Here is a 57,130-nt window from a genome sequence, read left to right as displayed (position 1 = left end):
CGGCGTTCGAAGCCAGCTCCGACACCAGCAGTTGCGCAGTGCCGTTCTGGTCGCTGTCGTGGGGACACCCCCAGGTGGCGAGCTGCTGCGCGGTGAGCCGCCGGGTCAGCCGGGCCCCGAGAGGGGTGGCGCTGGACGAGTTCGGTGGCCTCGGGAGCGGGGGTGGAGATTTCTGCGTTCACGTCACCGAGAGTGGTCGGTTCTCCCTACGCTGACCAGGGGATGGCCGGCGACTGTGCGTAGTCGTACGGGTGCGTTCGCGTGCAGTACGAGTGTCGGAGGTGACGGTGGAGGAACGCAGGCCGGAGACGCCCGCCGAGGCGAACGGATCGGCGACTGTCTTCGTCGTACTGGGTAGGCAGTTGAAGTTGCTGAGGGAGCGGGCGGGACTGAATCAGCGGGAGTTCGGCGACCTGGTGGGGTACGGCCCCGACCAGATCTCCGCCATGGAACGAGGGAGGGGTACGGACGCCGAGGCCGGAGTTCTTGAAGAAGGCGGACGACCTCCTCAACGCGGGCGGGCTGTTCATCGAGGTCCTCCCCCAGGTCGAGGAGGCGATGAGCAGGGCGCGGGCACGGCATCCGGAGTGGTACCGGAGATATGCGGCGATGGAGGCGGAGGCGGTGGAACTGCATCACTACAACAATCACGCGGTGCAGGGCCTCCTGCAGACCGAGGAGCACGCACGGGCCGTGTTCGCTCAGCGGCGGCCGTTTCTCGATGAGGGGACCATCGAGAAACGGGTGGCTGACCGTCTCTCTCGTCAACAGGTCTTCCAGCGGTGTCCCCGGCCCATCGTCAGCTACATCCTGGAAGAGGCAGTGCTCGACCGGCCGATCGGTGGGCGGCGTGTCCACGCCGAGCAGCTGCGCCACCTGCTCAACCTGAGCCGCATGCAGAACGTCGAGATCCAGGTGATGCCGACGAACATGGAGGAACACCCCGACCCGGGAAGCGCGTTCAACCTCCTGGTACCCAAAGGGCATGGCCAAGTGGCGTACGTGGAGGCACAGGGATTCCCTCAGCTCATCACAGACCGGGAGGAGGTCCGGAAGATCGCCGACCGCTATGGGACCATGCGCGCAATGGCACTCAGTCCCAGGGAGTCCCGCTCCCTGATCACTCGGAAGCTGGAGGAGCTGTGAGCGTCGAGGACCTTGCTTGGTTCGAGTCCAGCTACAGCGACGGCGAGGGCGGCGATTGCGTCGAGCCCGCCTACACCTGGCCCAAGTCCACCCACAGCGGCGGTGAAGGCGGCGAATGCCTCGAAGTGGCCGTCCACCCCGCCGCCGTCCACATCCGCGACTCGAAGACCCCCGCCGCCCCCCACCTCACCGTCGGCCCCGCCGCCTGGGCGGCCTTTCTGTCCTCGGGAACCGACCGGGACCGGATCGGTAACCCCCGTTCGTAGGCTGCCGTTCCACCCTCGCCGACTCCGTCCACCCGAGCAGAGGCATGAAAGAAGACAACGACGTTCGCCGGATCTTCCTGCTGAACCCGGACCAGCGTCTCCTCCACGAGGCCGCGCGGACCGGTGTCCAAGTGCGCTCCGCCGAGGCCGACCCGCTGGATGAGCGGGCGCTGGGCCCCGTGCTGAAGGAGGCCGCCGCGGCCGGGCTGTTCGTCAACCCGGCCCGGTCCCTCAGGGTGCTCGCCGACCCGGAGGCCGTACGGCGGCTCGTGCGCGACAACCGGCTGTCGCCGGACGCCGCCGTACCCGCCACGGGCGGAACGCGGCTCAGCGTGGAGACGCTCAGTGTGCACGGGATGCACCAGACCGTGGGGATCACCGCCCGCATGCCGTACGGGCTGCTGCACCCGGCACCGCTGACGGAGGACGCCGCGGCCGAGGTGCGGGCCGTGGTGACCGCCCTGCTGGATCTGACCGGGTACCAGTACGGGCCGGGGCACACGAACGTCGTGCTGACGGCGGCCGGGCCGGTGATCACCGGCTGCCGGGCGGCGCTGGCCAGGGACCCGGTGCCGGAGCTGCTGAGGGTCGCGGGCGGGTTCGACCTGGCGGCCGGGGCCGTGGAGGTGCTGGCCGGGCGGCTGGTGGACACGGTGCGGCCGGGCCGGTACGCGGCGGCGGCCGTGCTCAACCCGCCGTGGCGGCTGGAGACCGGCGAGGTCGGCGTGCTGCCGCACGTGCGGCACGTGTCGCCGCCGGACTCCCTGCGTCCCGGGCATCTCGTCGTGCACGCGGACTCACCCGAGGTGGCGGCCCAGCGGGTGACCTCCCTGACCGAGCTGGTCACCGGGAACGGATCGGGAACGAACCGGTAGAGCCCCGCCGCACTGTTGATACGTCGCCGGAATCAGGACGACGACGCCAGCGACGTCGACAGGAGGCCGAGTCAGGTGCTGAAGTTCTCGATACTCGGGGCACTGCAGATCCGTACCGTGTCCGGGCCCGCGGAGATCTCCGGCGATCTGCAGCGCGTCCTCGTGCAGACCCTGCTGGTCAGCGAGGGCCGCCCGGTGTCCGGAGAGTGCCTGGTCGAGGAGATGTGGGGCGAGGCCGTACCCGACAACCAGGCGAACGCGCTGCAGGCGCACGTCAGCAGGCTGCGTCGGAAGCTGCGCGCGCTGGAGCCGGACCGGCCGACGTCCCGGGTCACCATCCACCCCTCCGGCTACCGGCTCGTCGTCGGCGACGGGGAGCTGGACGCGGCGGAGTTCATGGCGGCCGTACGGCAGGCGGAGGCGGCGTCGCCCGGCGACGCGGCGCACGTGGCACGGCTGCTCGGCGAGGCGCTCGGCCTGTGGCGCGGTCCCGTCTTCGGCGGCTTCCCCGGCGGAACCCTGTGCCAGCTGGCCGGGGCCCGCTACGAGGAGTACCGGATGCGGGCGATGGAACTGCGCTTCGACGCCGAGCTGCGGCTCGGCCACCACGCGGCCCTGCTCGCCGAGCTGGCCGAGGCGCACACCAACCACCCGCTGCGCGAACGCTTCTGCGAGCAGCTGATGATCGCCCTGTACGGCTCGGGGCGGCAGGCCGACGCCCTCGACGTCTTCCGGCGCATGCGCGGCCGGCTCGACGCGGAACTGGGCATCGAGCCGTCCCCGGCGCTGCGCCGGGTGGAAAGCGCCATCCTCCGCCATGATCCGGCACTTGCCTCGGACATGCGCCCGGTCCTGCTCCAACTGGCTTGAAAACGGTGCTCGTCCTGCTCGTACCGAGAGACGTCGGGCGGTAGCGTGAAGAGGCCTTCACGCACTTGCCGGTTCGGGTACAACCTTAGGATCGGTCCGAACATCTCGGGCCGGGCGACGAAACGTAGCGGGGGGAACGGTACGTGGAATCGGCGGCATTGGGCCATCCTGTCGTACGGTTCAACATCCTCGGCCCGCTGGAAGGCTGGCACGGTGAGCACCGGGTGCGGCTGGGCAGTCCCACACAGGAACGGGTGCTCGTCACCCTGCTGCTCGAGCCGGGCCGGATGGTGCCGCTCAGCCGGCTGGTGGCCGCCGCCTGGGACGACGAGCCGCCGCAGACCGCGGGCCACCAGGTCCGCAAGGCCGTCGCCGCGCTGCGCACCCGCATCCCGGACGGCTCCCGCCTGATCGTCACCGACGGTCCCGGATACCGCGCCGTCCTCGGTGAACACCAGTTGGACCTGCACGAGTTCGGCCAGTGGTCCCGACAGGCCCGGCAGGCGATGGCCGACGGCCGGCCCGAGGAGGCGGTCGGTCATCTGCGGGCCTGTCTGGACCTGTGGCGGGGCCCGGTCATGGCCGGTGCCGGCGGCACGGTGATCTCCGCCGCCTCCCTGGCGCTGGAGGAGCGCCACATGGCGATCGCCGAGCAGTACTACGAGCTTCAGCTCGAACGCGGCCAGTCCGGTGAACTCATCGGTCCGCTCAGGGAGTTGGTGACAGCGCATCCGCTGCGGGAGACCCTGCGCGGCCGACTGATGCTGGCCCTGTACCGGGCCGGCCGGCAGGCGGAGGCGCTGGAGGAGTTCGGCCGGGTGCGCGAGCTGCTCGTGGAGGAGCTGGGCATCGATCCGGGCGTCGAACTGACCGGGCTGTACGAGGCGATCCTGCGCGACAGCCCCGAGGTCGCCCCCCGCCTGCCGCAGTCCGTGGCCGACCGCGCCGCCCTCCTGCTGCCGGCCCCGCTCGCCCGGACCACCGGCCCGGCGGCCGCGCCCTGCACCCTGCCCTACGACCTGCCCGACTTCACCGGCCGTGACGACGAACTGGCCCGCCTGCTCGAGGTGGGCCGGGCGCCCGCGGGCCGGGGCACCCGGATCATCGGGGTGGACGGCATGGGTGGCAGCGGCAAGACCGCCCTCGCCGTGCACGCCGCCCATCTGCTCGCCGCCGACTACCCCGGCGGGCAGCTCTTCGTCGACCTGCGCGGTTTCAGTCCCGGCGAGAAGGCCCAGGAACCGGGCGCCGTACTGCACTCGCTGCTGCGCACCCTGGGCGTCCCCGACGAGCGCATCCCGGACGACCTGGAGCGGCGCATCACCCTGTGGAGAACCGTTTCCGCGCAGCGGAAGCTGCTGCTGGTCCTCGACAACGCCGCGGGCGCTGCCCAGGTACGGCCCCTGCTGCCCGCCTCCGAGGACTGCCTCGCCGTCCTCACCGGCCGGGTCCGCATGCTCGACCTCGACGGCGCCGAGTGGCTCTCCCTGGGGCTGCTCTCCGCCGACGACAGCGTCACCCTGCTCACCCGCATGCTCGGCGCCGACCGCACCGGCGTCGAACCCCAGGCCGTGGCCCGGCTCGCCGGCCTGTGCGGCGGGCTGCCCCTCGCGCTGCGCGTCACCACCGCCCGGCTGCGCAACCGGCCCCGCTGGACCGTGCAGTACCTGGTCGACCGGCTCGCGGACGAGACCCGGCGACTGCGGGAGCTGAGCGCGGGGGAGCGCAGCGTCGAGGCCACGCTCCGGCTGTCGTACCAGGCGATGGAGGAGGAGCAGCGCGCCGCCTTCCGGCTGCTCGGACTGCACCCCGGCAGCGCCATCGACGTCCACTCGGCCGCCGCCCTGCTCGCCACCGACGCCCATGACGCCGAGGACGTCCTGGAGGACCTGCTCGACGCGCATCTGCTGGAACAGCACGAGGCGGGGCTGTACGGCTTCCACGACCTGGTGCGGACGTACGCGATGAGCGTGCGGGAGGCGGAGGACGACTCGGAGGGGGCGGTCGAGCGGCTGGTCTCGTACTACACGCTCGCCACCGACCAGGCCTGCGAGATCCTCTTCCCCGGCCGCAACCGCTACGGTGACCTGCCCGAGCCCGGCACGGCCGAGCTGCCACGCCTGGACGACGACGAGCAGGCGCTGCGCTGGTTCGACCGCGAGCGCGAGGCGCTGCTCGCGGTCGTCGCCCAGGCGGGCACGCACGGCATGCACCGTACGGCCGCGCTCCTGGCCCGCAACGTGCTCTTCTACCTCCACCTGCGGGGCCACTACCAGGAGTTCCGGGTCGTCAACCGGGTCGCGGTGACCGCCTGCCGGCAGCTCGACGACCCGGTGCTGCTGAGCCTGAGCCTGTGCAACCTGGCCGTGGGCCAGTGGTGGCTCGGCGACTTCCACGGCGGCATCACCACCGCCCAGGAGGCCCTGGAACTCGTCCACGGCACCGATCCCCGCACCCGCGCCTTCAGCATCGAGGTGCTCGGCCTGCTGCACGGGGCGCTCGGCGACTTCGACGAGGCCCGGTCCTACCTCGCCCAGGGCATCGCCCTGCACCGGGAACTGGGCATGGACCGGGCGGAGGCGGAGGCGCTGGTCAACCTCAGCACCGTACAGACCTGGTCGGGCCACTACGCCGAAGGCGCCTCGCTCGCCGCCCGTGCCACCGAGCTGAACCGGCGCCTCGGCGAACGCAACCACGAGATCTCCTCGTTGGCCTGGCTGGCGCTCGCCCACTTCGGCCTCGGCGAGGACGAACGGGCGCGGGCCTGCCTGTCCCAGGCACTCGAACTGTGCGACGAGTCCCGACAGCCCGGCAACGTCGCCTTCGTCCTCGCCCACTGGGCCCGCGTCTGCCAGCGCTTCGGCGAGGTGACCCTGGCCGCGGAACACGCCGAGCGCGCCCTGGACCTCGTCGCGACCGGGGGCACGGTGCTGCGTCAGTCGTCCGTGGTGAACGTGGTCGGCTCGGTCCACCTGCGCGCGGGAGCGGCCGACCGCGCCATGGAACTCCACCGCCGTGCCCACGAACTGGCCACCCGCCTCGGCTACCGCATCGAGATCGCCCGCGCCCTGCACGGCATGGCGGAGGCGGCCGAGGCCCTGGGCGACGGCAGGACGGCGTCGCGGCACCTGCGGGCGGCGGAGGCGCTGTACGACGCGATGGGGGTCACGGAGGCGGGGCGGCGGCTGTAGGGGCCTGCGCCCACGCCCGGCAGGTGTCCCCGCTCCACGCCCCGACGGATCCTCACCGCGCCCCCGCCGCCCCGCGCTGAGGCCGGTGTGACGGCTGGGCCCGGTCGACGCGGCGTGTGAAGCCGGGTCCGGCCGACGGTCGGTGGTCGCGTGGAAACGGCACCGGCCGGGGGGTGAGCCCGGACGGTGCCGTGGCGCTGCGCTGACCGGTGCGTGGGGCGGTGCGGTCAGGGACCGGTGCCGGGTGCCGGCCGCGGTCAGGGCTTGACGGCGAACGGGTCGCGGTCGTCCGCGAGGGCGGGGCCGGGGTTCGCCTGGTGACCGGTCAGGTCGGCGGCGACGCGCACGAACCGGTCCTGCACACCGGTCGCCGGAACGGCCGCCGCGGTGCCGAGCGCGAGGACGCCCGTGCCGGTGAGCGCGACCAGAACCGTCTTCGTGTGCGAGGCGATGGAACGCATGTGGAAACCCCCAGGAAGAGACGGATCACAGCGACGGATCGCTGGAGACGGATCGGCGGTGACGGATCGCAGGTGCGGATCGTCATCCGGCCGCCGGCTGCTCCCCGGCGACGCGATCGATGCTCTTGGGCGTCGATCCCCATGCCTTCCCCGCTGGTTCCCGAAGCAGGTCAGCCCACCGGTACTCCTGGTTTCAAGCGTTTCTCGAGTGGCTCTCGAGTGTTTCTCCAGCGGTCCTCCAGCGGTCCTCAAGGTCTCGCGGAACAGTGCAGAACCACTCAAAACGCTGGTCCTCACGTGCCTGCGGGGCCGGAGGACCTGCGGGCGAACACGAAGGCCTGCGGGACGGACTCCCCGGCCCGTTCCTCCGGTGCGCGCACGGTGCTGGAGCCGAGGGCGAACCCGGCGCCCCCAGCAGTTCCGCGATCCGCTCGGGCCGGCGCCGCTGGAAGTCCAGTGCGACGGGGTGACCCCACGGCCGGTCGAGCCGGTGCGGTTCCTCGCCCACCTGGAAGGCGAGGAGCAGGTGCCCGCCGGGGCTCAGCACCCGGTGCAACTCGGCGAAGAGCGCCGGGGACCTTCCAGCCGACCGAGCCGGGCCGGCGGGTCAGGCGACCCCGGCCAGCCTCAACATCGCCGTCATGCCCGCCGACCCCACGACCACCACGACGAACGGCGCCCTGAACCACGCCAGCAGCGCCCCCGGAATGGATCGCCGCCTCGCCAGGCGCGAGCGCACCCGCTCCGGCCTGTCCCTCTCCGAGCTGGCCAAACGCGCCGGAATCGCGAAGTCCACGCTCTCCCAGCTGGAGGCGGCGAGCGGCAACCCGAACGTGGAGACGCTCTGGGCGCTCGCGGTCGCGCTGGGCGTGCCGTTCAGCGCCCTGGTCGAACCGCCGGCGCCGAGCGTGCAGGTGATCCGGGCCGGCGAGGGCCCGTCGGTCGCCTCGGGGCAGGCCGACTACGTCGCCACCCTGCTGTCCGCGAGCGCTCCGGGAGCCCGTCGTGACATCTACCGCCTGGGCGCCGAGCCCGGCGCGGCACGCATGTCCGAACCGCACATCCCCGGCACGGTCGAGCACCTGATCGTGGGCTCGGGCCGGGTGAAGGCGGGCCCGGCGGGGCAGGAGGCCGAACTCGGTCCCGGCGACTACATGACCTATCGGGGCGACGTGGCGCACTCGTACGAGGCGCTGCTGCCGGGCACGACCTTCGTCCTCGTCATGCAACACATGTAGAGAATTCGCCGGAAATTCATCGATCGCCACGGCGATCGACGAGGAGGCCGCCGATCGATCACGACAGCCGCACCGGCCGCACCGGCCGGAAAAGGCAGGAGCCCCGTCGCCGAAACGGCGCGGGGCTCCTTGGGTACTGCTCTCAGGTTCTGCGACCAGGGGCGATCGGATCGGGCAGATCAGATCGCGGTGACGTTCTCCGCCTGCGGGCCCTTCGGGCCCTGGGTCACGTCGAAGGACACCGCCTGGTTCTCCTCGAGGGAGCGGAAGCCAGTGGCGTTGATCGCGGAGTAGTGAACGAAGACGTCGGGGCCGCCGCCCTCCTGGGCGATGAAGCCAAAGCCCTTTTCGGCGTTGAACCACTTAACGGTTCCGGTAGCCATAAGCCCTCCTTGGGCTCAAAAAGGGTTGCCCTGCTCCAGAACCTGCAAGTGTGAAACTGGTGCTGCACAACTGCATACGTCTGAAAACGACGAGAGCCCGCGGTCACATGCTCCGCAGGCTCTGTACTGCAAGGGAAACCAAACTGCAACTTGCGGCAAGCCTAGCATCCGGGCAGCCGAAAGCAATAGAGGTCAAGATCACGTCACCCGGACGTTTGAACAGCCGCTGAGCCGTTCGGTGGTGGGGCCGGTACCGGCACCGTACAGGACGGGGTCTAGTCTCGCGATGTGGACAATTCTCGCACCCGGCCGCGCGTCGGCCACATCCAGTTCCTGAACTGCCTTCCCCTCTACTGGGGCCTAGCGAGAACCGGCACCCTGCTCGACTTCGAGCTCACCAAGGACACCCCGGAGAAGCTCAGCGAGCAGATCGTGCGCGGCGACCTCGACATCGGTCCCGTCACCCTGGTCGAGTTCCTGCGCAACGCCGACGACCTGGTCGCCTTCCCGGACATCGCCGTCGGCTGCGACGGCCCGGTGATGTCCTGCGTGATCGTCTCGCAGGTCCCGCTCGAACGCCTGCACGGCGCCAGGGTCGCCCTCGGCTCGACCTCCCGCACCTCTGTCCGCCTCGCCCAGCTGCTGCTCGCCGAGCGCTACGGCGTCCAGCCCGACTACTACACCTGCCCGCCCGACCTCAGCCTGATGATGCAGGAGGCCGAGGCCGCCGTCCTCATCGGTGACGCGGCACTGCGGGCTAACCTGCACGACGGCCCGCGCTTCGGCCTCGAGGTGCACGACCTCGGCACGCTGTGGAAGGAGTGGACCGGCCTGCCGTTCGTCTTCGCGGTGTGGGCGGCCCGCCGGGACTACGCGGATCGCGAGCCGGCCATCACCCGCAAGGTGCACGAGGCCTTCCTCGAATCCCGCAACCTCTCCCTGGAAGAGGTCGCCAAGGTCGCAGAACAGGCCGCCCGCTGGGAGGCCTTCGACGAGGCGACCCTGGCCCAGTACTTCACCACCCTCGACTTCAGCTTCGGCCCGGCGCAACTGGAGGCCGTCGCCGAGTTCGCCCGCCGTGTCGGCCCGACGACCGGCTTCCCTGCGGACGTCGAGGTGGACCTGCTGCAGCCCTGAGTGAGCGTCACTAGGCTGCCCTGCACAGGCGTTGGACAGCGACCCCGGGGTCGTGGGCGTTGGGGGGAGCGCGTCATGCAGCCGCTGGACGTGGACGAGCCGGCCGCCGTCGGGCCGTACCGGCTGCTCGGCCGGCTCGGCTCCGGCGGCATGGGCCGGGTCTACCTCGGCCGCAGCGCGGGCGGCCGTACGGTCGCCGTGAAGATCGTGCACCCGCACTTCGCGCTGGACGAGGAGTTCCGCGCGCGGTTCCGGCGCGAGGTGGCGGCCGCGCGGCGGGTCGGCGGCGCCTGGACGGCGCCCGTCCTCGACGCCGACCCGGACGCGGCCGTCCCCTGGGTCGCCACGGCGTACGCGGCCGGGCCCTCTCTCGCCGCCGCCGTCGCAGACAGCGGCCCCCTGCCCGCGCCCACGGTACGGGCGCTGGGCGCGGGCCTCGCCGAGGCGCTCACGGCCGTACACGGACTGGGGCTCGTGCACCGGGACGTGAAGCCGTCCAACGTCCTGCTGACCCTGGACGGGCCGCTGCTCATCGACTTCGGCATCGCCCGGGCCACGGACGGTACGGCGTCCCTGACCTCCACCGGCGTGTCCGTCGGCTCGCCCGGCTACATGGCGCCCGAGCAGATCCTCGGCAAGGGCCCCACCGGTGCCGCCGACGTCTTCTCCCTCGGCGCGGTCCTCGTCCACGCGGCCACCGGTGAACCGCCCTTCCGTGGCGACACCTCGGCCGCGCTGCTCTACAAGGTCGTTCACGAGGAGCCCGAATTCGACTGTCTGGACGGTGAGTTGCGGGACCTGGCGGCGGCCTGCCTGGCCAAGGACCCGGCCGCCCGCCCCGCCCCCGCCGACATCGGTCGCCGCCTCGCCCCGGAAGGAGCCACCCGCCTGATCGCCGGCGGCTGGCTCCCGGGCCCCCTGGTGGAACAGGTCAGCCGCAGCGCCGTACGCCTGCTGAACCTGGACACACCGGACACGGGGGAGACGGCCCGGTCGGGACCGGTGGCGTTCGACACGCCTGCGGTGACGGGACCCGCGGTCATGCCGGGCCCCGACTCGCCGACCGGCGGCGGCGTCTTCGGCCCTGCACCGGTGATGCGTGCCGGGGGTCCGCCGCCCACGCCGCCCGGCACGCAGCGGGCTCCGGCCGTGCCGTCCGGCGGGCCGGGGGAGCCGATGCCCGGGGCTTCACCGAAGACCGTGACCGGTGTGGAGGGGGTCGCGCCGACCGTCGTGCCCGGGCCCCGGGACGCGGCGCCGCCCGGCCGGCTCTCCGTCAGCGTGGCGGCCGCGGCCGTGCCGGGTGAGGGGGGCCGGGGGCGCCGGCTGAGCTGCACGGTCGTGCTGGCGGCCGCCGGGGCCCTGGCCGTGGGCGGGCTGGGCATCGGCCTGCTGCTGCGGCCCTGGTCCCAGCACGACAACGCCGCGGGCGCGGGCGGCCGCCCCCAGGTCTCCCGGACGCCGACGGCAGCCTCCAGCGACGCCGCCGAGGGAGGCGGCCGGCCCGGCGCGATCCCGGCCCGCTACCTCGGCACCTGGGAAGGGCAGGCCACCGCACTCGGCGGCAGCCTCCCCGAGGGCACCTTCCGGCTCACCGTCCACCAGGCCGCCGTGGGGCAGGAGTTGGGGCGGCTGCGGCAGACCGACCAGATCGGCGGCGTGTGCACCGACGTCCTCACCCTGAAGGAGGTGACGAAGACCCAGGTCCTCGCCACCTCGAGAGGCGCGGCGGACAACCCCGGTCACTGCGTGCCGACCGCGCATCAGGTCGAGCTGACCCCGGTCGGCGACGATCTCAGGTTCACCTCGGACAGTTCCGCCGAGGGCAACCCGGTGGCGCGCCTGTCGAAGGCCGGTCGGGCGCGGTGAGCACGGGTGCGCTGGCCGCCGTCGCCGTCCTGTGGGGAGCGCTGGCCGGCACGCTGCTGCCCCGCGCCGTCCACCGTTTCGCCGTACCGTCCGGTGAGCCCTGGCGGGACCGCTGCCCGGACGGTCATCCGATCCGCGGCTGGCTCGGCCGGACCGCGTGCGGCTCCTGCCCGGGAGAGGCCCGTCGTACGGCCGTACTCCCGACCGCCGTCGCCACGGCCCTCATCTGCGCCGCCCTCGCCGTCGCCACGGGCACGCGCCCCGAGCTGGTGGTGTGGCTGCTGCTCGCGCCCGTCGGGGTGCTGCTGGCCGTGGTCGACTTCCGGGTGCGGCGGCTGCCCGACCCGCTGACCCTGCCCGCCGCCGCCGCCGCCCTCGGCCTGCTGGGCCTCGCCGCGCTGCTGCCCGAGCACGCCGGTCACTGGCTCACCGCGCTGTACGGCGCCCTCGCGCTCGGCGCCGGCTACTGCGCGCTGTACCTCGTCAACCCGGGCGGCATGGGCTTCGGCGATGTGAAGCTGGCCGTGGGGACGGGCGCCGTGCTCGGCTGGTACGGCTGGCCCACCGTCCTGCTCGGCACCTTCGCCGGCTTCCTGCTCGGGGCGCTGTACGGCGCGGCGCTCGTCGTCACGCGGCGGGCAAGCCGCAAGAGCGCGGTTCCCTTCGGGCCCTTCCTGCTGGCCGGTGCCCTCGCCGGGCTGCTGATCGGCGCGTACGCGGCCTGACGTCCTCGCGGTGATAGCGCTGGCGTAGGCTGGTTCGGCCCGCCCACCCCACCACTTTTGTACGAGCGCTTCGCGCACTGTCCATGATTCAAACCCTTGACGAAAGGGACGCCCGGTGACCGAGAAGGCCGACCTCCAGTCCGTGCTCGACCGAGCCGCAGCGGGCGGACGCATCACGCCCGAGGAAGCCCTCGACCTCTACCGGGACGCCCCGCTGCACGCGCTGGGCGCCGCCGCCGACGCCGTACGCCGCGGCAAGTACGCCGGGACCGAGCACATCGCGACGTACATCATCGAGCGGAACATCAACTACACGAACGTGTGCGTCACGGCGTGCAAGTTCTGTGCCTTCTACGCGGCCCCCAAGGACACGGAGAAGGGCTGGACCCGCGACCTCGACGACATCCTGCGCCGCTGCGCGGAGACGGTCGAGCTGGGCGGCACCCAGATCATGTTCCAGGGCGGCCACCACCCGGACTACGGCGTCGAGTACTACGAGAAGCACTTCCGGGCCATCAAGGAGGCGTTCCCGCAGCTGGTCATCCACTCGCTGGGCGCGTCCGAGGTCGAGCACATGGCCCGTATCTCGGGCGTGTCGGTCGAGGAGGCCATCACCCGCATCCACGAGGCGGGCCTCGACTCCTTCGCGGGCGCCGGCGCGGAACTGCTTCCCGAGCGCCCCCGCAAGGCCATCGCCCCGCTGAAGGAGTCCGGCGAGCGCTGGCTGGAGATCATGGAGACGGCGCACCGGCTGGGTGTGGAGTCCACCTCCACCATGCTGATGGGCACGGGCGAGACGAACGCCGAGCGGATCGAGCACCTCAGGATGATCCGGGACGTGCAGGACCGCACGGGCGGCTTCCGCGCCTTCATCCCGTACACCTACCAGCCGGAGAACAACCACCTGAAGGGCCGCACCCAGGCCACCCTCTTCGAATACCTCCGCATGATCGCCGTCGCCCGCCTCTTCCTGGACAACGTCCGGCACGTCCAGGGCTCGTGGCTGACCACGGGCAAGGAGGTCGGTCAGCTGTCGCTGCACTACGGCGCGGACGACCTCGGCTCGATCATGCTGGAGGAGAACGTGGTCTCCTCGGCCGGCGCCAAGCACCGCTCCAACCGCCTCGAGATCATCGACCTGATCAGGAAGGCGGGCCGGGTCCCGGCCCAGCGCTCCACGACGTACGAGCACCTCGTCGTCCACGACGACCCGGCGAACGACCCCGTCGACGACCGCGTGGTCTCCCACATCTCCTCCACGGCCATCGAGGGCGGCACGGCGCACCCGGAACTGAAGCTGCTGACCTCCAACTAGGCGCCCCGTGCTGACACTTCACATCGCCGAGCGCTCTCCCGGGGTGGCCGTCCTGGTCGACGGCGCGACCGTCGCCGCCGTCGGCCCGTACGAGGAACTGGCTGCCGCCGAGCCCCGGGCGAGGGTGCGGCGCTGGCCCGGAATCCTCACCCCGGGGCTGCTGAACCCGTACGGTCCGGAGCTGCTGGAGGCCACCTATCACCCCGACCCGCGCGAGGCCGACGTCCTCGGCGCCGAGCCCATCGGCGGGGCGCGGGCGAGGGAGATCTTCCGCAGCGATCCCGCGCGCCTCGGCGCGAGCGCGCGACGCGGGGTGCAGCGGATGCTGGCGCACGGCACGGTGGCGGTGGCCGGGGAGTTCCGGTCGCGGGCCGTGGCGGACGCGGTGCGCAGGGCCGGGCTCGCGGTGGGGCAGCGGCCCGAGCGCCTTCCGGGTCCGGCGACACTGTCCCCGACCCCGCTGGTCCTGCTGCCGCGGCTGGTCCCGGGCGGGCCCGCCCGCTTCGCCGTGTTCGACGTCGCGGACCGCGCCGAACTGGTCCGCCGCGGCGCCGGCACCTGTGTGGCGACCGTCATCGGTGGGCGGCTGGTGTACCGGGGCCGCTGAGCCCGTTCCGTACCCCCTGCTGCCACAATGGGCGGGTGACCCGCGCTTCCCTGAACAAGCAGCCGCACGAAGTCGCCTCGATGTTCGACGACGTGGCGGAACGGTACGACCTGACGAACGACGTGCTGTCGCTCGGCCAGGACCGGCGCTGGCGCAAGGAGGTGGCGAGGGCGGTCGACGCGCGCCCCGCGCAGAAGGTCCTCGACCTCGCCGCCGGTACGGCCACCTCGTCGCTCCCCTTCGCGCGGAGCGGCGCCTACGTCGTCCCCTGCGACTTCTCCCTGGGCATGCTCCAGGTCGGCAAGAAGCGGCACACCTGGCTGCCCTTCACGGCCGGCGACGCGACCAGGCTGCCGTTCAAGGACGACACCTTCGACGCCGTGACGATCTCCTTCGGGCTGCGCAACGTCCAGGACACGGACGCGGCGCTCGCGGAGATGTACCGGGTGACCCGGCCCGGCGGACGCGTGGTGATCTGCGAGTTCTCCCATCCGACCTGGGCGCCCTTCCGGACCGTCTACACCGAGTACCTGATGCGGGCGCTGCCGCCGGTCGCGCGCGCCGTCTCCTCGAACCCGGACGCCTACGTGTACCTCGCCGAGTCCATCCGCGCCTGGCCCGACCAGCCCGCCCTCGCCGAGCGGCTGCGGAAGGCGGGCTGGACGAAGGTGGCATGGCGCAACCTCACCGGCGGTGTGGTCGCGCTGCACCGGGGGTTCAAGGAGAGCTGAGGCCCGGCCGGGCTTCAGCGGTTGATCACCTCGAACGCGTCGCCGGGCTCGCCGAGTTCGCGTTGGAGGCCACCGGTGGGCGGCCGCGGGATGCGTGGCTCACGCACGCCTCCGCCGCCCTCGCCCTCACCGAAGTCGAACCACACGTACACCATCGAGTCCCGGGGCACCTCGGCGCCGGGACTCGGGTACTGGCGCACGACGTAGTCGACGACCGCGAGGTGGAAGTCCGGGCGGTCCGGCGCGTTGAGGAACAGGCCCTGCGCCCGGGCCGTCTCGCGCGCGTCCACGGCCATCAGTCCGACCAGCCGTGGCACACGCACTTCGGGTGTTTTGGGTGTTATGTGCACAGATGTCACCCCCAGCGGTACTGGAAGGGTAACTCCCGCGCGCCCCACCCGGAAGGGATTGGTGTCTTTCCGTGACAGACGATTACTGTCCGCTGTCGAGGCGGAGTCGGAAGCAGAGGGCGTCCTCGTCCAGCGTGGGATGCGGATAGGTCTCCGCCGGCTCCATGCCGAGCCGCCTGGTCACCGCGATCGACCGCTCGTTGCCCGGCCGGACCATCGCCACCACCTCCGGCACCCCGGCCGCCCGCAGCCGCCGCAGGGTCTCGCACGCGGCCGCGGTGACGTACCCCCTGCCCCAGTGCGCGCGCCCGAGTCGCCAGCCGATCTCCACCTCGCCGACCGGCCCCCAGGCGGGCCGCCAGGGCTGCGCTCCGGTGAACCCGATGACCTCACCGGACTCGTCCAGCACGGTCCACAGGCAGAAGCCGAGTTCGGCGTCGTGCCGCCGCTGCCGCGCGGTGAGTTCCTCGTAGACCGACAGCGCGGCGGGTCTGCCGCCGTAGAACTCCATGACCTCGGGGTCGTCGAAGACCCGGTGCCAGGCGATCGCGTCCTCATGGGTGGGGACACGCAGCCGTACCGCGGGGAGAGGTCGGTTCACAGGGCAGCCCTTCAGCCGGGTGATCAATTCTGCTGAATAGACTGCCCCTGTCCAGTGCCGGTCGGCACGCTGATTTCGAACTTGGGGAGATCCCGCCGTGACCGTCGTGAAGGAGCCCCTCTCCGAGAACACCGCCGACGTGATCGTCGTCGGCGCGGGGCCGGCCGGCTCCACGACCGCGTACCACCTCGCCAAGGCGGGTCTCGACGTCCTGCTGCTGGAGAAGACCGAGTTCCCGCGCGAGAAGGTGTGCGGCGACGGCCTCACCCCGCGCGCGGTCAAGCAGCTCGTCGCCATGGGCATCGACATCTCCGAGGAGGCCGGCTGGCTGCGCAACAAGGGCCTTCGCATCATCGGCGGCGGCTCCCGCCTTCAGCTGGACTGGCCGGAACTCGCCGCCTACCCGAACTACGGACTGGTCCGCAGGCGCGACGACTTCGACGAGCAGTTGGCCCGCAACGCCCAGAAGGCCGGCGCCCGCCTGTTCGAGCGCTGCAACGTCTCCGGCCCGGTCGTCGACGACCGCACCGGCCGCATCACCGGCGTCACCGCCAAGCTCGGCGAGGAGAAGCGCGAGGTCACCTTCCACGCGCCGCTCGTCGTCGCCGCCGACGGCAACTCCACCCGCCTGTCCCTCGCGATGGGCCTGCACCGCCGCGAGGACCGCCCGATGGGGGTCGCGGTGCGCACGTACTTCACCTCGCCCCGCCACGACGACGACTACCTGGAGTCCTGGCTGGAGCTGTGGGACCGCCGCGGCCCCCAGGACCGCCTGCTGCCCGGCTACGGCTGGATCTTCGGCATGGGCGACGGCACGTCCAACGTGGGCCTCGGCGTGCTGAACACCTCCGCCTCCTTCAAGGAGCTGGACTGGCGCGAGATCCTCAAGGCCTGGTGCGCCTCCATGCCGCAGGACTGGGGCTACACGCCCGAGAACATGACCGGCCCCATCCGCGGCGCCGCCCTCCCCATGGCCTTCAACCGCCAGCCCCACTACACGCGCGGCCTCCTGCTCGTCGGCGACGCCGGCGGCCTGGTGAACCCCTTCAACGGCGAGGGCATCGCCTACGCCATGGAGTCCGGCCAGATCGCCGCCGACGTCATCGTGCAGGCACACGCACGTGCCACACCCGCCCAGCGAGAGATCGCCCTGCAGCGCTACCCGCGCGTGCTGAAGGACGCCTACGGCGGCTACTACACCCTCGGCCGCGCCTTCGTGAAGCTCATCGGCAACCCGAAGGTCATGCAGATCGCCGCCCAGCGCGGCCTCACGCACCCGCTTCTGATGAAGTTCACCCTCAAGCTGCTGGCGAACCTCACCGACCCCACGGGCGGCGACGCGATGGACCGCATCATCAACGGCCTGAGCAAGGTGGCCCCGAAGGCCTGAGCCCTTCCCGGGGCCTGCCCGGGCCCTGACCAGTGCCCGGGCAGGCGACGTTCGCCCACGTACGTCCAGTACGTGGGCTTTTGGCCGGCACGCCGACAGCACGCACCGGATGCCGCTCCTTGACGGGCAGACGTCGCCTGCCGGGACACCTGGGGCGTGTTTCGAAAGTGGCGTCGTCCGCCCGAAGGCGGGGTCCGCGGCGTCTGGTGCGGTGCATCGCGAGGCGGAGGGTCGTCCTCGTACCGGGCGTACGTGGACGATCCCGACAACGCGGCGAGGTGCCGTGCCAGACGCCGCGGACCAGACGGGACTTTCGAAACACGCCCTAGGGCCGACTCAGCTCCTCGGCCCTGGCGGCCCGGCGGGCGAGAACCTCGTCCCGCCGGGCCGCCATCTGCCGCAGCGCGTCCCTTTTCTCCCGCTTGGAGAGCCGGTCCAGGTAGAGGTGCCCGTTGGTGTGGTCGGTCTCGTGGGCGAGGCAGCGCGCGAAGTACCCCGTGCCCTCGATGACGAGCGGGTTGCCGTCCCTGTCCAGCCCGCGCACGACGGCCCGGTCCGACCGCGGTACGGCCATCACCGCACCCGGCACGGACAGACAGCCCTCGCCCTCGTCCAGCAACCGCCGTCCGGTCAGGGGTGTTCCGAGCACCGGATTGACGATGTGTCCGACATGCCGGACTCCGTCGTCGTCGGGGCAGTCGTACACGAACAACCGCAGATCGACCCCGACCTGATTCGCCGCCAGCCCCGCCCCCTCGGCGGCATACAGCGTGAGGAACATGTCGTCGACGAGTGCGGCGAGGTCGGGCCCGAACTCCGTGACGTCCCGGCACGGCTTGTGCAGAACCTCCTCACCGACCTCGGTGATCCGGCGCACCGCGCCGCGCCCGGCTTCGGGGGCGTGGCGGGGGTAGTGGTCGGCGGGCCTTCCCTGTACGAACACGCGTGGCATCGCGCGGTCTCCTTCGCTCTCGCTCGGACCGCCGGGCGGCGGCCCGAGCGAGAGGATGTCGGGAACACCGCTCTGACACGCCGGGAACGGCGCGAGGGCCGCTGCCCCCGAGCGGCTGCGGCCCTACGCGTGCGAGTGGTGCGGGGTGCCTCAGAGTACCCGCACGGCACCGGTCGGCGGGTCGTAGGACAGCGGGTGCTCACCGACACCGCTGGAGGGGTTCTGCGCGCCGACGAACATGCCGTCGCCCACGTACACCGCGACGTGGTAGGCGCTGCCCGCGCTGCCCCAGTACAGGATGTCACCCGGCTGCAGGTTGCTGAGCGACACCTGGGTGCCGGCCGTGGACTGGTCCTGGGAGACGCGCGGCAGGCTGATGCCCACCTGCTTGAAGGCCGTCTGCACCAGGCCGGAGCAGTCGTACGCCGAGGGGCCGGTGGCGCCGGAGACGTACGCCTTGCCGATCTGCGCCTTGACGAAGGCGACGACGGCGGCGGCCGAACCGGTGGCCGTGGAACTGCTCGTGGAGGTGCCGGCGTCCGTCGTGGCGGCGAGCGTGGTCCGCTCCGTGCTGCGGGAGGCGCGCTCTGCGGCGGCCTTGCGGGCGGCCTCCTCGGCCTTCTTCTTGGCTTCGGCGGCCTTCTGCTTCGCCTCGGCCAGGTCCGCCTTGGCCTGCTTCGCGGCCTTTGCGGCGGCCGCGTCACGCTCGGCCTGCAGCTGGTAGTTCGCGGCGGCCTGCTGGGTGGCGTCCGCGGACTGGGCGGCCTGAGCGGCCAGGTCGGCCGTCAGGGTGGGCAGTTCGAGGGTCTGCGTCACCGGCTCGGCCGCGTTCGCCGAGCCGGACGCCCCGGCGACTGCCAGGGTGCTGAGGACGCCACCGGCAACTCCGGCCCGCATCGCGAGGGACGACGCGCTGCGGCGGGGCTTCCGGTGGCTGCGTATGTGAGCGGTGTGGGACATGGGAACAACCGGTACCAGGGGCTCCTTCATATCTTCAAGAAACGTGTGCTCCGCCACAGTTGCTCAATCGAGACCGAGAATCCCGGGCGTGCCGCTCTTTATTGACGCCGTAACGGACATTGCGGACGTCGGTGATCAAGGGCTTGATCACGGTCTTTGATCATTACGTCCGAATTGCTCCCCACCTACCATCGGTTGGGGTCGTTGGCCAAGCCCGGTTCTCGGAGGTCTCCCATCGATGTGGCGGAGGTCACGGAACGATTACCGGAATCGTGGCGTCCTGTGTGTGCCCAGCTCGTGAACGCGTGCACGCGTCCGGGCCCACGTCCACATCGCACCTCGCGGTTCCCTCTGATGTGTGAACGCACCCCTCTGGCAGCTGTTCGAGTCCAGCGCCAATTTGCATGCAGGGGAACACTCTTGATATTGAGACGCACCTTCCTGCCTGCGACGACGAGCGAGAATGTCACTTCTGGTGATCAACTGAACGCTTCGCGTATGAAGATCACCCATCATCCGACTTCATGATCCTTCGTCAGGTGGTGGAGATCACAAAGGTCGGGCAATACCCCGTGTCGCAGATCACAGAGCGACGGGCATAAGATGCGTGGCAACTGGGCTTGTGACCTGCTTCACATGTTCTCGATCTTCGCCCGGGAGGGCGGGGTTTCTGGGACTCGTGAGGCGGGAGTGAGCGCAGTGCACCAGTGCAACCGCCAGCAGTCAGCGCCGACTGAGAGGAGCGAGGAGCGGTGAACGCGTATGCGCCCATCCTCGTACTGGGAGCCCTCGGGGCAGGCTTTGCGATCTTCTCCGTGGTCATGGCCACGCTGATCGGTCCGAAGCGGTACAACCGCGCCAAGCTCGAGGCCTACGAGTGCGGTATCGAGCCGACCCCCACGCCGGCCGGCGGCGGGCGCTTCCCCATCAAGTACTACCTGACGGCGATGCTCTTCATCGTCTTCGACATCGAGATCGTCTTCCTCTATCCCTGGGCCGTCACCTTCGACGCCCTGGGGATCTTCGGGCTCGTGGAGATGCTGCTCTTCGTGCTCACCGTCTTCGTCGCGTACGCGTACGTATGGCGGCGCGGCGGCCTGGAATGGGACTGAGGGGCCTTTAGACATGGGACTCGAAGAAAAGCTGCCGAGCGGCTTCCTGCTGACCACCGTCGAGCAGGCCGCGGGCTGGGTGCGCAAGGCGTCCGTCTTCCCCGCGACCTTCGGCCTTGCCTGCTGCGCCATCGAGATGATGACCACCGGCGCCGGCCGTTACGACCTGGCGCGCTTCGGCATGGAGGTCTTCCGCGGCTCACCGCGCCAGGCCGACCTGATGATCGTGGCCGGCCGGGTCAGCCAGAAGATGGCTCCGGTGCTGAGGCAGGTCTACGACCAGATGCCGAACCCCAAGTGGGTGATCTCCATGGGCGTCTGCGCCTCCTCGGGCGGCATGTTCAACAACTACGCGATCGTCCAGGGCGTCGACCACATCGTCCCGGTCGACATCTACCTGCCGGGCTGCCCGCCCCGCCCCGAGATGCTGATGGACGCGATCCTCAAGCTCCACCAGAAGATCCAGTCCTCCAAGCTCGGCGTCAACGCCGAGGAAGCGGCCCGCGAGGCGGAGGAGGCGGCGCTCAAGGCCCTGCCCACGATCGAGATGAAGGGGCTGCTGCGGTGAGCGACGCGAACGGCAACGGCGCGGGCGGCGTGAACGGGTCCGCGAACGGGGTGAACCCCGAGAAGGACCTCTCCGCCTCCAACCTCCCCGGCCAGCGTGGCCAGGGCGGCGAGGAGATCCGCGTCCAGCGCGGCATGTTCGGCGCCGACAACGGCGGCGACACCTCCGGCTACGGCGGCCTGGTCCGCTCGGTCCGACTCCCGGGACCGGCGACCCGCCCCTACGGTGGCTGGTTCGACGAGGTCGCCGACGAGCTGGAAGGCGCGCTGGAGGAACAGGGACTCCTCCCGCACAACGCCGTCGAGAAGACGGTCGTCGACCGCGGCGAGATCACCTTCCACATCGAGCGCGAGCACCTGGTGCGCGTCGCCCGCACCCTGCGCGACGACCCGGCCCTGCGCTTCGAGCTGTGCACCGGTGTCAGCGGCGTCCACTACCCGCACGACAAGGGGCGCGAACTGCACGCCGTCTACCACCTGCGCTCGATCACCCACAACCGGCAGATCCGCCTCGAGGTCAGCGCCCCCGACGGCGACCCGCGCATCCCGTCGCTCGTCTCCGTCTACCCGACGAACGACTGGCACGAGCGCGAGACGTACGACTTCTTCGGAATCGTCTTCGACGGTCACCCGGCCCTGACGCGGATCATGATGCCGGACGACTGGCAGGGCCACCCGCAGCGCAAGGACTACCCCCTCGGCGGCATCCCCGTCGAGTACAAGGGCGCCCAGATCCCGGCTCCGGACCAGCGGAGGTCGTACTCGTGAGCAGCACCCAGTCAGCAGCCGCCCGGGAAACCACCGAGGGCACCGTCTACACGGTCACCGGTGGCGACTGGGACGAGGTCGTCCAGTCCGCGACCCGCGCCGACGACGAACGCATCGTCGTCAACATGGGTCCCCAGCACCCCTCCACCCACGGAGTGCTCCGCCTGATCCTCGAGATCGAGGGCGAGACGGTCACCGAGGCCCGGTGCGGCATCGGCTATCTGCACACCGGCATCGAGAAGAACCTCGAGTACCGCACGTGGACGCAGGGCACCACCTTCGTCACGCGCATGGACTACCTGACGTCCTTCTTCAACGAGACCGCCTACTGTCTCGCCGTCGAGAAACTCCTCGGCATCGAGGACGACATCACCGAACGCGCCAAGATCATCCGAGTGCTCCTGATGGAGCTCAACCGGATGTCCTCCCACCTGGTGTGCATCGCCACCGGCGGCATGGAGCTCGGCGCCACCACGATCATGATCTACGGCTTCCGTGATCGTGAAATGATTCTCGACCTCTACGAGCTCATCACGGGCCTCAGGATGAACCACGCGTACATCCGCCCCGGCGGACTCGCCCAGGACCTGCCGCCCGGCGCGGTGGACCAGATCCGCGAGTTCGTGAAGAAGATGAAGAAGAACCTCCCGGAGTACGACAAGCTCGCCACCGGGAACCCCATCTTCAAGGCCCGCATGCAGGACATCGGCTACCTCGACCTGGCCGGCTGCATGGCCCTCGGCGCCACCGGCCCGATCCTGCGCTCCGCCGGCCTGCCGCACGACCTGCGCAAGGCACAGCCGTACTGCGACTACGAGACGTACGACTTCGAGATCCCGACTGCCGACAGCTGCGACGCCTACGGCCGCTTCCTGGTGCGCCTGGAGGAGATGCGCCAGTCGCTCAGGATCATCGAGCAGTGCCTGGACCGGCTTCAGCCCGGCCCGGTCATGGTCGCCGACAAGAAGATCGCCTGGCCCGCCCAGCTCGCCCTGGGCCCGGACGGACTCGGCAACTCCCTCGACCACATCAAGAAGATCATGGGCACCTCCATGGAGGCCCTGATCCACCACTTCAAGCTCGTCACCGAGGGCTTCCGCGTCCCGCCGGGGCAGGCGTACGCGGCCGTGGAGTCCCCCAAGGGCGAACTCGGCGTGCACGCCGTCTCCGACGGCGGCACCCGCCCCTACCGGGTCCACTTCCGCGACCCGTCCTTCACCAACCTGCAGGCCATGGCGGCGATGTGCGAAGGCGGCCAGGTCGCCGACGTCATCGTCGCCGTCGCGTCCATCGACCCCGTGATGGGAGGCGTCGACCGGTGACCACCTCTTCTTCACAGCGGGGCGTCAGCCTGGGCATGCCCGAACTGCCCGCACCCGCGTACCCGGACGACGTCCGGGCCCGGCTGGAGGCGGACGCGCGCGAGATCATCGCGCGCTACCCGGACTCCCGGTCCGCGCTCCTTCCGCTGCTCCACCTCGTACAGTCGGAGGAGGGCCATGTCACGCGCACCGGAATGCAGTTCTGCGCCGACATGCTCGACCTGACCACGGCCGAGGTCACCGCCGTCGCCACCTTCTACACCATGTACCGGCGCAGGCCGTCCGGTGACTACCAGGTCGGTGTGTGCACCAACACGCTGTGCGCGGTGATGGGCGGAGACGCGATCTTCGAAGCCCTTCAGGAGCACCTGGGCATCGGCAACGGCGAGACGACCGACGACGGCAAGGTCACCCTGGAGCACATCGAGTGCAACGCGGCCTGCGACTTCGCGCCGGTCGTGATGGTCAACTGGGAGTTCTTCGACAACCAGACGCCCGCCGGCGCCAAGCGCCTGGTCGACGACCTGCGCGCGGGACGGCCCGTACAGCCCACGCGCGGGGCGCGGCTGTGCACGTTCAGGGAGACCGCGCGGATCCTGGCCGGCTTCCCCGACGAGCGGCCCGGGGCCGTCGAGGAGAGCGGCAGTGCGGGACCCGCGTCGCTGGTGGGCCTTCGCCTGGCGAAGGGAGAGGTCGCACCCGCGCGCGTGGTCCATCCGCGCGGAGGTCCGCAGGAGGAACCGAAGGACAGGGTGCACGAGCCGTCGCCGTCCGAACACCTCAGCTCCCACGACGCGCCGCAGGAGACGTCGGCCTCCGACCCGTCCCACCCGTCCTCCACCACCGCCCGTGACGGAGGGGATTCGCCCCGCGGCCTCGATGCGGCAGGGCCTACCGCCGAGGAGGGGGAGTGATGACCGTGGTACCCGAGGTCAAGGACACGAGTCCCGAGAAGCTGCTCGCACCCGTGCTGTCGGCCTTCTGGGACGAGGACCGGTCCTGGACCCTGGACGTCTACCGGAGGCACGAGGGGTACGAGGGGCTCCGCAAGGCGCTCGCCATGTCACCGGACGACGTGATCGCGTACGTCAAGGACTCGGGCCTGCGCGGCCGCGGCGGCGCGGGATTCCCGACCGGAATGAAGTGGCAGTTCATTCCGCAGGGTGATGGAAAACCGCACTATCTGGTTGTCAACGCCGACGAGTCGGAGCCCGGGACCTGCAAGGACATCCCGCTCCTCTTCGCGAACCCGCACAGCCTCATCGAGGGCATTGTGATCGCGTGCCATGCCATCAGGTCGTCGCATGCCTTCATCTATCTGCGGGGTGAAGTCGTGCCCGTTCTGCGGCGGTTGCACGAGGCCGTGCGCGAGGCCTACGAGGCGGGCTACCTCGGCGAGAACATCCTGGGCAGCGGGCTCGACCTGACCCTCACCGTGCACGCGGGCGCCGGCGCGTACATCTGCGGTGAGGAGACCGCACTGCTGGACTCGCTCGAAGGCCGCCGTGGTCAACCGCGGCTGCGTCCCCCCTTCCCTGCGGTGGAAGGCCTCTACGCCTGTCCGACTGTGGTGAACAACGTCGAGTCGATCGCGTCGGTTCCCGCGATCCTGAAGAACGGCAAAGACTGGTTCAGGTCGATGGGCAGCGAGAAGTCCCCGGGCTTCACGCTCTACTCGCTCAGCGGCCACGTCGCCGGCCCCGGCCAGTACGAGGCCCCGCTCGGCATCACGCTCCGCCAGCTCCTCGACATGAGCGGCGGGATGCGCCCCGGCCACCGGCTGAAGTTCTGGACACCGGGCGGCTCCTCGACGCCGATGTTCACCGACGAGCACCTCGACGTCCCCCTCGACTACGAAGGCGTGGGCGCCGCCGGTTCCATGCTCGGCACCAAGGCCCTGCAGTGCTTCGACGAGACGACCTGCGTGGTGCGGGCGGTGACCCGCTGGACCGAGTTCTACGCCCACGAGTCCTGCGGCAAGTGCACGCCCTGCCGGGAAGGGACCTACTGGCTGGTGCAGTTGATGCGGGACATCGAGGCCGGCAAGGGCACCATGTCCGACCTCGACAAGCTCAATGACATCGCCGACAACATCAACGGCAAGGCCTTCTGTGCCCTCGGCGACGGCGCCGCATCCCCGATCTTCTCCTCGCTGAAGTACTTCCGCGAGGAGTACGAGCAGCACATCACGGGCCGGGGCTGCCCCTTCGACCCGGCCAAGTCGACGGCCTGGGCGGACCGCCCGGAGGTGAACGCATGACCGTGACCAGCAGTGCTCCCACCGGAGGGGGCCAGGCGGCGGTCCCGCCGGAAGACCTCGTCACGCTGACGATCGACGGCATCGAGATCAGCGTGCCCAAGGGCACCCTGGTCATCCGCGCCGCCGAGCAGCTCGGCATCGAGATCCCCCGGTTCTGCGACCACCCCCTCCTCGACCCGGCCGGCGCGTGCCGTCAGTGCATCGTCGAGGTCGAAGGTCAGCGCAAGCCGATGGCGTCCTGCACCATCACCTGCACCGACGGCATGGTCGTGAAGACCCAGCTCACCTCGCCGATCGCGGAGAAGGCCCAGCACGGTGTGATGGAGTTCCTCCTCATCAACCACCCGCTGGACTGCCCGGTCTGCGACAAGGGCGGCGAGTGCCCGCTGCAGAACCAGGCCATGTCGCACGGCAACGCCGAGTCCCGCTTCGACGGCAAGAAGCGCACCTACGAAAAGCCGGTGCCGATCTCCACCCAGGTGCTGCTCGACCGCGAGCGGTGCGTGCTGTGCGCCCGCTGCACCCGGTTCTCCAACCAGATCGCGGGCGACCCGATGATCGAGATGCTCGAGCGGGGTGCGCTCCAGCAGATCGGCACCGGCGAGGGCGACCCGTTCGAGTCGTACTTCTCGGGGAACACCATCCAGATCTGCCCGGTCGGCGCTCTCACCTCTGCGGCCTATCGTTTCCGCTCCCGCCCCTTCGACCTCGTCTCCTCGCCGTCGGTGTGCGAGCACTGTGCGGGCGGTTGCGCCGTCCGCACCGACCACCGGCGCGGCAAGGTCATGCGGCGGCTCGCCGAGAACGACCCCGAGGTCAACGAGGAGTGGATCTGCGACAAGGGACGCTTCGCGTTCCGGTACGCGCAGCAGAAGGACCGCCTCGACACCCCGCTCGTCCGTAACGCCGACGGCGTCCTGGAGCCCGCGTCCTGGCCGGAGGCCCTGGAGGCCGCCGCGCGCGGACTGGCCGCCGCCCGCTCGCGGGCCGGCGTCCTCATCGGCGGCCGGCTGACCGTCGAGGACGCCTACGCGTACAGCAAGTTCGCACGTGTGGCGCTCGACACCAACGACATCGACTTCCGCGCGCGCGTGCACAGCGGAGAGGAGGCCGACTTCCTCGCCTCCCGGGTGGCCGGCCGCGGCCGGGACCTCGACGGTACGGGCGTCACGTACACCTCTCTGGAGAAGGCGCCGGCCGTGCTGCTGGTCGGCTTCGAGTCGGAGGAGGAGGCCCCCGGGGTCTTCCTGCGGCTGCGCAAGGCCTGGCGCAGGCGCAAGCAGAAGGTGTTCGCGCTGGCCACGCACGCGACCCGGGGCCTTGAGAAGGCGGGCGGCACCCTGCTGCCGGCCGCGCCCGGCACCGAGACCGAGTGGCTGGACGCCCTCGCGAGCGGTGTCGGCCTCGAGGAGCCCGGCACGCGGGCCGCGGAGGCGCTGCGCGCCGAGGGCGCGGTCATCGTCGTCGGCGAGCGGCTCGCCGCGGTTGCGGGCGGCCTCACCGCCGCCGTACGCGCCGCCACCGCGACCGGCGCCCAGCTGGTGTGGATCCCGCGCCGGGCCGGTGAGCGCGGCGCCGTCGAGGCCGGCGCGCTGCCCTCGCTGCTGCCGGGCGGCCGCCCGGCGACCGACCCGCGCGCGCGGGAGGAGGTCGCCACCGCCTGGGGACTCGCCGAACTCCCGGCGCGCTACGGCCGCGACACCCACCACATCATCGAGGCCGCCGCCGACGGCGAACTGTCGGCACTCCTTGTCGCCGGTGTGGAGATCGCCGACCTGCCCGACCCGGCACGCGCGCGTGCAGCGCTCGACGCCGTCGGTTTCCTGGTCTCGCTGGAACTGCGGCCCAGCGAGGTCACCGAGCAGGCCGACGTCGTCCTGCCGGTCGCCGCGGTCGCCGAGAAGGCGGGCACGTTCCTCAACTGGGAAGGCCGGGTGCGGTTCTTCGAGGCCGCCCTCAAGCCCGACCAGATGACCCGCCGGCTCGCGCCGACCGACGCTCGCGTGCTGCAGATGCTGGCCGACGCCATGGACATCCACCTGGGCCTGCCCGATCTGCGCACCACGCGCGTGGAGATCGACCGGCTCGGCCTCTGGGAGGGCCCACGTGCCCTGGACCCGCGGGAATCCTCGGGTGTGCTGCCCCGACCGGCCGCCGGCGAGGCCGTGCTCGCCGGGCACCGCCTCCTGCTCGACCAGGGTGTCCTCCAGGAGGGCGACGAGGCGCTCGCCGGTACCCGGCACGCCGCACACGCGCGTGTCTCCGCCGCGACGGCGGCCGAGGTGGGCGTCGCCGACGGCGAGGTGCTCGCCGTCAGCGGCCCGGCCGGCGTCGTCGAACTCCCGCTGCGGATCACCGAGATGCCCGACCGCGTGGTCTGGCTCCCGCTGAACTCCGTCGGCGCGGGCGTGGCCTCCGACACCGGGGCGCGACCCGGCTCACTCGTCCGCATCGGCCCGGCGGCACCCGCCGAACAGGCCCCCAAGGAGGTGGAGGCATGAGCCCGTACCTCGCAGCTGAAGACCTCTCGATGTTCGGCCGCGACCCCTGGTGGCTGGTCGTCGTCAAGGCCGTGTTCTGCTTCGCCTTCCTGATGGTGACCGTGCTGTTCTCCATCGTCTGGGAGCGCAAGGTCGTCGCCTGGATGCAGCTGCGCATCGGCCCGAACCGGCACGGGCCCTGGGGCCTGCTCCAGTCGCTCGCCGACGGCGTGAAGCTGATGCTCAAGGAAGACATCATCGTCAAGCGCGCGGACAAGGTGGTCTACGTCCTCGCGCCGATCGTCGCGGCCATTCCGGCCTTCATGGCGATCGCGGTGGTCCCCTTCGGCCCGGCCGACAACGAGATCTCGATCTTCGGCCACCGCACCGCGATGCAGCTCACCGACCTGCCGATCGCGATGCTGTACATCCTCGCGATCGCCTCCGTCGGCATCTACGGCATCGTGCTGGCGGGCTGGAGCTCCGGATCCACCTACCCGCTGCTCGGCGGCCTGCGTTCCTGCGCGCAGATGATCTCCTACGAGATCGCGATGGGCGCCGCGTTCGCCTCGGTGTTCCTGTACTCCGGGTCGATGTCGACGTCCACGATCGTGGCTCAGCAGCACGACCGCTGGTACATCCTGCTGCTGCCGGTCTCCTTCATCCTCTACATCGTCACGATGGTCGGCGAGACCAACCGAGCCCCCTTCGACATGCCGGAGTCCGAGGGCGACCTGGTCGGCGGCTTCAACACCGAGTACTCGTCCATCAAGTTCGCGATGTTCATGCTCGCCGAGTACGTGAACATGGTGACGGTCTCGTCCGTGTCGACCACCCTGTTCCTCGGCGGCTGGCGCGCGCCCTGGCCGATCAGCTCCTTCTGGGAGGGCGCGAACCACGGCTGGTGGCCGCTCCTCTGGTTCGTGATCAAGGTCCAGTTGCTGCTGTTCTTCTTCATCTGGCTGCGCGGCACGCTCCCCCGGGTGCGCTACGACCAGCTGATGAAGCTCGGCTGGAAGGTCCTGATCCCGGTCTCCGTGACCTGGCTGATGCTGGTGGCGACCGTGCGGGCGCTGCGCAACGAGCACTACGACTTCGCCGACATCGCCCTGCCCGTCGGCGGCGCGGTTCTCGCCCTGGTGGTGATCTCCTACGTCGTCGACATGTTCCGCGAGAAGGCGAAGGCGGCCGAGCGGCCCGCCGCCGAACAGACCGGATTCGACCCGATGGCGGGCGGGTTCCCCGTGCCGCCGCTGCCCGGACAGGAGCTGCCGCCGGTGCCGAGACGCCGCCCGCGCCGCGAGCGCGAGCTGATTGTCAGTGGTGGATCGGACACTGTGAGTGACGGACCTACGGATGGAAAGGAGGCGTCCGATGGCTGAGGAGCCCAAGGAGACCAAGCCCGGTTTCCTGAACCCCGTGGCCGGCTTCGGCGTGACCTTCAAGGCCATGTTCAAGAAGCGGCTCACCGAGCAGTACCCGGAGCAGAAGAAGACCACGGCTCCGCGGTTCCACGGACGGCACCAGCTCAACCGCCATCCGGACGGCCTGGAGAAGTGCGTCGGCTGCGAGCTGTGCGCCTGGGCCTGTCCCGCCGACGCCATCTACGTGGAGGGCGCCGACAACACCGACGAGGAACGCTACTCGCCGGGCGAGCGGTACGGCCGCGTCTACCAGATCAACTACGCCCGCTGCATCCTGTGCGGCCTGTGCATCGAGGCGTGCCCCACGCGCGCGTTGACGATGACCAACGAGTTCGAACTGGCCGACTCCAGCCGCGCCAACCTCATCTACACCAAGGAGCAACTGCTCGCCGGCCTCGAGGAAGGCATGGTCGACACGCCGCACGCGATCTTCCCCGGAACAGACGAACAGGACTACTACCGGGGCCTGGTGACCCAGGCCGCGCCCGGCACGGTCCGCCAGGTCGCCCTGTCCAAGGGCGAGGTCCCGCAGGAGGGCGCATCCACCTTCGGCGAGGACGAGCCGGCCTCGGAGGAGGTGATCGGCCGATGACCGCACAACTCGCCGCGTACACCACCTCCACCGGTGAGGCCTTCCAGTTCTGGGTTCTCGGCACCGTCGCGGTGATCGGCGCCCTGTGCACCGTCTTCATGAAGAAGGCCGTGCACAGCGCGCTGTGCCTCGCCGGCACCATGATCGTCCTGGCGGTGTTCTACCTCGCCAACGGCGCCTACTTCCTCGGCATCGTGCAGATCGTCGTCTACACCGGCGCGATCATGATGCTGTTCCTGTTCGTGGTGATGCTCGTCGGCGTCACGGCCGCGGACTCGCTGAAGGAGACCATCAAGGGCCAGCGCTGGCTGGCCCTCGTGTGCGGGGTCGGCTTCGGCGTCCTGCTGTTCGCCGGCATCGCCAACGCCTCCCTCGAGGAGTTCGCCGGCATCGGACGGGCGAACGCGAACGGCAATGTGGAGGGCCTCGCCTCCCTCATCTTCACCAAGTACGTCTTCGCCTTCGAAATCACCGGCGCCCTGCTCATCACGGCCGCCGTCGGCGCCATGGTGCTCACCCACCGCGAGCGCACCGAGCGCGCCAAGACCCAGCGGGAGCTGTCCGAACAGCGCGTCCGGGACGGCAAGTACGTACCGCCGCTGCCCGCCCCCGGCGTCTACGCCCGGCACAACGCGGTCGACATCGCGGGGCTGCTCCCCGACGGCACCCCGTCCGAGCTGACCGTCAGCAAGACGCTGCGCGAACGCGGCCAGATCCGTGACGTGTCGGCGGAGGCCCTCAACGACCTGCGGGCGCTGGAGCAGCGCGCGGAGGAACGCCTGGAGCGCAGGGCGATCGAACCGGCGACGTTCAAGCGGCCCGAGGAGGCGTCGAAGTGAACCCGGTCAACTACCTCTATCTCGCCGCCCTGCTGTTCACGATCGGCGCGACCGGCGTACTGATCCGGCGCAACGCCATCGTGGTCTTCATGTGCATCGAGCTGATGCTGAACGCCTGCAACCTCGCGTTCGTCACCTTCTCCCGGATGCACGGCAACCTCGACGGCCAGATCATCGCCTTCTTCACGATGGTCGTCGCCGCCGCGGAGGTCGTGGTGGGCCTCGCGATCATCGTGTCGCTGTTCCGTACCCGCCACTCGGCCTCGGTCGACGACGCCAGCCTGATGAAGCTGTAAGGGGTCGGAAGAATCGTGGAGAACCTGATCGCGCTGCTCATCGCGGCGCCCCTGCTCGGAGCGGCCGTCCTCCTGGTCGGCGGCCGGCGGCTCGATGCCGTCGGCCACTGGATCGGCACGCTGCTGTCGTTCGTCTCCTTCGCCCTGGGTCTCGCCCTCTTCGCCGATCTGCTGGGCAAGGGGGCCGCCAACCGGACACTGATGCAGCACCTGTTCAGCTGGGTCCCGGTGGCCGGCTTCCAGGCGGACGTCACCTTCCGCCTGGACCAGTTGTCGATGACGTTCGTCCTGCTCATCACGGGCGTCGGCTCGCTGATCCACCTGTACTCGGTCGGGTACATGGAGCACGACGAGCGGCGCCGCCGCTTCTTCGGCTACCTGAACCTGTTCCTCGCGGCGATGCTGCTGCTCGTCCTCGCCGACAACTACCTGCTGCTGTACGTCGGCTGGGAGGGCGTCGGTCTCGCCTCCTACCTGCTGATCGGCTTCTGGCAGCACAAGCCCAGCGCCGCGACGGCCGCGAAGAAGGCCTTCCTGGTCAACCGCGTCGGCGACATGGGCCTGTCGATCGCGGTCATGCTGATGTTCACCACCTTCGGCAGCTTCGCCTTCGGCCCGGTTCTCAGCCACACCGGCGACACCTCCGAGGGCAGGCTCACCGCCATCGGCCTGATGCTGCTGCTGGCCGCCTGCGGCAAGTCCGCCCAGGTGCCGCTGCAGTCCTGGCTCGGTGACGCCATGGAGGGCCCGACCCCGGTCTCGGCCCTGATCCACGCCGCGACGATGGTGACCGCGGGCGTGTACCTGATCGTCCGCTCCGGAGCCGTCTTCAACGCCGCCCCCGACGCGCAACTCGCCGTCACCGTGGTCGGCGCGGTCACACTCCTCTTCGGTGCGATCGTCGGTTGCGCCAAGGACGACATCAAGAAGGCGCTGGCCGGCTCGACCATGTCCCAGATCGGCTACATGGTGCTCGCCGCGGGCCTCGGGCCCATCGGCTACGTCTTCGCGATCATGCACCTCGTGACGCACGGCTTCTTCAAGGCCGGGCTGTTCCTCGGCGCCGGTTCCGTCATGCACGGCATGAACGACGAGGTCGACATGCGCAAGTACGGTGGCCTGCGCAAGTACATGCCGGTCACCTTCATCACCTTCGGCCTCGGCTACCTCGCCATCATCGGCTTCCCGGGTCTGTCCGGATTCTTCTCCAAGGACAAGATCATCGAGGCGGCCTTCGCCAAGGGCGGCACCGAGGGCTGGATCCTCGGCGGGGCGGCCCTGCTGGGCGCGGCCATCACCGCCTTCTACATGACGCGCGTGATGCTGATGACGTTCTTCGGAGAGGAGCGCTGGAAGAACCAGCCCACTCGCTCCCCGGAGGCTCCGAGCGCCGAGCCCGCCGCCGAGCACCGGGGCGAGCACGCCGAGCCGCACCCGCACGAGTCCCCGAAGGTCATGACGATCCCGATGATCGTGCTGGCCGTCGGATCGGTCTTCGGCGGTGGCTTCTTCAGCATCGGCGACCGCTTCCTCAACTGGCTGGAGCCGGTCACCGGACACAGCGAGGGCCACTCCCCGGTCGGCGCCGCGACGGTCACCGCCGCGACCATGGTCTGCCTGGTCGTCGGCGTGGGCATCGCCTGGGCCCAGTACGGGCGCAGGCCCGTGCCCGCCGTCGCCCCGCGCGGCTCGCTGCTCACCCGCGCGGCCCGCCGAGACCTGCTCCAGGACGACTTCAACCACGTGGTCCTGGTGCGCGGCGGCGAACACCTCACGCGCTCCCTGGTGTACGTCGACCACACCCTGGTCGACGGCGTCGTCAACGGCACGGCGGCCGGCTTCGGCGGCCTGTCCGGACGGCTGCGCCGGATCCAGAACGGCTTCGCCCGCTCCTACGCGGTCTCGATGTTCGGCGGTGCGGCACTCCTGGTCGCCGCGACCCTGCTGATGAGGGCGGTCTGATACCGATGTCCTTTCCTCTGCTGACAGCGACAGCGGCGCTCCCGGCCGTGGGGGCCGTCGCCACGGCCGCCGTACCGGCCGCGCGGCGTACCGCCGCGAAATGGCTGGCGCTGCTCGTCTCGCTCGCCACCCTCGCGCTGGCGATCGTCATCCTGTTCCGCTTCGACCCGGGCGGCGCCCGTTACCAGTTCACCGAGTCCCACGCCTGGATCAAGGACTTCGGCGTGCGGTACGAGCTGGGAGTCGACGGCATCGCGGTGGCGCTGGTCGCCCTGACCGCCGTCCTGATCCCGTTCATCATCCTCGCGGGCTGGCACGACGCCGACCCGCTGGAGACGGGCAGCCGCCGCTGGCGGCCCACCCAGGGCTTCTTCGCCCTCATCCTCGCCGTCGAGGCGATGGTGCTGATCTCCTTCGAGTCCACCGACGTCTTCCTCTTCTACATCTTCTTCGAAGCCATGCTCATCCCGATGTACTTCCTCATCGGCGGCTTCGGAGACCGCGCCCACGCGCAGGGCGAGAAAGCGGCCTCGACCCAGCGGTCGTACGCGGCGGTGAAGTTCCTGCTCTACAACCTCGTCGGCGGTCTGATCATGCTGGCCGCGGTGATCGGCCTGTACGCGGTCGCCGGGAACTTCAGCCTCCAGGAGATCGCACAGGCCCGCGCCGGCGGCTCGCTGCACATGGCGACGAGCACCGAACGCTGGCTGTTCCTGGGCTTCTTCTTCGCGTTCGCGGTCAAGGCGCCGCTGTGGCCGCTGCACACCTGGCTGCCCAACGCGATGCAGGAGTCCACCGCCCCGGTCGCCGTCCTCATCACCGCGGTCGTCGACAAGGTGGGCACCTTCGCGATGCTCCGCTTCTGCCTTCAGCTGTTCCCGGAGGCCAGCAAGTGGGCGACGCCGGTCATCCTCGTCCTGGCGCTGATCAGCATCCTCTACGGCGCACTTCTCGCTGTCGGCCAGCGGGACATCAAGCGCCTGGTCGCCTACGCCTCCATCTCGCACTTCGGCTTCATCATCATGGGCATCTTCGCGATGACCAGCCAGGGCCAGTCCGGCGCCACGCTCTACATGGTCAACCACGGCATCTCCACGGCCGCGTGGATGCTGGTCGCCGGCTTCCTGATCTCCCGGCGCGGCTCGCGGCTCATGGCCGACTACGGAGGCGTGCAGAAGGTCGCCCCGGTGCTCGCCGGCGCCTTCCTGATCGGCGGCCTCGCGACCCTCTCGCTGCCCGGGCTCGCCCCGTTCGTGAGCGAGTTCCTGGTCCTGGTCGGCACGTTCGCTCGCCACCCGGCGATCGGGATCATCGCCACCCTCGGCATCGTCCTCGCCGCGCTCTACGCCCTCGTGCTGTACCAGCGGACGATGACGGGCCCGGTGAAGCCCGAGGTGTCGGCGATGCCCGACCTCCGCGTGAGGGAACTCGTGGTGGTCGCCCCGCTGATCGTCCTGCTGATCTTCCTGGGCGTCTATCCGAAGCCCGTGACGGACATCGTCAACCCCGCGGTCAAGCAGACCATGTCCGACGTACACAAGACCGACCCCAAGCCCTCGGTGGAGGCGGCCAAGTGAGCGCAACAGTCGTCCACAGCCTGTGGACAACCGCGGCCGACCCGATCACGAAGATCCCGGCGCCGAAGATCGAATACGGACAGTTGTCGCCGACGCTGATCGTCGTCGGTGCGGCCCTGGTCGGGGTGCTGATCGAGGCGTTCGTCCCGCGCAGGTCCCGCTACTACGCACAGGTGTTCGTGTCGGTCGTCGCCCTGTGCGCCGCCTTCGCCGCGGTGGTCGCGCTGGCCGCCGACGGCTACGGCACCACCAAGGCACACATCGCGGCCATGGGGGCGATCGCGGTCGACGGCCCGTCCCTGTTCCTGCAGGGCACGATTCTGCTGGCCGGACTCGTCGGCCTGTTCACCTTCGCCGAGCGGCGCCTGGACCCGGCCGCGCACGGCAACCGCGTCGACTCCTTCGCCGCACAGGCCGCCTCCGTGCCCGGCAGCGACAGCGAGAAGGCCGCGGTGAAGGCCGGTTTCACCACCACCGAGGCCTTCCCGCTGCTGCTCTTCGCGATCTCCGGCATGCTGGTGTTCCCCTCGGCCAACGACCTGCTGACCCTGTTCGTGGCCCTGGAGGTCTTCTCCCTGCCGCTGTACCTGCTGTGCGCGCTGGCCCGCCGCAAGCGGCTGATGTCGCAGGAAGCCGCCGTCAAGTACTTCCTCCTCGGCGCGTTCGCCTCCGCCTTCACCCTGTTCGGCATCGCACTGCTGTACGGCTACGCGGGCTCGGTGACGTACGCGCGCATCGCCCAGGTGGTCGACGGCACGGTCACCAACGTCGACCCGGCGCTAGCGGGCACCATGGGCAACGACGCGCTGCTGCTGCTCGGCAGCGCCCTGATCGTGATGGGCCTGCTGTTCAAGGTGGGCGCGGTGCCGTTCCACATGTGGACGCCGGACGTCTACCAGGGCGCGCCGACGCCCGTGACCGGCTTCATGGCGGCGGCGACGAAGGTGGCCGCGTTCGGCGCGCTGCTGCGCCTGCTGTACGTCGTCCTGCCCGGGATGCGCTGGGACTGGCGGCCGGTCATGTGGGCGGTGGCGATCGTCACCATGCTCGGAGGTGCGATCGTCGCGATCACGCAGACCGACATCAAGCGGCTCCTGGCGTACTCGTCCATCGCGCACGCCGGGTTCATCCTCGCGGGTGTCATCGCCACGACCAAGGACGGCGTCTCGTCCGTCCTCTTCTATCTGGCCGGCTACTCCTTCGTGACGATCGGCGCGTTCGCCGTGGTCACGCTGGTGCGCGACGCGGGTGGCGAGGCGACCCACCTGTCGAAGTGGGCGGGTCTGGGCCGCCGCTCCCCGCTGGTCGCGGCCGTGTTCGCCGTGTTCCTCCTCGCCTTCGCCGGCATCCCGCTGACCTCCGGCTTCGCGGGGAAGTTCGCCGTGTTCAAGGCGGCTGCGGACGGCGGCGCGGCCCCGCTGGTCGTGATCGGTGTGATCTCCTCGGCGATCGCCGCGTTCTTCTACATCCGCGTGATCGTGCTGATGTTCTTCAGCGAGCCCAGACCGGAGGGCCCGACCGTGGCCGTCCCGTCCCCGCTGACCATGATGGCGATCGCCGTCGGCGTCGCGGTGACGCTGGTGCTCGGCGTGGCCCCGCAGTACTTCCTGGACCTCGCGAGCCAGGCGGGAGTATTCGTGCGCTGACGCTCTCCTGTGCACGCCGCTGCCCGGCTCCCTCGTCCGACGGACGCCGGGCAGCGGCGTGTCTCCGGGGTTACTTGCTCCTGTCGCGGCGGGCCTTGATCTGCGTCAGGTCGAGGTCCAACGGGAACGGCACGCCAGCTTCATCCGCTCCCGGTAGATGCCGGTGCCGGTGTAGGCGCCGGTCGTCGGCTCCGGCTCGAAGACGTGGACGGCGGCGTGGCCCTTCTCGTTCTCGATCCGCCAGTATGGGGGATCTCGGCTCGGGCGTACTTCAGAGGCTTGGTTTCGCGATCTCGGGAGACCGGGTCCTCGGAGACGACCTCGACGGCGAGGGCGACGGCCCCCGCGGGGAAGCGGGTCTGGTCAAGGCCCTGCACCACGTCCGCACGCACGATGACCACGTCGGGCTCGGGCCGGTTCTGGCGGTCGACGTCGATCGTGAACTCGCGGACGACCTCGAATTCCTCCGGTGCCAGGGACTGGAGCTGCCAGTTGAAGAAGTCGACAGCGCGGGCGTGGAACGGAGTCTGCGGACTCATGAAGACCAGGCTCGCGTCGAGCAATTCCGTGTGCGGAGGAAGATTCGGAAGCCGGTCCAGGTCGTCGGCGGTCCAGCCTTCGGCGGCATCGGCCAGCTGGACGCGGACGCCTTCGGTGCGACGCTCATCAGTGCTCCCAGGTGACGGAGTCTCGCCGGTGCATTCAGACTATCGGCGGGCAACGGGCAGGTCTCCCGCGAACGTGCGGACGAGATTCGTGTTCTTGACGCGAGGTTCTCAGGGCAGCCTGTGGACAATTCCGAGGCTGTCGGTCCGGGCCCCTATGGTGGAGGCAGCGGTTCGAGATACGACACACGGGGGACCGACGGGGGACAGGGCGATGGGCGGGATCACAGAGATGCCACAGGTGACCGAGGGGCCGGGCACGGCCGACAGCGAGACGCTGGCCACCCTGCACCGGGTCTTCGGATACGGCGCCTTCCGGGGCGAGCAGGAAGCGATCATCGAGCATGTCGTGGCGGGCGGCGACGCCGTCGTGCTCATGCCCACCGGCGGCGGCAAGTCGCTGTGCTACCAGATCCCGGCCCTGGTGAGACCGGGTACAGGCGTGGTGGTCTCACCGCTGATCGCCCTCATGCAGGACCAGGTGGACGCCCTGCGCGCCCTCGGCGTGCGCGCCGGCTTCATCAACTCCACGCAGGACTTCGACGAGCGCCGCATGGTCGAGGCCGAGTTCCTGGCCGGCGAGCTTGATCTGCTGTACCTGGCCCCCGAGCGGCTGCGCCTGGACGCCACGCTCAACCTGCTCTCGCGCGGCAAGATCTCCGTCTTCGCGATCGACGAGGCGCACTGCGTGTCCCAGTGGGGCCACGACTTCCGCCCCGACTACCTCACCCTGTCTCTCCTGGGTGAACGCTGGCCGGACGTCCCCCGGATCGCCCTCACGGCCACGGCCACCCGCGCCACCCACCAGGAGATCACCCAGCGGCTGAACCTGCCGACGGCCCGCCACTTCGTCGCCAGCTTCGACCGGCCCAACATCCAGTACCGGATCGTGCCCAAGGCCGACCCCAGGAAGCAGCTCCTCGCCTTCCTCCGGCAGGAGCACCCCGGCGACGCCGGCATCGTCTACTGCCTCTCGCGCAATTCCGTGGAGCGGACGGCGGAGTTCCTGACCGCCAACGGCATCGAGGCGGTGCCGTACCACGCGGGCCTGGACGCGGGCACGCGCGCCGCCCACCAGTCCCGGTTCCTGCGCGAGGACGGCCTGATCGTGGTGGCGACCATCGCCTTCGGCATGGGCATCGACAAGCCGGACGTACGGTTCGTCGCCCACCTGGACCTGCCCAAGTCGATCGAGGGCTACTACCAGGAGACCGGCCGCGCCGGCCGCGACGGGCTGCCGTCCACGGCCTGGATGGCGTACGGCCTGAACGACGTCATACAACAGCGCAAGCTGATCCAGTCCGGGGAGGCCGACGAGGCGTTCCGCCGCCGGGCGTCCGCCCACCTCGACGCGATGCTCGCGCTGTGCGAGACGGCCCGGTGCCGCCGCGGTCAGCTGCTCGCCTACTTCGGCCAGGACCCGGATCCGGCGGGCTGCGGAAACTGCGACACCTGCCTCACCCCGCCGGAGACCTGGGACGGCACCATTGCCGCGCAGAAGGTGCTGTCGACCGTGGTACGGCTGCGGCGGGAGCGCGGGCAGAAGTTCGGCGCCGTGCAGATCGTCGACATCCTGCTCGGCAAGCGCACCGGCAAGGTGATCCAGTTCGACCACGACCAGCTGTCCGTCTTCGGCATCGGCCAGGACCTTGCCGAGGCCGAGTGGCGAGGCGTCATCCGTCAGCTGCTGGCCCAGGGACTGCTCGCCGTCGAGGGGGAGTACGGCACGCTGGCGCTGACCGAGGCGAGCGGCGCGGTGCTGCGGCGGGAGCGGGAGGTGCCGCTGCGCACGGAGCCGAAGAAACCGGCTGCCGCCCGGTCGCGGCCGGCCGGCGCCTCCGGCGGCGACCGAAAGGCCAAGGCTGCCGTCGCCGAACTGCCCGACGAACTCCTGCCCGCCTTCGAGGCGCTGCGCGCCTGGCGCGCCGAACAGGCCCGCGAGCAGGGTGTCCCGGCGTACGTCATCTTCCATGACGCCACCCTGCGGGAGATCGTCAGCCGCCGCCCCGCCTCGGTGCGTGAGCTGGGCACGGTCAGTGGTGTGGGGGAGAAGAAGCTGGCTACGTACGGGGAAGGCGTGCTGACCGTGCTGGCTTCCTTCCCGGACGGACCGGCTCCGGCCGCCGTCGACACGCCGGACGCCGACGGGCCGGAGCCGGACGAGGGGCCGGAGCCGGACGAGGAGCCGGAGCCGGACGACTGGACATAGCGGGCCGTCCGAGGGGATCGGGGATCGGTCTCAGACCCCGCGCCGCGTAAGCCCTGACGTCCGCGTCCGAGCCGGCCAGGGGCCTTTGGCCGGGGCGGGGACCCGCGGCCTCTGCGGAGGCGACCGACAGCGCGGCGGCGGTGCCTGCGCGGATCTGCCGGACCGGGTCGGACAGGGCGGTCACGGCACGCTCGGCAAGCGGTGCCGGTCACCCGGTACCGGCCGGCGCGGCGAACGTGGCGCCGCGTACCGGCGGATCGCCGTCCTCGTGAGCCGGTCCACGGTGGCGGCCGGCGGGTCACGGTCGGCGGAGGCCAGGGAGTAGGGGTTTCGTTCGGGGCGGGCCGGGTCCGCGACGCCCGGCACGGCACCTCGCCGCATTGTCGGACCACCCGGGTAGCCCAGTGCGCGGGTGGTCCTCCGCCTTGCGACGCACCGCACCGGACGCCGCGGCCTGTCCGGCCTGATCCGAACCAAACCCGTGGGTGCCGACGGCGGCCAGGGCCTTGGCCATGGTGATCCGGACCTCCCGGGACGTATCGTCCGCGGCCCGCGCGAGGCGATGTCGCGGTCGTTCGGCGCCGCCGCGAACACCCAGGTCTCTCCGGGCACGCGCGCAACCGGCGGGCCGGGTCAGGACAGTGCCGTCAGGCCCGGCGCGAACGTGATCAGCAGGGGCAGCAGGGGTACCAGCGCCGCCACCGTCGTCGTGAGGGCCCGGTGCCGGCGCAGCAGCCGGGGCGGCGGCTCCAGCAGACGGTCCACGCGTTCGCCGAGGAGGCGCCGACTGGAGGCGCACGACAGCACACCCCGGTGCTGGTTCAGCTCGATCAGCGCGAGGGCCGTGGTGAGGTGCCCGCAGCGCCGGGACGCCGTGTCGTCCGCGGCCAGCTCGACCAGGCGGTGCGTCTGGTCGCAGAAGTGGGCGAACAGCGGCACGCGGGGGAAGCCCGTGGCGAGCGCGGTGGACAGGTGCAGCAGCCAGTCGTGATGGGCGCGCGCGTGCCCGCGTTCGTGGGTGAGGACGGCGTCCAGCTGATGATCGGTGAGGCGTTGCAGCGCCCCCGTCGTCACGACCAGTTGCGGCGGGTGCCCCGGCATCCACCAGGCGTCCGGGTACTCGTCCTCCAGCACCAGCATCGGGCCGCGCGCCGTCGGAAGCCCGGCTGGCAGGTCGGGGGCGCGCTCGCGGAGCTGCGCGCGGACCTGGCCGCGGCTGCGGCGGCCCTCGACGAGTTCCCGGGCCAGCAGCGCCGTCGTCCAGGCGGCCCCGCAGGCCAGCAGCATGGTGAGGGCGGTGGCCCACACCGGCGCGGAGGAGAGGTCGTAGGCGGCGGTGACGGACGGCGGCGCGGGGGCGAACACCCGGTCCCGGACGGTGCGGAAGACGGCCGCCGCGTCCAGGACCAGTGCGGCCAGGCAGCACAGCAGGACGGTGGCGACCAGGCACTGCCACACCCACAACGCGAGCACCGGTTCCCGCTCGGGCCATGCGGCACGGGTCAGTGCGCGCGGTGCCGGCAGGGCGGCCGTCAGGGCGACGACGCTCAGCAGGAGCAGGCAGACGGTCATGCCGGGGCTCCGGTTCCTGATCGGAGAGTTGTGCGGATGTCAGGTGGTGCGGACGATGCGCCGAGGGCGCGTCGGGTGGTGCGTGTCCGCTCAGTATGACGGTGGGAGGCGGCGAGAGTCAGGTCTCGGAGACGATCCGTTCCGTGCTCCCGTCCGCGTGTTTCCCTCGCGTCGGTGTGCTCGCCTCCCGGGGCCGGAAGCGCCCCGTCGGCCGCTCCCGGACGGCGCTTCGCAGCGCCCCCGGTCCCGGGTTGCCGCCCCTGCGGCACGGGGGCCCAGTCCTTTCGGACGGCGGTGCGGCTCGCAGGGCACCCGCCGCCCCGCACGGTTCGAGCGCGAGGACAGCCGGAGGGCGGCGGCAGGGCACCCGCCGCCCCGCACGGTTCGAGCGCGAGGACAGCCGGAGGGGGGCGGCGGGCAGGGGGCGCAGCGCCGACGGTGTCAGGATCACCGGGACGCCGGCGCCCCCGCTCGGGCAGCGCCGCTGCCCGTCACCCCGCCACGATCCGCCCGCTGACCTCCCCCAGGCCGACACGGAGCCCGTTCGCGCCGGGGGCCCAGGCGGAGAGGGTCACCACATCGCCGTCCTCCAGGAAGGCACGTTTGCCGTCCGGGAGGTCGAGGGGGTCCCGGCCGTTCCAGGTGAGCTCCAGCAGCGAGCCGCGCTGGCGCTCCTCGGGGCCGCTCACCGTGCCCGAGCCGTACAGATCGCCGGTGCGCAGCGAGGCGCCGTTCACGGTCATGTGGGCGAGTTGCTGGGCGGCGGTCCAGTACATCGTCGAGAACGGCGGCTCGGAGACCACATGCCCGTTGACGGCGATGGAGATCCGCAGGTCGTATCCGCCGGGTTCGATGCCCGGTGCCGAGTCGTCCAGGTAGGCCAGCAGGGGGTGCGTGCGCTCCGGAGGCGCCACGCGCGCGTGCTCCAGCGCCTCCAGCGGGGTGATCCACGCCGACACGGAGGTCGCGAACGACTTGCCGAGGAAGGGGCCGAGGGGAACGTACTCCCAGGCCTGGATGTCCCGTGCGGACCAGTCGTTCAACAGGCACAGCCCGAAGACGTGCTCGCGGAAGCCTTCCAGCGGCACCGGGCTGCCCAGCGTCGACGGCACGCCCACGACGAAGCCGACCTCGGCCTCGATGTCCAGCCGGATCGACGGGCCGAAGACGGGTGCCGGGTCTGACGGGGACTTGCGCTGCCCGGACGGCCGTACGACATCCGTGCCCGACACGACGACCGTGCCGGAGCGGCCGTGGTAACCGATCGGCAGGTGCTTCCAGTTGGGGGTGAGGGAGTCCTCGGCGTCCGGGCGGAAGATCCGGCCGACGTTGCGGGCGTGATTCTCCGAGGAGTAGAAGTCGACGTAGTCCGCCACCTCGAAGGGCAGGTGCAGGGTCACCTCGGACAGGGGGTGGAACAGCGGCTCGACGGTCTCGCGGTGCGCGGGGTCGGTGACCCAGTCCGTGATCGCGCGCCGTACCTCGGACCAGACCGGGCGGCCGGCGGCCAGCAGCGCGTTGAGGGTGGGCCGCGCGAGCAGCGCGTGGTGCGGCGAGCCCAGGGCGGCGGCCGCGGCGCTCGTGTCGAGGACCTGGTCCCCGAGCCGGACCCCGACCCTGCGCTCCGTGCTGTCGGAGGGCGAGAACACGCCATAGGGAAGGTTGTGCGGGCCGAAGGGGTCGCCCTCGGGGACGTCGAAGGGGGGCATGGGGTGCTGCCTCACTCTCATCCGGGCCGTGCATGGCGCTCGTTCCATGTGGTCGCGCCCCACGTTACGGCCGTGATGCCTGTCTTGGGCAGAGCCTCATGCCGCGCCCCGAGCAGTGCCGGAGAAGTGTCCGGAAGATGTGTGCCGGGGAGGCTTCGAAAGGTTGCCCGCACCCTGCCTAAAGAGTTCGCAATGTCCGAATGGACCTTGTCGGAGGCGGCAATTCCGGCTTAGCGTCCTTTGGGGACACGGACGGGGTGGGTCCGTTCCAATGGGGGGACACGTGGGGGGACCCGTGGCCGGAGACACCGTCGGTGTGCCGTTCCAGGCGGACCGGGACGTGCCGGGACTGATCGTCAAGTTCGGCGACTATCCGCTGCACCACGGCGGCGTCGGCGCGATCCGCAGCCTGGGCCGGCTCGGCGTGCCCATGTACGCCATCACGGAGGACGCGTACACGCCCGCGGCCTCCTCGCGCTATCTGAAGAAGGCCTTCGTGTGGCCGACGACCGGCGCGGAGGACCCCGCTCACCTGGTCGAAGGTCTGCTGCGCGTCGGCCGCCGCATCGGCCGCCCCGCCGTCCTCGTCCCCACGGACGAGGAGGCCGCCGTACTGATCGCCGAGCACCAGGACGAGCTGGCCGGTTCCTTTCTCTTCCCACGCGTCGACCCCGGGCTGCCGCGCCGGCTCGCCAGCAAGCAGGGCCTGCACGAACTGTGCGTGGAACACGGCCTGGCGAGTCCCGCATCGGCGTTCCCGAAGTCGTACGAGGACATCGTCGCCTTCGCCGACACGGCCTGCTTCCCGGTGGTGGCGAAGAACCGGGAGGCGTTCGTCCGGCGCAGCAAGCCCGCTGTCAACGGCACCACGAGGATCGCCACGCGCGCGGGGCTGCTCTCCCTCGCGCGTGACTGGGGCGAGGCACCCGGCGTGATCCTCCAGGAGTACCTGCCACGCGAGGAGGCCGAGGACTGGATCGTGCACGCCTGCTTCGACCAGGACTCCAGTCCGCTCGCGCTGTTCACCGGCGTCAAGGTGCGCTCGTGGCCGCCGCACGCCGGCATGACGGCGAACGCGTACGTCGTCGACAACCCCGAACTCACCGACCTCGCCGCGCGTTTCGTCAAACAGATCGGCTACAGCGGCATCATCGACCTCGACCTGCGCTTCGACCGGCGCGACGGACAGTACAAGCTCCTCGACTTCAACCCGCGCATGGGCGCCCAGTTCCGGCTGTTCGAGAACGAGTCGGGTGTGGACGTCGTACGCGCGATGCATCTGAACCTGACGGGCCGTTCCGTTCCGGAGGGGGAACAGAGGGCCGGCCACCGTTACATCGTGGAGAACATCGATCTGCCCGCCCTCCTCGCCTACCGCCGCAGCGGTTACACGACGCCGCACGCGCCGGCGAAGGCGAGCGGGACGGAGCTGGCCTGGTTCGCGGGTGACGACCCGCTGCCGTTCCTCACGATGCTGGCACGCTTCGTGCGCCCGGGCGCGAAGCACCTCTATCAGCTGTGGCGGACCAATCGCCGCGGCAGCAGCACCTCCACGAAGTAGGCAAGGCCACCACGCGTGGCACACCGTGTCCTGGGGAGGGACTTCGTGACTCGACCGGTTGCAGTGATCGGGGCCGGGCCGTTCGGCCTGTCCACCGCCGCCCACCTGCGGGCGCGCGGCATCCCCGTCCGCGTCTTCGGCGACCCCATGGTCAGCTGGCGCGACCACATGCCCGAGGGCATGCTCCTGAAGTCCACGCCCGCTGCCTCGAACTTCGACTGCCCGCAGCCCGGCCACGCCCTCGCCGACTACTGCGACGCGGCCGGGATCCGCCGCCTGGTGACCGACGAGGACATCATCCCGGTGGAGACGTTCATCGCCTACGGCGAGTGGTTCCAGCAGAAGCTGGCCCCCGGCCTGGAGGCTGTGCGGGTCGTCTCCGTGGACCGCGACACGAGCGGCGGCTTCGAACTGAAACTGGACTCGGGCGAGATGTTCACCGCGCGCGCGGTCGTCGTCGCCACCGGGCTGTCGGGCCTGGCGCACCTGCCGGCGGAACTCGCGGGAGCCGCCACCGACGGACCGGCGCCCACCGCTGCGGTCTCGCACAGCTCCCAGCACCACGACCTGAGCCGTTTCGCCCGCCAGGAACTGATCGTGATCGGCGCCGGCCAGTCCGCGCTGGAGACGGCGGCGCTCGCGGCCGAGGCGGGGGCACGCGTGCGTGTCGTCGCTCGCGGCCGTGGCCGGGTCGCCTTCGGCGCCCCGCCCTGGGAACAGCCGAGACTGCGTCCCGAGTCCCCGTTCGGCCGCGCCTGGTCGCTGTGGGCCTTCAGCTACTACCCGCACCCCTACCGTTACCTGCCCGAGGCCACCCGGCACTTCCTGGTCCGCCGGGTCCTCGGACCACTCGGCGCCTGGTGGCTGCGCGAGCGCTTCGAGAGCGCCGTACAGGTGCACGACGTGGAGCGGGTCGTGGCCGCCGAGGCGCCGGACGGCAACCCCGTCCTCACCGTCCGCACCCACGGCGGGCGCACCGAGCGGCTCACCGCCGACCATGTCATCGCCGCGACCGGCTACCGCGTCGACATCGCTGCGATGGACTTCCTCGGCCATGGGCTGCGCACCCGGCTCGCGGTGAGCCGCGGCGCCCCGAGGCTCGGCGCCGGTTTCGTGTCGTCCGTCCCCGGCCTGTACTTCACCGGCCTGCCGGCCGCGTCGTCGTACGGCCCGGTGATGCGTTTCGTCTGCGGTACGGAGTTCGCCTCCCCGCGCCTGGCGAAACACCTGGCGGCGGCCCACGGCTGACGCGGGCGCTTCGGCCCCGCGAACCGGGCCATTGTCACCATGAGGCAGCCACCGGGCACCACTTGGGGCCGATCAGTACGTAAGTGCGCAGGACGGCAAGGTGAGTCGAGGAGGCGCGGTGTCCGTATTCTCTGATCATGGCAGCCTCCCCCGCGTACGCACTGATCGCCACCGACCTGGACGGAACGCTGTTGCGCGGCGACGACACGGTCTCCGACCGGTCGTTCGCCGCGCTCGCGCGGGTGGCGCGGGCCGGTGTCCGGCACCTGGTGGTGACGGGCCGCCCGGTCCCGCGGGTACGGCCCCTGCTCGCGCGCCTCGGCTGCACGGGGCTCGCGGTGTGCGGACAGGGGGCACAGGTCTACGACGCCGGGACCGGCCGGCTGCTGTGGTCGGTCCGGCTGGACCGGGAACTGGCAGAGACGGCGCTCGGCAAGATCGAGGCCGAGGTGGGGGAGGTCTACGCGGCCGTCGACCAGGACGGCGTGGAGGGGCTCACGCTCATCGAGCCCGGGTACCGGATGCCGCACCCGACCCTGCCGGCGGAGCGGGTCGACCGGCGCGACGACCTGTGGTCCGCGCCGATCAGCAAGGTGCTGCTGCGCCATGCCGACCTGTCCGACGACGAGTTGGCGGCCGCCGCGCGCACGGTGGTGGGCTCGCTGGCCACGGTCACCATGTCCGGGCCGGGAACCGTGGAACTGCAGCCGTCCGGGGTGACCAAGGCGACCGGTCTCGCGCTGGCCGCCGAGCGGCTCGGGATCACGGCGCGGGAGGCGCTGGCGTTCGGCGACATGCCCAACGACATCCCGATGTTCGACTGGGCGGGGCGCGGGGTCGCCATGGCCAACGCGCATCCCGAACTCAAAGCGGTGGCCGACGAGATCACCCTGTCGAACGAGAACGACGGTGTCGCCGTGGTCCTCGAACGACTGTTTGCCGTCCACTGACCCGGCGGACCGACTGACCGGCACATCAGTAGGCGGCCGTCCGGAGGAGGCCGGCATGGCCTGGTGCACGCTCGCCGGATGCCCGGCGGCCGCCCGGTACGCCCCCCGTCCGTCAGGTTCGGGGAGCGTGCCGGGCGGCCGATGCCGGGACGGCCCGCGGGGCCGGCGACGGCCGGACGCGCGGGACGTCGGGGAGCGGCCCGTGGGCGGCCGTGGGCCGTCAGTAGGCGCTGTTGACGTTGTCGATCGAGCCGTAGCGTGCGGCGGCGTAGTTGCAGGCGGCGGTGATGTTGGCGACCGGGTCGTAGGGACTGGAGGCGGTACCGGCCACGTGGTACGCGTGGAAGGTGGGGTCGATGACCTGGAGCAGGCCCTTGGACGGGATGCCGGCGGCGGCGTTGGAGTCCCACAGGTTGATGGCGTTCGGGTTGCCGGAGGACTCACGCATGATGTTGCGGTAAATACCGTTGTAGGTGCCCGGGATGCCCTTCTGGGCCATGATCGCGAGCGACTCGCGGATCCAGCCGTCGAGGTTGTCCGGATACCCGGCGCGAGTGCCGGCGGCCGGGGTGGTGCTCGTGGTGGCCGCCGAGGCGCTGGTGGCGCCGACGAGGGGCAGGGCGAGTACGGCGGCGCCGGTACCGAGGAGGGCGAGGACACGGGCGAGGCGGTTGGTGCAGGGGCGGCGATGTCGAGCGGCAGCAGGCATGGGGACGTTCCTCTCCTACGCCTGCGAGGTGAGCTGTCGGGTTCGGGCGGCGAGGTGCCCGGCCGTGCCCGGAAGGGACACGGCTTCACCCCCAGCCGTACCGGTGCGGTGCGTGCCGACCGGTCCGGCGACTTACCTGGGTCCCCCGCTCCTGCCGTACGAATGGTCCGTGGATGGGTGCGCGGGCGGCGGCAGGATTCGGCGTCCGCCCGACGGCCGGGAAGGTATGCGAGAGCACATGCCGGAAACAAGTGCGTGAATCACACAACGCACCATTTGACCTTGATCAATGCTATATGAGGCACTTGATCCTTTGCGGTTGCCAATCTCAACTGGCCTACCGGGCAAGGAGGGACGGCGTTCGGCGGGTCTCCGGGGTGGGGGGCGGTCCGTGACCCAACTCACGAAGTAGCAAAGTACTCTAAATCCGGCATAGGGGATTCATGTGGATCGGCCGCGCGGTGGAACCCGTGGCATGGTGCCCGTCGTTGTCGTAGTGATCGCGGCACCTGTCGGTGTCGTGGGTGGTCGCGGCGGCGCGGAGGGGGTGCGCGGGGTCGCCTCCGCCCGCCTGTCGTTCGCGACAAAGCGCGTGGGTTCCTGTTAAGTCGATGAATGCCCGTCCTTACTACTTGATCAAAAACATACCGACCATGATCCGATAGCGCCCGCTGGACCGGTGGGCGCTATCAGCGATCGAACAGGGACCGGATACGCTGACTCGAGTGATGGCAGCGACCTATCGACAAACCGTGTGATCGCCAGCAGACACCAGCAGACAGGAGACCCCTCGTGACCGTCGTCGGGCCGTTCGGGCTGAGCGTGCGGGACCAGGCTCTGGAAGCCGATGTCCAGGCCGGATTGGCGGCTGTCGAGGAAGGCTTGCTCGAGGCCACCAAGAGCGAGGTCCCGTTCATCACGGAGGCCGCGCAGCACCTCGTACGAGCGGGCGGGAAGCGGTTCCGGCCGCTGCTCGTGATGCTCGCGGCCCGGTTCGGCGACCCCTATGCGCCGGGCATCGTGCCGTCGGCCGTGGTCGTGGAGCTGACGCACCTGGCCACGCTGTACCACGACGACGTCATGGACGAGGCGGCCGTGCGGCGCGGCGTGGACAGCGCCAACACCCGCTGGGGCAACTCCGTCGCGGTCCTCACCGGCGACTTCCTCTTCGCCCGCGCCTCCCAGATCCTCGCGGACCTCGGCCCCGAGGCCGTCAGGGTGCAGGCCCTCGCGTTCGAACGGCTGGTCACCGGCCAGATCCTGGAGACCGCCGGCCCCACGGACGGCCGCGACCCGGTCGAGCACTACCTGGACGTGCTCGGCGGCAAGACGGGCTCGCTGGTGGCCGTGTCGTGCCGGTTCGGCGCGATGATGTCGGGCGCCGACGAGACGGTCGTCGACGTGCTCACCCAGTACGGCGAGCGGCTCGGGGTCGCCTTCCAGCTCGCCGACGACGTCCTGGACATCGCCTCCGACTCCCACGAGTCCGGCAAGACCCCGGGCACCGACCTGCGCGAGGGCATCGCCACGCTGCCCGTGCTCCGGCTGCGCGAGCGCGCCGCCCGCCTCCGGCTGCCCGAGGACGTCGCCCTGTGCGAGCTGCTGGACTCCGACCTCAGCGACGACGCCCGGCACGCCGAGGCGCTGGCCGCGCTGCGCGCGCACCCCGCGCTGGAACAGGCCCGCCGGGACACCGTCCGGTACGCGGAGGAGGCCCGCGCCGCGCTGGCCCCGCTGCGGGAGTGCGACGCGAAGGCGGCGCTGATGGAGCTGTGCGACGCGGTGGTCCACCGCGCCGGCTGACCCGGCCCCGCCCACCGGCCTTCGGCCACGCACCGTCCGACGCCTCGTCAGCGGCCGGCCACTGTCGCACAGGCCCGGGCCCCGGCACGCCCCGAGCGACCTCGTACGCCTCTGCGCATGCCCGTACGGCCTTCCCCGTCCCGTACGGCCCCCTCCGTTCCGGTGAGACCCCTACGGGTCGGCGGAGCCGGTTCCCTCTGCGTGTCATACCGCAGGAGTACACGGAGTTGGCTCCGAGGTCTGACGCTTCCTCACGGCCGATTTGGTGAGATGGAAACCACGGAAATCACCACTCCTCACCGATTCGGGTGAGAATGGCGGCTCAGGTGGACCAGCATGAGGACAGCCGCCGCCGACGACGGAGGTAAGGCAGACATGGCACCGTACGAATCCGACGACGCAGTGGACGCCACGCGGGACGAGGACGCGCACGCCGGCCGCCGCAAGGCCGCCCGCTACGCGGTCCCGGTCGCGGTGGTGGGCGTGGCAGCGGCCACGATCGGTCTGGTCCCGGCGCTCGCCGCCTCCGGCGACCCCGACCTGCCCAGGATCACCGCGCAGCAGCTCATCGAGAAGATCGCCAAGTCGGACGTGCAGCAGATGTCCGGGACCGTGCGGATCGACACCGACCTCGGCCTGCCCGACCTCGGTGGCCTGGAGAACAGCCTGGCTTCCGGCGCCACCAAGGGCTCCGGCGACGGCTCCTCCGCCGACCCGCAGTCCAAGCTCACCGAGCTGGTCTCCGGCACGCACACCCTGCGCGTCGCCGCCGACGGCCCGGAGAAGCAGAAGCTGTCGCTGCTGGAGAGCGGCTCCGAGTACAGCCTCATCCACAACGGCAAGAACGTGTGGGGCTACGACAGCAAGAGCAACGAGGTCTACCACACCACCTCGGCCGACTCCGGCAAGGAGCACCGGGCCGAGCCCCCGGCCACGCCGAAGGACTTCGCCGACCAGGCGCTGAAGTCGGTGGACGGCACCACGTCCGTCACCGTCGACGGCACCGAGCGGGTCGCCGGCCGCGACGCCTACAAACTGCTGATCAAGCCCCGGCAGTCCGGCACCACCGTCGGCGCGATCAGCATCGCCGTCGACTCCAGGACCGGCATGCCGCTGAAGTTCACCCTCACCCCGAAGAGCGGCGGCACCGCCGTCCTCGACGTGGGCTTCGCCCAGGTCTCCTTCGCGAAGCCGGCCGCCTCCACCTTCGACTTCACCCCGCCCAAGGGCGCGAAGGTGACGGAGCAGAAGCAGGGTGCGGAGGCCGGGAAGCACGAGCGTGCGTCCGGCAAGGTCCTCGGCAAGGGAATGCACGGCTCCGAGGTCCTCGGCAAGGGAACGAACGGCTCCGAGGTCCTCGGCAGGGGCTGGACGTCCATCGCCACCTTCGACACCGGCGCCAAGGGCGGTCTGCCGGCCGGCTCCAAGGCCGGTGACCTCGGCGGCTTCCTCGGCTCGCTGGGCGACAAGGTGTCGGGCAAGTTCGGCAAGGGCACGGTCTTCACCACCCGCCTGGTCAACGCCCTGATCACCGACGACGGCAAGGTGTACGTCGGCGCGGTCACCAAGGAGGCCCTGGTGAAGGCGGCCGACGCGGGAAAGTGACCCGCTTCGGGCACCACCGTCCGTGACCGTGCGTTGACTCTGCAGAGCGATCGCATCGAGGGGGAGCCGATGGACGGACCGTCCGCCACGGAGCGGGAGGCGGGGGAAGCGGGTGAGCGCGCCCCGGGGCAACCGGAGGAGAGCGTCATCGCCAGCCGCGGCCTGACCAAGCGCTACCGCGGCGGACAGCTCGCCGTCGACGGCCTCGACCTGATCGTCCCGGCGGGCAGCGTCTTCGGCTTCCTCGGTCCGAACGGCTCGGGCAAGACCACCACCATCCGCATGCTGATGGGTCTGATCGAGCCGACCGCGGGCACGGCCCGCGTGCTGGGCCGCCCGATGCCCCGGGCGGCCCGCTCCGTCCTCCCCGAGGTCGGCGCGCTCATCGAGGGCCCGGCCCTGTACGGCTTCCTCTCCGGCCGGGACAACCTGCTGCGCTACGACGCCGCCGACCCGACCGCCGACCCCCGCACGCGGCGTGCCCGCGTCGCCGCCGCCCTGGACCGGGTGGGCCTCGCGGCGGCCGCCGGCAAGAAGGCGAAGGCCTACTCGCTCGGCATGAAACAACGCCTGGGCCTCGCCGCCGCGCTGCTCCAGCCGCGCCGGCTGCTCGTGCTGGACGAGCCCACCAACGGCCTCGACCCCCAGGGCATGCGCGAGATCCGCACCCTCATCCGGGAGTTGGCCTCGGACGGCACGACGGTCTTCCTCTCCTCCCACCTCCTCGACGAGATCGAGCAGGTCTGCACCCATGCCGCGGTCATGGCGCGGGGCCGGCTCGTCACCCAGGGGGCGGTGGCCGACCTGGCGGCCGGCGCGCGCGGCCGACTGGTGGTGACGACCCCGGATCCGGCCGAGGCGGCCCGGGTGCTGAAGGAGCAGGGCGTCGGGGACGTCGCCGCCGAGGGCGACCGGGTCACGGGCGAACCACCGGCGCAGGACCTGGCCGAGGTGAACGCGGCCCTGGTCGTGGCGGGAGTGCGGGTCCGGGGGTTCGTGGTCGAACGGGCCTCGCTGGAGGACGCGTTCGTGGCACTGACGGGGGAGGGTTTCGATGTCGCGGGCTGAGAGGTCCCCCGGGGACGAGCCGGTTCCCGCGCCCGAGACGGCCGCCGAGGCCGGGACGGTCTCCGTATCCGGGACCACCCCCGGATCCGAGACGTCCCTCGCGTCCGGGAGGGCCCCCGGGGCCAGGACGATCCCCGTGCCGGCCGTACGCCGCCCGAGCCCCCTGTGGACGTTCGGGCTGCTGCGCAGCGAACTCGTCACGACCCTCCGCCGCTGGCGCACGCTCGCCCTGCTCGGGGTGCTCGCCGCGGTGCCGGTGCTGGTCGGGATCGCGGTGAAGATCCAGACGCGGGGCGGTGGGACGGCGGACCACAGCGGCCAGGGCCCGGCATTCATCACGCAGATCACCAACAACGGCCTGTTCCTGGTGTTCACGGCCCTGGCCGCGACGCTGCCGTTCTTCCTGCCGATGGCCGTCGGGGTCGTCGCGGGCGACGCGATAGCGGGCGAGGCCGGCGCGGGCACCCTGCGCTATCTGCTGGTCGCGCCTTCCGGCCGTACCCGGCTGCTGCTCACGAAGTACACGACCGTGCTGGCCTTCTGCGTGCTGGCCACGCTGGTCGTCGCGGTCTCCGCGCTGGTCGTCGGTGCGCTGCTCTTCCCGCTGGGCGAGCTGACGACCATATCCGGCACCCGGATCAGCTTCGCCGAGGGCCTTGCCCGGGCCCTGCTGATCGCTCTGGTGGTCGCGGCCTCACTGGTCGGCGTGGCGGCGCTCGGCCTGTTCGTGTCGACGCTCACGAGCAGCGGCATCGCGGCGATGGCGACCACGGTCGGCCTGCTCATCACCGTTCAGATCCTCGACCAGATACCCCAGTTGCACGCCCTGCGGCCGTACCTCTTCTCGCACTACTGGCTGTCCTTCGCCGACCTGATGCGCGACCCCGTCTACTGGGACGACCTGACGAAGAACCTCGGCCTGCAGGCGCTGTACGCGGCCGTGTTCGGCTCGGCGGCCTGGGCGCGGTTCACGGTGAAGGACGTCAGCGCGTAGACGTTCCCCGCCCTGTGGAGCGTTCTAGGCGCTCTGGTGCGGGAACCGCGCGAGGGGGGCGTCCTGTGCGAAGAACGTCTTCGCGCGGGCCAGCGCGTCGGTGTCCTTCAGCACGTCACCGGGCGCGCTGCCGTTGCCGAGCAGGACCCCGCCGAAGCGCATCCCCATGTAGGCGGCCGAGTTGTTGAGCGTGCCCACATAGGGGTCGGCGACCGAGGGCTCGGAGTCGGCGAGTGCGGCGACGCCCCAGAGGGTGCGGCCGGCGAGGGTCGCCCTGAAGTCGATACCCGGGGTGCGCAGCCAGCCCGACCAGTGGTCCAGGTAGCGCTTGGTGAGGCCGGAGACCGAGTACCAGTACAGCGGCGAGGCGAGCACGATGTCCGTGGCCGCGAGGGTGGCGTCCAGCAGCAGGCCGGTGGCGCTGTTCGAGGGCGGCCGCACGTGGTCGCTGTCGTGCCGCTGGTCCACGAAGTCGGGCAAGGGGTGCTCGGCCAGGCGGATCCAGCGCTGCTCGACGTCGCCGGGCAGCTGCTCGGCCGCCGCGCGGGCCAGCAGCTCGGTGTTGCCCTCGGCGCGGGCGCTGCCCAGGACGAAGAGGAAATGACGGCTCATGGGTCCCCCAGGGTGTGCTGCCGTACGACTTATAACGCGCATGCATTTTATGCACACGCAATCAACTCGCGCCAGAGGCCGGCGCCTGCCGGGTGCCGGGGTGCGGCTGGTGCGAGGCTGTGACGCTGTGGTGACCCGGAAGCCGAAGCGGGTCGACACACTGGTCGACAGGGCGCGTACGACGGGATCGCGACGCCGGGGGAGTGAGGGAAAGCCGATGTCTCGAGTCAGCTTCGAGAAGAAGCGGGCGCAGCAGCCCGCGGCGCATCCGGCCGTGGTACCGGTCCGCGTGTTCGGCGTGGGAGGCGCGTCGGTGGGCGGGACGTCGGTGGTGGCGGCGCCGGGCGAGGAGATCCAGCAGGCCGTCCTCGACCACCTCCAGCGCCTGGCCATCAGCGTCGGCGCCCCCATACGCGCCACGATCCATGACGACCGTGAGGGCTGCGTGGTTCCCCTGGAGGTCTCGGCGGACGGCTCCAGTCGGGTCACGGGGGAGGCGGTGCGGGTGGCTGCGACGGTGCAGCCGAACGCTGCGGAGCCGGCTTCCCCGGTGCGGTCGGGTGCGGCGGCCGGGGTGACGCGGGAGGAACCGGCCACAGCCTCGCCGCGGCGGCCTGCCGCAGCGGACGTGGTCTCGCCGACGGGCGTGCAGGACGCGCCCTTTGTGAAGCAGCCGCAGCCTGTTGCGGCCGGGACCGTGCAGGCGCCGACGGGACGGTTCGGCCCCCCGCCGGTCGTGCAGGCCGCGCAGACCCCGGCGCCCGTCGCGGCCCTCCCGGAGCCCGGCCCGGTGGCCCCGACCACGGCCACCCCCACTCCGCCCCGGGGCTTCGACGCCGTGGCGGAGGAGGTGCTCGGGGACGGACCGGTGACCGAGACCGCGGAGGGCGCCGAGTTGCTCGCCGAGCCGATGACACGGATCAACGAGGCCGTGCGGTCCGGCCGTATCGAGGCCGCGGCGGAACTCGCGGACCGCACCGTCGCCGAGGCGGCCACCGCGCTGGGCCCCGGCCATGCCGAGGTGCTGCACCTGCGTGAACTGTCCGCCTACATCTCCTACCTGGGCGGCGACCCGGTCCGCGCGTGCCGGCAGTCCCTGGACCTCGCCCGGCTGCGCCGGCAGGCACGGGACGCGGAGGCCGCCTACGGAAACGTGCAGAGCGCGGCGACCGCGTGGCGCGCGGTGCGCGATCCCGAGGAGGGGCTGCGGCTCGGCCGCGACCTGATCGAGCTGTGGACGAACCTCACCACCGAGCCGGGCCCCGCCGCCGACGACCCGCGCCCGCTGGAGTCGGCCCGCGCCCGCATGGTCCGCCTCACCGACCGGGCGGCCCGCGCCGGGCAGCCGTAACCGGCGGCATCCGGACGGCCCCGCCTACTGCAGGCAGAACTCGTTGCCCTCCGGGTCCGTCATCAGCAGCCACTGCCCGGCGTGCTCCTTCACCTCGCGCACCACTCGCGCGCCCAGTGCCTCCAGCCGCGCCGCCTCGGCTTCGCGCTGCTCCGCGCCGACGTGCAGGTCGAGGTGGAGCCGGTTCTTGGCGGTCCTCGCCTCCGGCACGCGCTGGAACAGCAGCCGCCGCCCGAGCCCGGTGCCGGTCTCCGGGTCGTACGGGTCCTCGGGGTGCCGTACGGCGATCAGGTCACGGAAGGCGGGCCGGCCGTGGTACTCGACCGTAGCCTCGCCCGGCAGCACGCCGAGGGACAGCAGCCGTTCGACCAGGATGCTGTTGTCCTCGGCCGTGTAGTGCAGCGCGGCGGCCCAGAAGTCGGCCTGGGCGTGCGGGTCGGCCGCGTCGACGACGAGCTTCCAGTGCAGCGGCGCGGGCGGAGGGCCGGGTGTCGGGGTGGTCATGGTGACCACTTATAGCCGCGCCCGCCCGCCGGAAGAGGAAGTTCCTGGCTGTCTCCCGGTCGGTGCCGGGCAGGCCCCGGCACATTCGAGGCAGGCCCCGGTCGTCTCCGGGCAGGCATCCCCGGCCGGTTCCGGGTCGGCGGCACCCTGGTGACGCCCGGCCACGGTGCCGGCTACGGCGTCGCGGCCTCCGCCTCCGGACCGGCTCCGGGGGTCATGCTCTCCGGGGCCCTCAGGGCCCCGGCCGCGCCGTTCCTCATGCCGCTGCCCGGAGCCGCGGCCGCCCTGGCGAGCGCACGCGCACCGCGGCGCGCGGAGCGCAGCGCGTCGCTCGTGAGCAGCATCAGCGCCAGCCAGACCAGTGCGAACCCGGCCCAGCGCTCGGGCGGCATGGCCTCGTGGAAGTAGAAGATGCCCAGCAGGAACTGGAAGACGGGCGCCAGGTACTGCAGCAGACCCAGCGTGGACAGGGGCACGCGGATCGCAGCCGCGCCGAAGCAGACCAGCGGTAGCGCGGTGACGAGACCGGTGGAGGCGAGCAGGGTGGCGTGCCCGGCGCCCTGGTTCACGAAGCTCGCCCTGCCGTGCGCGCCGAGCCACAGCAGATAGCCGAGCGCGGGCAGGAACTGGATCGCGGTCTCGGCGGCCAGCGACTCGACGCCGCCGAGATCGACCTTCTTCTTGACCAGGCCGTAGGTGGCGAAGGAGAAGGCGAGGACCAGAGAGATCCACGGCGGGCGGCCGTAGCCGACGGTCAGGACGACGACGGCGGCGAGACCGGTGGCGACCGCCGCCCACTGCGCGGGCCGCAGCCGCTCCTTCAGCAGCAGCACACCCATCGCGATGGTCACCAGCGGGTTGATGAAGTACCCGAGGGAGGCCTCGACCACATGGCCGGAGTTCACAGCCCAGATGTAGACGCCCCAGTTCACGGTGATGACGGCGGCGGCCACGGTGACCAGCGCGAGCCGGCGCGGCTGGCGCAGCAGCTGTCCCGCCCAGGCCCAGCGCCGCACGAAGAGCAGGGCGGCGGTGACGACGACCAGCGACCACACCATGCGGTGGGCGAGGATCTCCAGCGCCCCGGCGGGCTTCAGCAGGGGCCAGAACAGGGGCACCAGGCCCCACATCCCGTAGGCGGCGAAACCGTTCAGCAGGCCTGTCCGGTGCTCACCCTTGGACTTCTCGGCCACCGGCCCCTCCTCTCGCAGTCAGACACGCGAGAAAGAAGGTAGCGCCGAGGAGCCCCGGCTGTCATGTCCGTATCGCCATACGGTCATGACAGTCGGGACGGTCAAGGGCGGCTCAGCCCTTGAGCGCGGCGGTGACCGCCTCCGCCAGCGAGGTGGTGGGGCGTCCGGTCAGCCGCGACAGGTCGCCGGAGGTGACCACCAGTTCGCCCTTCTCGATCGAGGCGTCCACACCGGCCAGGATCGCGGCGAGCGGCCCGGGCACCCCGGCCCCGGCCAGGATCCCGGTGAAGGCCTCGACCGAGACCGGGGTGTATGCGATCTCCTTGCCGGTCCGACGGCTCAGCTCGGCCGCGTACTCGGTGAAGCTCCACGCCTCGTCGCCGCCCAGCTCGTACGTCGTGTTCTCGTGTCCCTCGCCGGTCAGCACCGCGACCGCGGCGGCGGCGTAGTCGGCACGCGCGGCCGAGGAGACCCGGCCGTCACCGGCGGCCTGGACGACCGCGCCGTGCTCCAGCACCGGGCCCAGGTTCTCGGTGTAGTTCTCGTGGTACCAGCCGTTGCGCAGCAGGCTGTACGGCAGGCCGGAGGCGAGCAGCACCTCCTCCGTCGACCGGTGGTCGTCCGCGAGTGCGGCGGTCAGGCTGCCCGGAGCGCTGGTGTACGCGAGCAGCGCCACGCCGGCCGCCTTCGCCGCGTCGATGACGACCTGGTGCTGCCGCACCCGGCCCTTGTGGAACTCGTTGCCCGAGATCAGCAAAACCTTGTCACCGGCGGCGAACAGGCCGTCGAATGTCTCGGGCGCGTTGTAGTCGGCGACGGCCGACCTCACGCCGCGGGCCGCGAAGTGGGCAGCCTTGGTCTGGTCGCGTACGACAGCGGTGATCCGCTCGGCGGGAACCTTTTCCAGCAGCTGCTCCACGACATGACGGCCGAGGTGTCCGGAGGCTCCGGTGACGACGATGCTCATGGTTCACGACTCCTTGTGCGGTGGGTAGGTCACTCACCCTAGAAGGGGCGCTAACTTCTGGAAAGTACACACTTTGAAGTAAGGTACTGGCGTGACGGTAAGTGGGTTGAAGAGCGACGGCGAGGCAGTGTGCCCCCACCGCCTGGTCCTGGAGCACGTCACCAGCCGCTGGGGCGTGCTGGTGTTGATCCAGCTCCTCGACCGCCCGTACCGGTTCAGCGAGCTGCGCCGGGCCATCAGCGCCCTCGGCGGGCGCGGTGTCAGCGAGAAGATGCTCACGCAGACACTCCAGACACTGGAGCGCGACGGGCTCGTGCACCGCGACGCCAAGCCCGTCATCCCCCCGCGCGTCGACTACTCCCTGACGGGCCTCGGCCGCGAGGCGGCGGAACAGGTACGGGCGCTGGCCCGGTGGACCGAGCAGCGCATGGACGACGTGCTCAGCGCCCGCCGGGCGTACGACGAGGCCCGGGACGCACGGTCCCGGGCCTCGTGAGG

48 protein-coding genes, 4 pseudogenes and 1 riboswitch (1 of these 53 cut by a window edge) are annotated in these 57,130 nt (G+C 71.0%); of the genes and pseudogenes, 37 read left to right on the top strand and 15 right to left on the bottom strand.

The genetic code is table 11. The features are described from left to right. Window positions 1-182, bottom strand: a pseudogene (locus AC5WRT_RS25755) (ATP-binding protein); it reaches 292 nt to the left of the window's first position. 105 nt (window positions 183-287) lie between these two features. Between AC5WRT_RS25755 and AC5WRT_RS25750 the strand changes: the two are divergent. The 5 genes and pseudogenes from AC5WRT_RS25750 (at window position 288) to AC5WRT_RS25730 (ending at window position 6,348) form a co-directional block, all read left to right on the top strand. Beyond that, window positions 288-1,146: pseudogene (locus AC5WRT_RS25750) on the top strand (helix-turn-helix domain-containing protein). Then, on the top strand, window positions 1,143-1,412 hold the full coding sequence (locus tag AC5WRT_RS25745) for a DUF397 domain-containing protein (protein ID WP_496096474.1): 270 nt from the start codon (window positions 1,143-1,145) through the stop codon (window positions 1,410-1,412). The pseudogene AC5WRT_RS25750 and the gene AC5WRT_RS25745 overlap by 4 nt, the downstream one beginning before the upstream one ends. A gap of 44 nt (window positions 1,413-1,456) precedes the next feature. Then, on the top strand, window positions 1,457-2,287 hold the full coding sequence (locus AC5WRT_RS25740) for an ATP-grasp domain-containing protein (RefSeq protein WP_496096475.1): 831 nt from the start codon (window positions 1,457-1,459) through the stop codon (window positions 2,285-2,287). 75 nt (window positions 2,288-2,362) lie between these two features. Further along, the gene (locus AC5WRT_RS25735; RefSeq protein WP_496096476.1) at window positions 2,363-3,157 is read left to right on the top strand and encodes an AfsR/SARP family transcriptional regulator; all 795 of its coding nucleotides are present in this window, start codon (window positions 2,363-2,365) and stop codon (window positions 3,155-3,157) included. Between the two features lie 143 nt (window positions 3,158-3,300). Next, complete coding sequence (locus AC5WRT_RS25730) at window positions 3,301-6,348, top strand: AfsR/SARP family transcriptional regulator (protein ID WP_496096477.1); 3,048 nt, start codon at window positions 3,301-3,303, stop codon at window positions 6,346-6,348. Window positions 6,349-6,605: 257 nt separating this feature from the next. Here the strand turns inward: AC5WRT_RS25730 and AC5WRT_RS25725 are convergent, their stop codons facing one another. Then, window positions 6,606-6,809, bottom strand: coding sequence for a hypothetical protein (locus AC5WRT_RS25725; RefSeq protein ID WP_496096478.1), 204 nt, complete (start codon window positions 6,807-6,809; stop codon window positions 6,606-6,608). A 711-nt stretch (window positions 6,810-7,520) separates the two neighbouring features. Between AC5WRT_RS25725 and AC5WRT_RS25720 the strand changes: the two are divergent. After that, window positions 7,521-8,047, top strand: a pseudogene (locus tag AC5WRT_RS25720) (helix-turn-helix domain-containing protein). Between the two features lie 179 nt (window positions 8,048-8,226). Here AC5WRT_RS25720 and AC5WRT_RS25715 read toward each other — a convergent pair. Then, on the bottom strand, window positions 8,227-8,430 hold the full coding sequence (locus AC5WRT_RS25715) for a cold-shock protein (RefSeq protein ID WP_330338421.1): 204 nt from the start codon (window positions 8,428-8,430) through the stop codon (window positions 8,227-8,229). Window positions 8,431-8,718: 288 nt separating this feature from the next. On the opposite strand from AC5WRT_RS25715, the gene AC5WRT_RS25710 reads away from it, so the two are divergent. The 6 genes from AC5WRT_RS25710 (at window position 8,719) to AC5WRT_RS25685 (ending at window position 14,814) form a co-directional block, all read left to right on the top strand. After that, on the top strand, window positions 8,719-9,567 hold the full coding sequence (locus AC5WRT_RS25710) for a menaquinone biosynthetic enzyme MqnA/MqnD family protein (RefSeq protein ID WP_496096479.1): 849 nt from the start codon (window positions 8,719-8,721) through the stop codon (window positions 9,565-9,567). Window positions 9,568-9,642: 75 nt separating this feature from the next. Continuing rightward, window positions 9,643-11,436 carry a serine/threonine-protein kinase gene (locus tag AC5WRT_RS25705; protein WP_496096480.1) on the top strand — a complete coding sequence of 598 codons (1,794 nt, stop codon included), beginning with the start codon at window positions 9,643-9,645 and terminating at the stop codon, window positions 11,434-11,436. Beyond that, on the top strand, window positions 11,433-12,161 hold the full coding sequence (locus tag AC5WRT_RS25700; protein WP_496100640.1) for a prepilin peptidase: 729 nt from the start codon (window positions 11,433-11,435) through the stop codon (window positions 12,159-12,161). Before AC5WRT_RS25705 ends, AC5WRT_RS25700 begins: the two co-directional genes overlap by 4 nt. Window positions 12,162-12,276: 115 nt before the next feature. Continuing rightward, window positions 12,277-13,476: a cyclic dehypoxanthinyl futalosine synthase gene (gene mqnC / locus AC5WRT_RS25695; RefSeq protein ID WP_496096482.1), complete on the top strand. Its 1,200-nt coding sequence runs from the start codon at window positions 12,277-12,279 to the stop codon at window positions 13,474-13,476. A 7-nt stretch (window positions 13,477-13,483) separates the two neighbouring features. Beyond that, window positions 13,484-14,083 (top strand): imidazolonepropionase-like domain-containing protein, encoded by a 600-nt coding sequence (locus tag AC5WRT_RS25690; RefSeq protein WP_496096483.1) that lies wholly within the window; start codon window positions 13,484-13,486, stop codon window positions 14,081-14,083. 35 nt (window positions 14,084-14,118) lie between these two features. Continuing rightward, entirely contained in the window at window positions 14,119-14,814 is a 696-nt protein-coding gene (locus AC5WRT_RS25685; RefSeq protein ID WP_496096484.1) for a demethylmenaquinone methyltransferase, read from the top strand. Between the two features lie 14 nt (window positions 14,815-14,828). Here AC5WRT_RS25685 and AC5WRT_RS25680 read toward each other — a convergent pair whose 3' ends face one another. Both AC5WRT_RS25680 and AC5WRT_RS25675 read right to left on the bottom strand, forming a co-directional pair. After that, window positions 14,829-15,137, bottom strand: coding sequence for a PASTA domain-containing protein (locus tag AC5WRT_RS25680; RefSeq protein ID WP_496096485.1), 309 nt, complete (start codon window positions 15,135-15,137; stop codon window positions 14,829-14,831). Window positions 15,138-15,246: 109 nt separating this feature from the next. Continuing rightward, the gene (locus AC5WRT_RS25675) at window positions 15,247-15,765 is read right to left on the bottom strand and encodes a GNAT family N-acetyltransferase (RefSeq protein ID WP_496096486.1); all 519 of its coding nucleotides are present in this window, start codon (window positions 15,763-15,765) and stop codon (window positions 15,247-15,249) included. Between the two features lie 97 nt (window positions 15,766-15,862). Here AC5WRT_RS25675 and AC5WRT_RS25670 point away from each other — a divergent pair, with 97 nt between their 5' ends. After that, complete coding sequence (locus AC5WRT_RS25670) at window positions 15,863-17,155, top strand: geranylgeranyl reductase family protein (protein WP_496096487.1); 1,293 nt, start codon at window positions 15,863-15,865, stop codon at window positions 17,153-17,155. 325 nt (window positions 17,156-17,480) lie between these two features. Here AC5WRT_RS25670 and def read toward each other — a convergent pair whose 3' ends face one another. Together def and AC5WRT_RS25660 are read right to left on the bottom strand one after the other, a co-directional pair. Then, window positions 17,481-18,107 (bottom strand): peptide deformylase, encoded by a 627-nt coding sequence (def, locus tag AC5WRT_RS25665; RefSeq protein WP_496096488.1) that lies wholly within the window; start codon window positions 18,105-18,107, stop codon window positions 17,481-17,483. A 150-nt stretch (window positions 18,108-18,257) separates the two neighbouring features. Next, entirely contained in the window at window positions 18,258-19,067 is an 810-nt protein-coding gene (locus AC5WRT_RS25660; RefSeq protein WP_496096489.1) for a C40 family peptidase, read from the bottom strand. Between the two features lie 752 nt (window positions 19,068-19,819). Here AC5WRT_RS25660 and AC5WRT_RS25655 point away from each other — a divergent pair. Genes AC5WRT_RS25655 through nuoN form a run of 14 tightly spaced genes read left to right on the top strand, consistent with a single transcriptional unit; the run spans window position 19,820 to window position 35,912 of the window. Next, on the top strand, window positions 19,820-20,179 hold the full coding sequence (locus tag AC5WRT_RS25655) for an NADH-quinone oxidoreductase subunit A (protein WP_003992243.1): 360 nt from the start codon (window positions 19,820-19,822) through the stop codon (window positions 20,177-20,179). Between the two features lie 13 nt (window positions 20,180-20,192). Next, complete coding sequence (locus AC5WRT_RS25650; RefSeq protein WP_007383964.1) at window positions 20,193-20,747, top strand: NuoB/complex I 20 kDa subunit family protein; 555 nt, start codon at window positions 20,193-20,195, stop codon at window positions 20,745-20,747. Further along, entirely contained in the window at window positions 20,744-21,514 is a 771-nt protein-coding gene (locus AC5WRT_RS25645; RefSeq protein ID WP_496096490.1) for an NADH-quinone oxidoreductase subunit C, read from the top strand. Before AC5WRT_RS25650 ends, AC5WRT_RS25645 begins: the two co-directional genes overlap by 4 nt. Continuing rightward, window positions 21,511-22,836: an NADH-quinone oxidoreductase subunit D gene (locus tag AC5WRT_RS25640; RefSeq protein ID WP_496096491.1), complete on the top strand. Its 1,326-nt coding sequence runs from the start codon at window positions 21,511-21,513 to the stop codon at window positions 22,834-22,836. Before AC5WRT_RS25645 ends, AC5WRT_RS25640 begins: the two co-directional genes overlap by 4 nt. Beyond that, window positions 22,833-23,750, top strand: a complete 918-nt coding sequence (gene nuoE / locus AC5WRT_RS25635) for an NADH-quinone oxidoreductase subunit NuoE (protein WP_496096492.1) — start codon at window positions 22,833-22,835, stop codon at window positions 23,748-23,750. Before AC5WRT_RS25640 ends, nuoE begins: the two co-directional genes overlap by 4 nt. After that, entirely contained in the window at window positions 23,750-25,096 is a 1,347-nt protein-coding gene (gene nuoF, locus AC5WRT_RS25630; protein ID WP_496096493.1) for an NADH-quinone oxidoreductase subunit NuoF, read from the top strand. The genes nuoE and nuoF overlap by 1 nt, the downstream gene beginning before the upstream one ends. Then, window positions 25,093-27,597: an NADH-quinone oxidoreductase subunit G gene (locus tag AC5WRT_RS25625; RefSeq protein ID WP_496096494.1), complete on the top strand. Its 2,505-nt coding sequence runs from the start codon at window positions 25,093-25,095 to the stop codon at window positions 27,595-27,597. Before nuoF ends, AC5WRT_RS25625 begins: the two co-directional genes overlap by 4 nt. Beyond that, window positions 27,594-28,958, top strand: coding sequence for an NADH-quinone oxidoreductase subunit NuoH (nuoH, locus tag AC5WRT_RS25620; RefSeq protein ID WP_496096495.1), 1,365 nt, complete (start codon window positions 27,594-27,596; stop codon window positions 28,956-28,958). Before AC5WRT_RS25625 ends, nuoH begins: the two co-directional genes overlap by 4 nt. Continuing rightward, the gene (nuoI, locus tag AC5WRT_RS25615) at window positions 28,951-29,592 is read left to right on the top strand and encodes an NADH-quinone oxidoreductase subunit NuoI (protein WP_496096496.1); all 642 of its coding nucleotides are present in this window, start codon (window positions 28,951-28,953) and stop codon (window positions 29,590-29,592) included. Before nuoH ends, nuoI begins: the two co-directional genes overlap by 8 nt. Next, a complete protein-coding gene (locus AC5WRT_RS25610) occupies window positions 29,589-30,431 on the top strand; it encodes an NADH-quinone oxidoreductase subunit J (RefSeq protein WP_496096497.1) in 843 nt (280 codons plus the stop codon). The genes nuoI and AC5WRT_RS25610 overlap by 4 nt, the downstream gene beginning before the upstream one ends. After that, complete coding sequence (gene nuoK, locus AC5WRT_RS25605) at window positions 30,428-30,727, top strand: NADH-quinone oxidoreductase subunit NuoK (RefSeq protein ID WP_023547474.1); 300 nt, start codon at window positions 30,428-30,430, stop codon at window positions 30,725-30,727. The genes AC5WRT_RS25610 and nuoK overlap by 4 nt, the downstream gene beginning before the upstream one ends. Before the next feature lie 15 nt (window positions 30,728-30,742). Further along, entirely contained in the window at window positions 30,743-32,689 is a 1,947-nt protein-coding gene (gene nuoL, locus AC5WRT_RS25600) for an NADH-quinone oxidoreductase subunit L (protein ID WP_496100639.1), read from the top strand. A gap of 5 nt (window positions 32,690-32,694) precedes the next feature. Next, window positions 32,695-34,266 carry an NADH-quinone oxidoreductase subunit M gene (locus AC5WRT_RS25595; protein WP_496096499.1) on the top strand — a complete coding sequence of 524 codons (1,572 nt, stop codon included), beginning with the start codon at window positions 32,695-32,697 and terminating at the stop codon, window positions 34,264-34,266. Next, window positions 34,263-35,912: an NADH-quinone oxidoreductase subunit NuoN gene (gene nuoN / locus AC5WRT_RS25590; protein ID WP_496096500.1), complete on the top strand. Its 1,650-nt coding sequence runs from the start codon at window positions 34,263-34,265 to the stop codon at window positions 35,910-35,912. Before AC5WRT_RS25595 ends, nuoN begins: the two co-directional genes overlap by 4 nt. Window positions 35,913-35,982: 70 nt before the next feature. On the opposite strand, the pseudogene AC5WRT_RS25585 reads toward nuoN, so the two are convergent. Next, window positions 35,983-36,579: pseudogene (locus tag AC5WRT_RS25585) on the bottom strand (Uma2 family endonuclease). A 212-nt stretch (window positions 36,580-36,791) separates the two neighbouring features. Between AC5WRT_RS25585 and recQ the strand changes: the two are divergent. After that, window positions 36,792-38,786, top strand: coding sequence for a DNA helicase RecQ (gene recQ / locus AC5WRT_RS25580; RefSeq protein WP_496096501.1), 1,995 nt, complete (start codon window positions 36,792-36,794; stop codon window positions 38,784-38,786). A gap of 633 nt (window positions 38,787-39,419) precedes the next feature. On the opposite strand, the gene AC5WRT_RS25575 is transcribed toward recQ, so the two are convergent. Beyond that, entirely contained in the window at window positions 39,420-40,358 is a 939-nt protein-coding gene (locus AC5WRT_RS25575; protein WP_496096502.1) for a M56 family metallopeptidase, read from the bottom strand. Between the two features lie 491 nt (window positions 40,359-40,849). Further along, a complete protein-coding gene (gene fahA, locus AC5WRT_RS25570) occupies window positions 40,850-42,067 on the bottom strand; it encodes a fumarylacetoacetase (RefSeq protein ID WP_496096503.1) in 1,218 nt (405 codons plus the stop codon). A 316-nt stretch (window positions 42,068-42,383) separates the two neighbouring features. Here fahA and AC5WRT_RS25565 point away from each other — a divergent pair, with 316 nt between their 5' ends. From AC5WRT_RS25565 to AC5WRT_RS25555, 3 genes are all read left to right on the top strand, one after another. Beyond that, window positions 42,384-43,628, top strand: a complete 1,245-nt coding sequence (locus AC5WRT_RS25565) for a carboxylate--amine ligase (RefSeq protein WP_496096525.1) — start codon at window positions 42,384-42,386, stop codon at window positions 43,626-43,628. 45 nt (window positions 43,629-43,673) lie between these two features. Next, on the top strand, window positions 43,674-44,876 hold the full coding sequence (locus AC5WRT_RS25560) for an FAD-dependent oxidoreductase (RefSeq protein WP_496096504.1): 1,203 nt from the start codon (window positions 43,674-43,676) through the stop codon (window positions 44,874-44,876). Between the two features lie 137 nt (window positions 44,877-45,013). Beyond that, the gene (locus AC5WRT_RS25555) at window positions 45,014-45,826 is read left to right on the top strand and encodes an HAD family hydrolase (RefSeq protein WP_496096505.1); all 813 of its coding nucleotides are present in this window, start codon (window positions 45,014-45,016) and stop codon (window positions 45,824-45,826) included. A gap of 220 nt (window positions 45,827-46,046) precedes the next feature. Here AC5WRT_RS25555 and AC5WRT_RS25550 read toward each other — a convergent pair whose 3' ends face one another. Beyond that, window positions 46,047-46,535, bottom strand: a complete 489-nt coding sequence (locus tag AC5WRT_RS25550; protein ID WP_496096506.1) for a transglycosylase SLT domain-containing protein — start codon at window positions 46,533-46,535, stop codon at window positions 46,047-46,049. Between the two features lie 3 nt (window positions 46,536-46,538). Then, window positions 46,539-46,714, bottom strand: a riboswitch (cyclic di-AMP (ydaO/yuaA leader). A gap of 613 nt (window positions 46,715-47,327) precedes the next feature. Here AC5WRT_RS25550 and AC5WRT_RS25545 point away from each other — a divergent pair. The 4 genes from AC5WRT_RS25545 (at window position 47,328) to AC5WRT_RS25530 (ending at window position 52,005) form a co-directional block, all read left to right on the top strand. Further along, a complete protein-coding gene (locus AC5WRT_RS25545; protein ID WP_496096507.1) occupies window positions 47,328-48,338 on the top strand; it encodes a polyprenyl synthetase family protein in 1,011 nt (336 codons plus the stop codon). A 375-nt stretch (window positions 48,339-48,713) separates the two neighbouring features. Further along, window positions 48,714-49,943, top strand: coding sequence for a LolA family protein (locus AC5WRT_RS25540; protein WP_496100638.1), 1,230 nt, complete (start codon window positions 48,714-48,716; stop codon window positions 49,941-49,943). Window positions 49,944-50,012: 69 nt separating this feature from the next. Continuing rightward, a complete protein-coding gene (locus AC5WRT_RS25535; protein ID WP_496096509.1) occupies window positions 50,013-51,011 on the top strand; it encodes an ABC transporter ATP-binding protein in 999 nt (332 codons plus the stop codon). Next, a complete protein-coding gene (locus tag AC5WRT_RS25530; RefSeq protein ID WP_496096510.1) occupies window positions 50,998-52,005 on the top strand; it encodes an ABC transporter permease in 1,008 nt (335 codons plus the stop codon). Before AC5WRT_RS25535 ends, AC5WRT_RS25530 begins: the two co-directional genes overlap by 14 nt. Before the next feature lie 24 nt (window positions 52,006-52,029). Here AC5WRT_RS25530 and AC5WRT_RS25525 read toward each other — a convergent pair whose 3' ends face one another. Continuing rightward, window positions 52,030-52,617: a flavodoxin family protein gene (locus AC5WRT_RS25525; RefSeq protein WP_496096511.1), complete on the bottom strand. Its 588-nt coding sequence runs from the start codon at window positions 52,615-52,617 to the stop codon at window positions 52,030-52,032. 217 nt (window positions 52,618-52,834) lie between these two features. Here AC5WRT_RS25525 and AC5WRT_RS25520 point away from each other — a divergent pair, with 217 nt between their 5' ends. Continuing rightward, a complete protein-coding gene (locus tag AC5WRT_RS25520) occupies window positions 52,835-53,968 on the top strand; it encodes a hypothetical protein (protein WP_496096512.1) in 1,134 nt (377 codons plus the stop codon). A 24-nt stretch (window positions 53,969-53,992) separates the two neighbouring features. Here the strand turns inward: AC5WRT_RS25520 and AC5WRT_RS25515 are convergent, their stop codons facing one another. The 3 genes from AC5WRT_RS25515 to AC5WRT_RS25505 all read right to left on the bottom strand — a co-directional run bounded on the left by AC5WRT_RS25515 (window position 53,993) and on the right by AC5WRT_RS25505 (window position 56,632). After that, on the bottom strand, window positions 53,993-54,472 hold the full coding sequence (locus AC5WRT_RS25515; RefSeq protein WP_496096513.1) for a VOC family protein: 480 nt from the start codon (window positions 54,470-54,472) through the stop codon (window positions 53,993-53,995). A gap of 173 nt (window positions 54,473-54,645) precedes the next feature. Continuing rightward, complete coding sequence (gene rarD, locus AC5WRT_RS25510; RefSeq protein WP_496096514.1) at window positions 54,646-55,665, bottom strand: EamA family transporter RarD; 1,020 nt, start codon at window positions 55,663-55,665, stop codon at window positions 54,646-54,648. Between the two features lie 112 nt (window positions 55,666-55,777). Beyond that, on the bottom strand, window positions 55,778-56,632 hold the full coding sequence (locus tag AC5WRT_RS25505; RefSeq protein ID WP_496096515.1) for an SDR family oxidoreductase: 855 nt from the start codon (window positions 56,630-56,632) through the stop codon (window positions 55,778-55,780). Between the two features lie 91 nt (window positions 56,633-56,723). Here AC5WRT_RS25505 and AC5WRT_RS25500 point away from each other — a divergent pair, with 91 nt between their 5' ends. Next, window positions 56,724-57,128: a winged helix-turn-helix transcriptional regulator gene (locus AC5WRT_RS25500; protein ID WP_496096516.1), complete on the top strand. Its 405-nt coding sequence runs from the start codon at window positions 56,724-56,726 to the stop codon at window positions 57,126-57,128. Window positions 57,129-57,130: the final 2 nt, after the last annotated feature.

The sequence above is a fragment of the Streptomyces sp. NTD91 genome (assembly GCF_059510455.1).
Note: the sequence above shows the minus strand (reverse complement) of the source record. Positions and strands in the feature narration are given on the sequence as shown.

What these genes read in the sequence shown, in the direction of transcription:
- AC5WRT_RS25740 (WP_496096475.1), top strand. Translation starts at nt 1,457, where the DNA reads ATGAAAGAAGACAACGACGTTCGCCGGATCTTCCTGCTGAACCCGGAC.
- AC5WRT_RS25725 (WP_496096478.1), bottom strand. Translation starts at nt 6,809, where the DNA reads ATGCGTTCCATCGCCTCGCACACGAAGACGGTTCTGGTCGCGCTCACC.
- AC5WRT_RS25715 (WP_330338421.1), bottom strand. Translation starts at nt 8,430, where the DNA reads ATGGCTACCGGAACCGTTAAGTGGTTCAACGCCGAAAAGGGCTTTGGC.
- AC5WRT_RS25705 (WP_496096480.1), top strand. Translation starts at nt 9,643, where the DNA reads ATGCAGCCGCTGGACGTGGACGAGCCGGCCGCCGTCGGGCCGTACCGG.
- def (WP_496096488.1), bottom strand. Translation starts at nt 18,107, where the DNA reads ATGCCACGCGTGTTCGTACAGGGAAGGCCCGCCGACCACTACCCCCGC.
- AC5WRT_RS25660 (WP_496096489.1), bottom strand. Translation starts at nt 19,067, where the DNA reads ATGTCCCACACCGCTCACATACGCAGCCACCGGAAGCCCCGCCGCAGC.
- AC5WRT_RS25650 (WP_007383964.1), top strand. Translation starts at nt 20,193, where the DNA reads ATGGGACTCGAAGAAAAGCTGCCGAGCGGCTTCCTGCTGACCACCGTC.
- nuoF (WP_496096493.1), top strand. Translation starts at nt 23,750, where the DNA reads ATGACCGTGGTACCCGAGGTCAAGGACACGAGTCCCGAGAAGCTGCTC.
- AC5WRT_RS25625 (WP_496096494.1), top strand. Translation starts at nt 25,093, where the DNA reads ATGACCGTGACCAGCAGTGCTCCCACCGGAGGGGGCCAGGCGGCGGTC.
- nuoH (WP_496096495.1), top strand. Translation starts at nt 27,594, where the DNA reads ATGAGCCCGTACCTCGCAGCTGAAGACCTCTCGATGTTCGGCCGCGAC.
- nuoI (WP_496096496.1), top strand. Translation starts at nt 28,951, where the DNA reads ATGGCTGAGGAGCCCAAGGAGACCAAGCCCGGTTTCCTGAACCCCGTG.
- AC5WRT_RS25610 (WP_496096497.1), top strand. Translation starts at nt 29,589, where the DNA reads ATGACCGCACAACTCGCCGCGTACACCACCTCCACCGGTGAGGCCTTC.
- AC5WRT_RS25595 (WP_496096499.1), top strand. Translation starts at nt 32,695, where the DNA reads ATGTCCTTTCCTCTGCTGACAGCGACAGCGGCGCTCCCGGCCGTGGGG.
- recQ (WP_496096501.1), top strand. Translation starts at nt 36,792, where the DNA reads ATGGGCGGGATCACAGAGATGCCACAGGTGACCGAGGGGCCGGGCACG.
- AC5WRT_RS25575 (WP_496096502.1), bottom strand. Translation starts at nt 40,358, where the DNA reads ATGACCGTCTGCCTGCTCCTGCTGAGCGTCGTCGCCCTGACGGCCGCC.
- fahA (WP_496096503.1), bottom strand. Translation starts at nt 42,067, where the DNA reads ATGCCCCCCTTCGACGTCCCCGAGGGCGACCCCTTCGGCCCGCACAAC.
- AC5WRT_RS25555 (WP_496096505.1), top strand. Translation starts at nt 45,014, where the DNA reads ATGGCAGCCTCCCCCGCGTACGCACTGATCGCCACCGACCTGGACGGA.
- AC5WRT_RS25550 (WP_496096506.1), bottom strand. Translation starts at nt 46,535, where the DNA reads ATGCCTGCTGCCGCTCGACATCGCCGCCCCTGCACCAACCGCCTCGCC.
- AC5WRT_RS25540 (WP_496100638.1), top strand. Translation starts at nt 48,714, where the DNA reads ATGGCACCGTACGAATCCGACGACGCAGTGGACGCCACGCGGGACGAG.
- AC5WRT_RS25535 (WP_496096509.1), top strand. Translation starts at nt 50,013, where the DNA reads ATGGACGGACCGTCCGCCACGGAGCGGGAGGCGGGGGAAGCGGGTGAG.
- AC5WRT_RS25530 (WP_496096510.1), top strand. Translation starts at nt 50,998, where the DNA reads ATGTCGCGGGCTGAGAGGTCCCCCGGGGACGAGCCGGTTCCCGCGCCC.
- AC5WRT_RS25525 (WP_496096511.1), bottom strand. Translation starts at nt 52,617, where the DNA reads ATGAGCCGTCATTTCCTCTTCGTCCTGGGCAGCGCCCGCGCCGAGGGC.
- AC5WRT_RS25520 (WP_496096512.1), top strand. Translation starts at nt 52,835, where the DNA reads ATGTCTCGAGTCAGCTTCGAGAAGAAGCGGGCGCAGCAGCCCGCGGCG.
- AC5WRT_RS25515 (WP_496096513.1), bottom strand. Translation starts at nt 54,472, where the DNA reads ATGACCACCCCGACACCCGGCCCTCCGCCCGCGCCGCTGCACTGGAAG.
- AC5WRT_RS25505 (WP_496096515.1), bottom strand. Translation starts at nt 56,632, where the DNA reads ATGAGCATCGTCGTCACCGGAGCCTCCGGACACCTCGGCCGTCATGTC.